The organism is Bacillus sp. z60-11 (genome assembly GCF_046464135.1).
GTDB classification, from domain to species: domain Bacteria; phylum Bacillota; class Bacilli; order Bacillales; family Bacillaceae; genus Bacillus; species Bacillus sonorensis_A.
This window is the reverse complement of the sequence record NZ_JBIYSN010000007.1, coordinates 115344-173014: the sequence shown is the minus strand read 5'-3', so window position 1 is coordinate 173014 and position 57671 is coordinate 115344. Positions and strand designations below refer to the sequence as shown.

53 protein-coding genes, 1 tRNA gene and 1 pseudogene (2 of these 55 cut by a window edge) are annotated in these 57671 nt (G+C 45.2%); 15 read left to right on the top strand and 40 right to left on the bottom strand.

From position 1 onward, the window contains the following. Positions 1 to 791, bottom strand: partial view of a DEAD/DEAH box helicase gene (locus tag ACINLD_RS18815; protein WP_026589615.1) — the 5' portion only. It extends 340 nt beyond the left edge of the window; the window shows 791 of its 1131 coding nt (coding positions 1–791); it begins with the start codon at positions 789 to 791; the stop codon falls past the left edge of the window. A gap of 137 nt (positions 792 to 928) precedes the next feature. On the opposite strand from ACINLD_RS18815, the gene ACINLD_RS18810 reads away from it, so the two are divergent. After that, positions 929 to 2485 carry an ABC-F family ATP-binding cassette domain-containing protein gene (locus ACINLD_RS18810; protein ID WP_026589616.1) on the top strand — a complete coding sequence of 519 codons (1557 nt, stop codon included), beginning with the start codon at positions 929 to 931 and terminating at the stop codon, positions 2483 to 2485. Between the two features lie 126 nt (positions 2486 to 2611). On the opposite strand, the gene ACINLD_RS18805 is transcribed toward ACINLD_RS18810, so the two are convergent. Beyond that, on the bottom strand, positions 2612 to 3796 hold the full coding sequence (locus tag ACINLD_RS18805; protein ID WP_026589617.1) for an MFS transporter: 1185 nt from the start codon (positions 3794 to 3796) through the stop codon (positions 2612 to 2614). A gap of 54 nt (positions 3797 to 3850) precedes the next feature. Further along, on the bottom strand, positions 3851 to 4273 hold the full coding sequence (locus tag ACINLD_RS18800) for a MerR family transcriptional regulator (RefSeq protein WP_409445252.1): 423 nt from the start codon (positions 4271 to 4273) through the stop codon (positions 3851 to 3853). A gap of 163 nt (positions 4274 to 4436) precedes the next feature. On the opposite strand from ACINLD_RS18800, the gene ACINLD_RS18795 reads away from it, so the two are divergent. After that, the gene (locus ACINLD_RS18795; RefSeq protein WP_409445253.1) at positions 4437 to 5261 is read left to right on the top strand and encodes an ion transporter; all 825 of its coding nucleotides are present in this window, start codon (positions 4437 to 4439) and stop codon (positions 5259 to 5261) included. Between the two features lie 39 nt (positions 5262 to 5300). On the opposite strand, the gene ACINLD_RS18790 is transcribed toward ACINLD_RS18795, so the two are convergent. From ACINLD_RS18790 to ACINLD_RS18750, 9 genes are all read right to left on the bottom strand, one after another. Then, a complete protein-coding gene (locus ACINLD_RS18790; RefSeq protein ID WP_026589620.1) occupies positions 5301 to 6497 on the bottom strand; it encodes a cytochrome P450 in 1197 nt (398 codons plus the stop codon). A 19-nt stretch (positions 6498 to 6516) separates the two neighbouring features. Next, complete coding sequence (bioB, locus tag ACINLD_RS18785) at positions 6517 to 7518, bottom strand: biotin synthase BioB (protein WP_026589621.1); 1002 nt, start codon at positions 7516 to 7518, stop codon at positions 6517 to 6519. 15 nt (positions 7519 to 7533) lie between these two features. Further along, positions 7534 to 8223 carry a dethiobiotin synthase gene (bioD, locus tag ACINLD_RS18780; RefSeq protein ID WP_026589622.1) on the bottom strand — a complete coding sequence of 230 codons (690 nt, stop codon included), beginning with the start codon at positions 8221 to 8223 and terminating at the stop codon, positions 7534 to 7536. Continuing rightward, positions 8220 to 9356, bottom strand: coding sequence for an 8-amino-7-oxononanoate synthase (bioF, locus tag ACINLD_RS18775; protein ID WP_077735328.1), 1137 nt, complete (start codon positions 9354 to 9356; stop codon positions 8220 to 8222). The genes bioD and bioF overlap by 4 nt, the downstream gene beginning before the upstream one ends. Next, positions 9346 to 10692: an adenosylmethionine--8-amino-7-oxononanoate transaminase gene (bioA, locus tag ACINLD_RS18770; RefSeq protein WP_026589624.1), complete on the bottom strand. Its 1347-nt coding sequence runs from the start codon at positions 10690 to 10692 to the stop codon at positions 9346 to 9348. Before bioA ends, bioF begins: the two co-directional genes overlap by 11 nt. Continuing rightward, positions 10677 to 11447: a 6-carboxyhexanoate--CoA ligase gene (locus ACINLD_RS18765; RefSeq protein ID WP_409445254.1), complete on the bottom strand. Its 771-nt coding sequence runs from the start codon at positions 11445 to 11447 to the stop codon at positions 10677 to 10679. The genes bioA and ACINLD_RS18765 overlap by 16 nt, the downstream gene beginning before the upstream one ends. Positions 11448 to 11639: 192 nt before the next feature. Further along, the gene (locus ACINLD_RS18760) at positions 11640 to 12848 is read right to left on the bottom strand and encodes a GTP-binding protein (protein ID WP_026589626.1); all 1209 of its coding nucleotides are present in this window, start codon (positions 12846 to 12848) and stop codon (positions 11640 to 11642) included. Positions 12849 to 12920: 72 nt separating this feature from the next. After that, positions 12921 to 14591: a nucleoside recognition domain-containing protein gene (locus ACINLD_RS18755; protein ID WP_409445255.1), complete on the bottom strand. Its 1671-nt coding sequence runs from the start codon at positions 14589 to 14591 to the stop codon at positions 12921 to 12923. Beyond that, entirely contained in the window at positions 14585 to 15697 is a 1113-nt protein-coding gene (locus ACINLD_RS18750; RefSeq protein WP_409445256.1) for an NAD(P)/FAD-dependent oxidoreductase, read from the bottom strand. Before ACINLD_RS18750 ends, ACINLD_RS18755 begins: the two co-directional genes overlap by 7 nt. Positions 15698 to 15832: 135 nt before the next feature. Between ACINLD_RS18750 and folE2 the strand changes: the two genes are divergently transcribed. Beyond that, positions 15833 to 16732 (top strand): GTP cyclohydrolase FolE2, encoded by a 900-nt coding sequence (gene folE2, locus ACINLD_RS18745; RefSeq protein ID WP_026589629.1) that lies wholly within the window; start codon positions 15833 to 15835, stop codon positions 16730 to 16732. Between the two features lie 34 nt (positions 16733 to 16766). On the opposite strand, the gene ACINLD_RS18740 is transcribed toward folE2, so the two are convergent. After that, positions 16767 to 17432, bottom strand: a complete 666-nt coding sequence (locus ACINLD_RS18740; RefSeq protein WP_409445257.1) for a DJ-1/PfpI family protein — start codon at positions 17430 to 17432, stop codon at positions 16767 to 16769. A 125-nt stretch (positions 17433 to 17557) separates the two neighbouring features. Here ACINLD_RS18740 and ACINLD_RS18735 point away from each other — a divergent pair, with 125 nt between their 5' ends. Beyond that, positions 17558 to 18472 (top strand): LysR family transcriptional regulator, encoded by a 915-nt coding sequence (locus tag ACINLD_RS18735; protein ID WP_026589631.1) that lies wholly within the window; start codon positions 17558 to 17560, stop codon positions 18470 to 18472. A 29-nt stretch (positions 18473 to 18501) separates the two neighbouring features. Here ACINLD_RS18735 and ACINLD_RS18730 read toward each other — a convergent pair whose 3' ends face one another. The 7 genes from ACINLD_RS18730 to ACINLD_RS18700 form a co-directional block, all read right to left on the bottom strand. After that, positions 18502 to 20391 carry an ABC-F family ATP-binding cassette domain-containing protein gene (locus ACINLD_RS18730; protein ID WP_409445258.1) on the bottom strand — a complete coding sequence of 630 codons (1890 nt, stop codon included), beginning with the start codon at positions 20389 to 20391 and terminating at the stop codon, positions 18502 to 18504. A gap of 82 nt (positions 20392 to 20473) precedes the next feature. After that, positions 20474 to 21898 (bottom strand): SLC13 family permease, encoded by a 1425-nt coding sequence (locus tag ACINLD_RS18725; RefSeq protein WP_077735331.1) that lies wholly within the window; start codon positions 21896 to 21898, stop codon positions 20474 to 20476. A 159-nt stretch (positions 21899 to 22057) separates the two neighbouring features. Further along, the gene (locus ACINLD_RS18720; RefSeq protein ID WP_376711841.1) at positions 22058 to 22459 is read right to left on the bottom strand and encodes a methyl-accepting chemotaxis protein; all 402 of its coding nucleotides are present in this window, start codon (positions 22457 to 22459) and stop codon (positions 22058 to 22060) included. Positions 22460 to 22924: 465 nt separating this feature from the next. Then, the gene (locus ACINLD_RS18715; protein ID WP_026589635.1) at positions 22925 to 24382 is read right to left on the bottom strand and encodes an aldehyde dehydrogenase family protein; all 1458 of its coding nucleotides are present in this window, start codon (positions 24380 to 24382) and stop codon (positions 22925 to 22927) included. 324 nt (positions 24383 to 24706) lie between these two features. Beyond that, complete coding sequence (locus ACINLD_RS18710) at positions 24707 to 24865, bottom strand: hypothetical protein (RefSeq protein WP_163170568.1); 159 nt, start codon at positions 24863 to 24865, stop codon at positions 24707 to 24709. A gap of 68 nt (positions 24866 to 24933) precedes the next feature. Beyond that, positions 24934 to 25653: a YebC/PmpR family DNA-binding transcriptional regulator gene (locus ACINLD_RS18705; protein WP_026589636.1), complete on the bottom strand. Its 720-nt coding sequence runs from the start codon at positions 25651 to 25653 to the stop codon at positions 24934 to 24936. A 111-nt stretch (positions 25654 to 25764) separates the two neighbouring features. Next, a complete protein-coding gene (locus tag ACINLD_RS18700; RefSeq protein WP_409445259.1) occupies positions 25765 to 26682 on the bottom strand; it encodes a DMT family transporter in 918 nt (305 codons plus the stop codon). Between the two features lie 196 nt (positions 26683 to 26878). Between ACINLD_RS18700 and ACINLD_RS18695 the strand changes: the two genes are divergently transcribed. Next, positions 26879 to 27040, top strand: a complete 162-nt coding sequence (locus ACINLD_RS18695; protein ID WP_163170569.1) for a hypothetical protein — start codon at positions 26879 to 26881, stop codon at positions 27038 to 27040. A 13-nt stretch (positions 27041 to 27053) separates the two neighbouring features. Here the strand turns inward: ACINLD_RS18695 and ACINLD_RS18690 are convergent. From ACINLD_RS18690 to ACINLD_RS18665, 6 genes and pseudogenes are all read right to left on the bottom strand, one after another. Beyond that, a pseudogene (locus ACINLD_RS18690) lies at positions 27054 to 27341 on the bottom strand (DUF4440 domain-containing protein); the annotation flags it as partial. Between the two features lie 147 nt (positions 27342 to 27488). After that, positions 27489 to 27611: a PhrK family phosphatase-inhibitory pheromone gene (locus ACINLD_RS18685; protein ID WP_026589638.1), complete on the bottom strand. Its 123-nt coding sequence runs from the start codon at positions 27609 to 27611 to the stop codon at positions 27489 to 27491. Then, on the bottom strand, positions 27608 to 28720 hold the full coding sequence (locus ACINLD_RS18680; protein WP_077735336.1) for a Rap family tetratricopeptide repeat protein: 1113 nt from the start codon (positions 28718 to 28720) through the stop codon (positions 27608 to 27610). The genes ACINLD_RS18685 and ACINLD_RS18680 overlap by 4 nt, the downstream gene beginning before the upstream one ends. Positions 28721 to 29210: 490 nt before the next feature. Then, a complete protein-coding gene (locus tag ACINLD_RS18675) occupies positions 29211 to 29396 on the bottom strand; it encodes a hypothetical protein (RefSeq protein ID WP_409445260.1) in 186 nt (61 codons plus the stop codon). Between the two features lie 202 nt (positions 29397 to 29598). Further along, complete coding sequence (locus tag ACINLD_RS18670; RefSeq protein WP_026589640.1) at positions 29599 to 29829, bottom strand: hypothetical protein; 231 nt, start codon at positions 29827 to 29829, stop codon at positions 29599 to 29601. Further along, positions 29830 to 30090: a glutaredoxin family protein gene (locus tag ACINLD_RS18665; RefSeq protein WP_035428779.1), complete on the bottom strand. Its 261-nt coding sequence runs from the start codon at positions 30088 to 30090 to the stop codon at positions 29830 to 29832. A 147-nt stretch (positions 30091 to 30237) separates the two neighbouring features. Here ACINLD_RS18665 and ACINLD_RS18660 point away from each other — a divergent pair, with 147 nt between their 5' ends. The 3 genes from ACINLD_RS18660 (at position 30238) to ACINLD_RS18650 (ending at position 31277) form a co-directional block, all read left to right on the top strand. Next, the gene (locus tag ACINLD_RS18660) at positions 30238 to 30396 is read left to right on the top strand and encodes a hypothetical protein (protein ID WP_163170570.1); all 159 of its coding nucleotides are present in this window, start codon (positions 30238 to 30240) and stop codon (positions 30394 to 30396) included. 58 nt (positions 30397 to 30454) lie between these two features. Continuing rightward, positions 30455 to 30528: transfer RNA gene (locus tag ACINLD_RS18655), tRNA-Cys, on the top strand. Positions 30529 to 30554: 26 nt separating this feature from the next. After that, on the top strand, positions 30555 to 31277 hold the full coding sequence (locus ACINLD_RS18650; protein WP_035428781.1) for a hypothetical protein: 723 nt from the start codon (positions 30555 to 30557) through the stop codon (positions 31275 to 31277). Between the two features lie 381 nt (positions 31278 to 31658). Here ACINLD_RS18650 and ACINLD_RS18645 read toward each other — a convergent pair whose 3' ends face one another. Beyond that, a complete protein-coding gene (locus tag ACINLD_RS18645; RefSeq protein ID WP_347176596.1) occupies positions 31659 to 31784 on the bottom strand; it encodes a YvrJ family protein in 126 nt (41 codons plus the stop codon). Between the two features lie 292 nt (positions 31785 to 32076). On the opposite strand from ACINLD_RS18645, the gene ACINLD_RS18640 reads away from it, so the two are divergent. From ACINLD_RS18640 to ACINLD_RS18630, 3 genes are all read left to right on the top strand, one after another. Next, positions 32077 to 32361, top strand: a complete 285-nt coding sequence (locus ACINLD_RS18640) for a hypothetical protein (RefSeq protein WP_410207117.1) — start codon at positions 32077 to 32079, stop codon at positions 32359 to 32361. Between the two features lie 114 nt (positions 32362 to 32475). After that, positions 32476 to 32757 carry a sigma factor-like helix-turn-helix DNA-binding protein gene (locus ACINLD_RS18635; RefSeq protein ID WP_026589642.1) on the top strand — a complete coding sequence of 94 codons (282 nt, stop codon included), beginning with the start codon at positions 32476 to 32478 and terminating at the stop codon, positions 32755 to 32757. Then, the gene (locus tag ACINLD_RS18630) at positions 32747 to 32950 is read left to right on the top strand and encodes a hypothetical protein (protein ID WP_026589643.1); all 204 of its coding nucleotides are present in this window, start codon (positions 32747 to 32749) and stop codon (positions 32948 to 32950) included. Before ACINLD_RS18635 ends, ACINLD_RS18630 begins: the two co-directional genes overlap by 11 nt. Positions 32951 to 33482: 532 nt before the next feature. Here ACINLD_RS18630 and ACINLD_RS18625 read toward each other — a convergent pair. The 9 genes from ACINLD_RS18625 to ACINLD_RS18585 all read right to left on the bottom strand — a co-directional run bounded on the left by ACINLD_RS18625 (position 33483) and on the right by ACINLD_RS18585 (position 46679). Then, a complete protein-coding gene (locus tag ACINLD_RS18625; protein ID WP_410207116.1) occupies positions 33483 to 34403 on the bottom strand; it encodes a DUF5655 domain-containing protein in 921 nt (306 codons plus the stop codon). Positions 34404 to 34831: 428 nt separating this feature from the next. Then, on the bottom strand, positions 34832 to 35932 hold the full coding sequence (locus ACINLD_RS18620) for an MrcB family domain-containing protein (protein WP_410207115.1): 1101 nt from the start codon (positions 35930 to 35932) through the stop codon (positions 34832 to 34834). A 263-nt stretch (positions 35933 to 36195) separates the two neighbouring features. Beyond that, positions 36196 to 37341, bottom strand: coding sequence for a hypothetical protein (locus tag ACINLD_RS18615; RefSeq protein ID WP_410207114.1), 1146 nt, complete (start codon positions 37339 to 37341; stop codon positions 36196 to 36198). 179 nt (positions 37342 to 37520) lie between these two features. Further along, positions 37521 to 40679 carry a type I restriction endonuclease subunit R gene (locus ACINLD_RS18610; RefSeq protein ID WP_410207113.1) on the bottom strand — a complete coding sequence of 1053 codons (3159 nt, stop codon included), beginning with the start codon at positions 40677 to 40679 and terminating at the stop codon, positions 37521 to 37523. 22 nt (positions 40680 to 40701) lie between these two features. Then, positions 40702 to 41916, bottom strand: coding sequence for a restriction endonuclease subunit S (locus ACINLD_RS18605; protein ID WP_410207112.1), 1215 nt, complete (start codon positions 41914 to 41916; stop codon positions 40702 to 40704). Beyond that, a complete protein-coding gene (locus ACINLD_RS18600; protein WP_410207111.1) occupies positions 41906 to 43498 on the bottom strand; it encodes a type I restriction-modification system subunit M in 1593 nt (530 codons plus the stop codon). Before ACINLD_RS18600 ends, ACINLD_RS18605 begins: the two co-directional genes overlap by 11 nt. 20 nt (positions 43499 to 43518) lie before the next feature. Then, positions 43519 to 44088: a restriction endonuclease subunit S gene (locus ACINLD_RS18595; protein WP_410207110.1), complete on the bottom strand. Its 570-nt coding sequence runs from the start codon at positions 44086 to 44088 to the stop codon at positions 43519 to 43521. Positions 44089 to 44327: 239 nt separating this feature from the next. Continuing rightward, positions 44328 to 45716, bottom strand: a complete 1389-nt coding sequence (rlmD, locus tag ACINLD_RS18590) for a 23S rRNA (uracil(1939)-C(5))-methyltransferase RlmD (protein ID WP_410207109.1) — start codon at positions 45714 to 45716, stop codon at positions 44328 to 44330. Positions 45717 to 45764: 48 nt separating this feature from the next. Next, on the bottom strand, positions 45765 to 46679 hold the full coding sequence (locus ACINLD_RS18585) for a diacylglycerol kinase (RefSeq protein WP_077735345.1): 915 nt from the start codon (positions 46677 to 46679) through the stop codon (positions 45765 to 45767). A 184-nt stretch (positions 46680 to 46863) separates the two neighbouring features. Here ACINLD_RS18585 and ACINLD_RS18580 point away from each other — a divergent pair, with 184 nt between their 5' ends. Together ACINLD_RS18580 and ACINLD_RS18575 are read left to right on the top strand one after the other, a co-directional pair. Beyond that, positions 46864 to 47814, top strand: a complete 951-nt coding sequence (locus ACINLD_RS18580; RefSeq protein ID WP_077735454.1) for a nucleoside hydrolase — start codon at positions 46864 to 46866, stop codon at positions 47812 to 47814. Positions 47815 to 47830: 16 nt separating this feature from the next. Continuing rightward, positions 47831 to 48370, top strand: coding sequence for a GNAT family N-acetyltransferase (locus ACINLD_RS18575; protein WP_026589666.1), 540 nt, complete (start codon positions 47831 to 47833; stop codon positions 48368 to 48370). A gap of 74 nt (positions 48371 to 48444) precedes the next feature. On the opposite strand, the gene ACINLD_RS18570 is transcribed toward ACINLD_RS18575, so the two are convergent. Then, a complete protein-coding gene (locus tag ACINLD_RS18570) occupies positions 48445 to 51597 on the bottom strand; it encodes an efflux RND transporter permease subunit (RefSeq protein WP_410207108.1) in 3153 nt (1050 codons plus the stop codon). A 147-nt stretch (positions 51598 to 51744) separates the two neighbouring features. On the opposite strand from ACINLD_RS18570, the gene ACINLD_RS18565 reads away from it, so the two are divergent. Further along, positions 51745 to 52593: a TetR/AcrR family transcriptional regulator gene (locus tag ACINLD_RS18565; protein ID WP_409445286.1), complete on the top strand. Its 849-nt coding sequence runs from the start codon at positions 51745 to 51747 to the stop codon at positions 52591 to 52593. 51 nt (positions 52594 to 52644) lie between these two features. Here the strand turns inward: ACINLD_RS18565 and ACINLD_RS18560 are convergent, their stop codons facing one another. Beyond that, the gene (locus ACINLD_RS18560) at positions 52645 to 53691 is read right to left on the bottom strand and encodes a 2,3-butanediol dehydrogenase (protein WP_410207107.1); all 1047 of its coding nucleotides are present in this window, start codon (positions 53689 to 53691) and stop codon (positions 52645 to 52647) included. Between the two features lie 235 nt (positions 53692 to 53926). On the opposite strand from ACINLD_RS18560, the gene ACINLD_RS18555 reads away from it, so the two are divergent. After that, the gene (locus ACINLD_RS18555; RefSeq protein ID WP_410207125.1) at positions 53927 to 55012 is read left to right on the top strand and encodes a glycoside hydrolase family 26 protein; all 1086 of its coding nucleotides are present in this window, start codon (positions 53927 to 53929) and stop codon (positions 55010 to 55012) included. A gap of 38 nt (positions 55013 to 55050) precedes the next feature. On the opposite strand, the gene gatB is transcribed toward ACINLD_RS18555, so the two are convergent. Further along, on the bottom strand, positions 55051 to 56481 hold the full coding sequence (gene gatB, locus ACINLD_RS18550; RefSeq protein WP_077735353.1) for an Asp-tRNA(Asn)/Glu-tRNA(Gln) amidotransferase subunit GatB: 1431 nt from the start codon (positions 56479 to 56481) through the stop codon (positions 55051 to 55053). A 13-nt stretch (positions 56482 to 56494) separates the two neighbouring features. Then, on the bottom strand, positions 56495 to 57671 hold the 3' portion of the coding sequence (gene gatA, locus ACINLD_RS18545) for an Asp-tRNA(Asn)/Glu-tRNA(Gln) amidotransferase subunit GatA (RefSeq protein ID WP_026589672.1). It continues 281 nt past the right edge of the window; only the last 1177 of its 1458 coding nucleotides appear in the window; its start codon lies off the right edge, out of view; the stop codon is at positions 56495 to 56497.

Genomic DNA, 57671 nt, shown 5'->3' with positions numbered 1-57671 from the left:
TGAAACTTCAATTTTTCGGCGTAAACGTTTAAATTGCCGATGTCCTTCACAAAAACGAGCGCCTGAAAACCGCTGAACCTTGAGAACTTCTGCAACATCTTAATTTTATCCCGCTGATCGCAGACGAGAAATTGGTGTTTGACTTTTGCGGATTCCTCGCTTGTTCTTTTGATTCTGAAAAGCTCCGCATCCTTTGTCATATCACGGAGCTCCCGTTCAGCGTCTTGTTTTAAAGTCGCGGAAAAACAGAGGATTTGCCGGTCGCGGAGCGTCGACTTGATGATGTTTGCAATCGTGCCGCGATGCTCCGGGGTGAGCAGGTGGTCTGTTTCATCAAGGACGATCGTTTTCACCTCATGCATTTTCAGCTTCTTCATTTTAATGAGCTCAAACACCCGTCCCGGTGTGCCCGCAATAATGTGCGGATGTTTTTTCAGCTTTTCCTGCTGTTTTTTGATGTTGGCTCCCCCGATAAGAGAAGCAGCTCTGATATCCGAGCCCTTCTTCCATTCTGTGATCACATCAAAAATCTGCATGACAAGCTCGCGGGAAGGGGCGAGGATCACAGCCTGGACGTGTTTTTGATCCGCCTCAAGCTTTTCTAAAAGCGGCAGGACGTAAGCGAGTGTTTTTCCCGTTCCCGTCGGTGATTCGGCGATCACGTCACGCCCCTCTAAAATCGGTGCGGCGGTGGTTTTTTGCACATTCGTCGGTTCGTGAAAACCTGCCGCCTTCCAATTTTCTTGAATAAACGGTTTTGCTTTATTTAAAAATGGCCATCTTTCCGTCATGTTTATCTCCTTTGTCCTCAGGTTATTTCTGCTCTTAGTATCTCAAAACAGAGACGGCAGCGCAATTTTTCTTTTATTGTCCCCCAATGGTTCGATATAATCTTATAGAATACAGATTACAACTTGAGGTGCAAAACATGAGTTTACTTACAGTCACAAAGCTGAGCCACGGTTTTGGCGACCGGGCGATCTTTCAAGATATCTCCTTTCGCCTGCTCAAGGGCGAACACGTCGGTCTCATCGGGGCAAACGGTGAAGGAAAATCGACCTTCATGAATATCATTACTGGAAAGCTTGAACCTGATGAAGGCAAAGTCGAATGGTCAAAAAAAGTCCGGGTCGGCTACCTTGACCAGCATACGGTGCTGGAGCGCGGACAAACGATCCGCGATGTGCTGAGAAACGCCTTTCACTATTTATTCGAGATGGAAGAAGAAATGAACGCCATCTACGGGAAAATGGGAGAGGCTGATCCCGATGAGCTTGAGAAGCTGCTTGAAGAAGTCGGCACGATCCAGGACGCGCTCGACAACAACGATTTTTACGCGATAGATGCTAAAGTCGAAGAAATCGCCCGCGGTCTCGGGCTTCAAGACCTCGGTCTTGACAGGGATGTCACAGATTTAAGCGGAGGACAGCGGACAAAGGTGCTGCTTGCCAAACTGCTGCTTGAAAAGCCCGACATCCTTCTCTTGGACGAACCGACAAACTACCTGGATGAGCAGCACATCGAATGGCTCAAGCGGTATTTGCAGGAATACGATAACGCGTTTATTCTGATTTCGCACGACATCCCGTTCTTAAACAGCGTTATCAATCTCATCTATCATGTGGAAAATCAACAGCTGACACGCTACGCCGGCGACTACAATCAATTCCGTGAAGTGTATGAGGTCAAAAAGCAGCAGCTTGAAGCCGCCTACAAAAAACAACAGCAGGAAATCTCCGAGCTGAAAGACTTCGTCGCCCGCAATAAAGCGCGCGTCAGCACGCGCAATATGGCGATGTCCAGACAAAAAAAGCTCGACAAAATGGACATGATCGAGCTCCCTTCAGAAAAGCCGAAGCCGGAATTTCACTTTAAACAGGCGCGGACATCCGGAAAGCTGATTTTCGAAACGAAAGATCTCGTCATCGGCTATGACGAACCGCTATCCAGACCGTTAAACTTGAGAATGGAGCGCGGGCAAAAAATCGCTTTGTACGGGGCGAACGGCATCGGAAAAACGACGCTCCTGAAGAGCCTGCTCGGCGAAATTTCCCCGCTGTCGGGTGAAGTCGAACGCGGGGAATACCTTCATATCGGCTATTTCGAACAGGAAGTCAAAGAAAAAAACAACAACACATGTATTGAAGAGGTGTGGAACGACTTTCCTTCCTTCACACAATATGAAATCCGGGCAGCGCTTGCGAAATGCGGACTGACGACAAAGCATATTGAAAGCAAGGTGTCCGTGTTAAGCGGCGGCGAAAAGGCGAAAGTCAGACTGTGCAAGCTCATCAATTCGGAAACGAATCTGCTCGTTCTCGATGAGCCGACAAACCATCTCGATGTGGAGGCAAAAGAAGAGCTGAAAAGGGCCTTGAAAGAATACAAAGGCTCAGTCCTTCTCATCTCCCACGAACCGGAATTTTACACCGAGATCGCAACAGAAACATGGAACTGTGAATCTTGGACCACGAAGGTATTATAAACAAAAAAACTTGTTTCCTTTGCAGGGAAACAAGTTTTTTTAGTAAGCCGATCATCGGGGTGAACGTTCACAGGATGTATAGACGGCGACCGCCGGCCCGTCAGCAAATGCAAGGATGATTTTCTTTTAATGACCTGCTCTAATCCCGGCCAAATGACGGCGGCCGAAGGCTAAGACGGCTACCCCGGCAAGAACTGCGATACATCCGGCAACATACGGTGTATGCGCGCTGAAATGATCGGCGAGAACTCCCGCGATCCATGGCGCGATCGCTCCGCCGATAAAACGGATTGAGCTGTAAGCACTTGAAGCGACTGACCGTTCGACAGGCGCCGCATTCATGACCGCGGTGGTCAAAATCGTGTTGATCATGCCCAAAATGCCGCCGGCAATGACAATCGCTGTGATGACAAAAGTCTTGTGCTCCGTCCAAATGCCGAGCGCCAATAAATCAGCGGCAAACAGCACAAACAGCAGGATCAAAGAACGGACGGTTCCAAGGACGCGCTGCACAGCCGGAGCGGTGAAAACGGATGTGACCGCAAGAAACAGTCCCCAGCCGAAAAAGACATAGCCGAGGCCCCTTTCATTCAAATCAAGTACGAATGGAGAATAGGCAAGCAAAGTAAAAAAGCCGAAGTTATACAAAAAGGCAGCCGCAGACAGCGTGAATAACCCTTTATAACGCAGCGCCCTGATCGGAGCGCTGACAGAAACTTTCTTTTGCGGCTTTGCAATCGGCGGCAGCAAAATGAAGATGGCCAGCAGCGCGACCGCCATTAAAACAGATACGCCGAAAAACGGCGCTCTCCATGAGATGCTTCCAAGCTCACCGCCGGCCAGAGGACCGACGGAAATCCCCAGTCCTAAAGCCGCTTCATATAAAATGATCGCTTTTGCGCTTCCGCCTGACGCCACACTCACGATGACGGCAAGAGCGGTTGAGATAAACAAAGCGTTTCCAAGTCCCCAGCCGCCCCGAAAGCCGACAAGCTGGGCGATGGATTGAGAAAATCCGCCGAGCCCTGCGAAAATAATAATCAGAATAAGACCGCAAATGAGTGTCTGCTTAGCGCCAATCCGGCTTGAGATAGCCCCTGACAAAAGCATCGCAAAACCTGTGACAAGCAGATAGCTTGTAAATAACAGCGATACCTGACTGGGGGACGCATCCAGCTGCCGGGCAATCGCCGGCAGGATCGGGTCGACCAGACCGATCCCCATAAATGAGATCACACATGCAAATGCTACGGCCCAAACTGCTTTCGGCTGCTTCAACATGCTTGATTTCTTCGATGGTTGTTCATTCATAACAGATCAGACCTTTCTTTTTTGCAAATAAACAAACGCTATAAAAATAGCGTTTTAATCAATGTTATCCAGCGCTTTCCGGGCTTTCTCGTTCATGCCCTCAAGGCGCTTCTTGAATGATTGGAATTTTTCAATCTTTTCATCTATCATCCGGAGCTGTTCATTCAGCATCGCTTGAATGTCTTCAAGCTTTTCCTTTCGCTCCTTTTGGTCCAATGATAAAAGATACCCTTCTTTATGCATTTCAAGATGCTTGCTCGTTTCCATAAACTGCTGAAGTTCATGGAGAGAAAACCCCAACACTTCCTTGGCGCTGATGACCCTTTCCAGCTCTTCCAAGTCGTCTTCGGAATAGAGCCGGACACCGCCTTCCGTCCGCTTTGGAGAAGAAAGCAAACCGATTTCTTCATAAAAGCGGATCGTTCTTTTGGTCAAGCCGCTTCGTTTTGCCATTTGATCAATCTTCATCCAGTTCACGTCCACAGCCTCCTGCCTTCTTACTGATTGTTATATGATATCACTCTTAAACTTTAACGTAAACGTTAAGTGTTGATCAACAAAAAAGAACTGACTTGACATTCGCCAGTCCATGTAACGTATCATAGAAATGGAAAACAAAACGGGAGGACAAAAAAACAAGGTGAATACTCATCAACATTCATTTAAAACAAAAGTTTCCACATTCGTCGAAAGCCGGATGTTTCAGTATTTTATTACGGCCGTTATTATTCTGAATGCCATTTCCATAGGTTTGGAAACCTATGCTTTTTTTAAGCCGTATCAACACATATTTTTTATATTAGACTGCCTGTTTTTAGCGATTTTCGCGGTGGAGCTGTCTCTTAAACTATCGGTGCAAAAACACCATTTCTTTAAAAACAATTGGAACATATTTGATTTTATTATCATCGCCGGCAGTTTCATTCTCTACAACACGAATTTCGTCAGCGTCCTTCGGATTTTCCGCGTGCTCCGGGTGCTTAGGACGATCACATCCATCCCGTCTTTAAGGCAGATCGTCAATGCGCTGTTTATGGCGATTCCGACCATCAGCAGCGTCCTGATTTTGATGATGATCATTTTCTATGTCTATGCCGTCATCGGGACGATGTTCTTTTCAACGATTGCGCCGGAATATTTCGGAAACCTGCAGCTCAGTTTTCTGACGCTGTTCCAAACGTTCACGCTCGAATCATGGGCGAGCGGAATCTTCAGGCCGATCTTCGCCGAAAGCGCCTGGTCCTGGCTGTATTTCGTCTCATTTATCGTCATTACGACCTTTATCATGATCAACCTGATCGTCGGTGAAATCGTCAATAACGCGCAAAAAATTTCTCAGGAAATTGAAGAAGAAACAGGAGATTTAAAGGAAGATACGAAAGAAATAAAAGAATTGCGGGCGGAAGTCAAAGAATTAAAGACGCTTTTATCAACCTATATCAAACAAAATGAAACGAAAGAATAAAAGAGCCGGTGTCTAAAAACCGGCCCTTTTTTGATCGGCTCACCTAAAGGCGACAGGCAGCTCGGCCAACGCTCTAAAACCGAATAACTTGCGGTAGCAAACATCTGATGCAGCCAGACGGAGTCCTGGCGCCCGCTCTAAAAGCGCAAGGATGGCCATTTGCGCTTCAAGCCGCGCCAATGAAGACCCTAAGCAAACATGAGGACCATGGCCAAATGCAAGGTGCGGATTCGGCTTTCTCGTGATGTCGAAAACATGAGGCTCCTTGAAAATGTCCGGATCGCGGTTGGCAGCACCTAAAAGGACGTATACCTGTTCATTCTTTTTGATCATCTTGCCGCTGATTTCACAATCCTCGGAAGCTGTGCGCGCCGTCATCTGTGTCGGACTTTCATAGCGCAAACACTCTTCAACTGCAGACTCAATAAGCAGCGGATTTTCCTTCAATACGGCAAGCTGTTCCGGATGCTTCATGAATGCAAGCAATCCATTGCTGACAAGGTTGACTGTCGTCTCATGTCCGGCAATGATAAGCAATATACATGTCGCAAGCATTTCATCTTCTGAGAGCTTTTCCTCACTGATGAATTTGCTGATCAAGTCGTTTTGCGGATGAGCTTTTCGCTTTTGCAGCAAATCTCTAAAATATGATATTAATTTCCCCGCCGTATCGCTTCCTTTGACCAGCGCCTGGCGCGAACGGGTCAAATCAATCGTCTGTATGACATTTGCCGTCCACTGTCTAAATTGATGCCTTTCATCTTCCGGGACACCAAGTATTTTGGCAATGACAAGACTAGCCAAAGGAAAGGCAAACTCGGAAACAATATCCGCGCTTTTCCTGCCATCGAGCTGATCCAGCAGACCAGCAGCTGCTGCTTTTATATCAGGCCGTAAGGATTCAACGATTTTCGGTGTGAACTCTTTTCCAATGAGCGCCCGCATTCGCTTATGGCCGGATTGGTTTTGATACAGCAGCATATTCCCCTGTAAGTTTTTCAGATATTCATATTTTGCTGTCGTTTCCGGAAGAGGAACGCGGTTTTGAAATCTGGCGTCCTTCAAAATCGCTGCTGCTGCTTCATATCCGGTCACATACCAGCCCGGATATTTGAATACCGTTCCTTGATAAACAGGATGAACAGACCGCAGCTTCTCATAAAAAGGATAAGGATCTCTCCAAAATTCAGCATCTGAAAGCAAACTAGGCTTTGCCGGATGTAATTCTAACGCCATGTCAATCCTCCGTATCGTTTTATTGTTGAAGGCTGGCTTTCATTTCTTCAACCGTTTCGACTTCAAATCCCAAATCACGCAGCATCTGATGGTCTTCTGTTTCAAGCTGTCCTGCCGTTGTTAAGTAATCTCCGACGAAAATCGAGTTGGCGGCATACAGCCCGAGCGGCTGCAATGAGCGGAGATTGACTTCGCGCCCGCCGGAAATGCGGATTTCCTTTGACGGATTGATAAAGCGGAACAAAGCCAGCACTTTTAAACAGTACAGCGGGTTCAATTCATTGACCCCTTCCAACGGTGTGCCGTCAATCGCATGCAAGAAATTGACCGGGATCGAATCGGCATCAAGCGCTTTTAAGCTTCTTGCCATATCGATGACATCTTGCTTCGTCTCCTTCATGCCGACAATGACACCCGAACACGGCGACATCCCGGATTGTTTGGCCGTCTCCACTGTTTGGACTCTGTCATCATACGTATGTGAAGTCGTAATATTGGAATGGTTGCTCTTTGATGTATTGATGTTGTGATTGTACCTGTCAACACCCGCCTCTTTCAGCCGATGAGCCTGCTCCGGTTTTAACAGGCCGAGGCATGCGCAGATTTTCAGCCCGTACGTATCTTTGATTTCTTTTACAGCATCGACAACTTGATCGACTTCCCGGTTTGACGGGCCTCTGCCGCTGGCCACGATGCAGTAAGTGCCGATATTTAAATCGCGGGCGCGCTTGGCGCCTTCAAGCAATGTCCTTTTGTCCACCATCCGGTACGAATCGATCGGCGCCTTCGATATGGCGGACTGAGAACAGTAGCCGCAGTTTTCCGGGCAAAGGCCGGACTTTGCATTCATAATCATGTTGAGCTTTACTTTTTTCCCGTAGTAATGCTTTCTAATTTGAAAGGCAGCATGCATCAAAAGCAGAACTTCATCATCCGGACACTCCAAAACGGCAAGCGCCTCTTCGTCTGTGACTTCCGCTCCCCCCAACACACTCTCTGCCAGGTCCATCCATTGATTCATCTTTTTTGCCCCCATTTACATTTGATTCATGATATAGGAAACATCGACATGGTCCTTTATCATATTTTGCATGTTTTCCGCTGTTAGATGTTCAAGCTTCGGTGTCACGCCTAACACCGGCACTTCACATAATGTTTCAATCATCTCCGGGTTGGTTTGTTCATCACGGCCCGGCCGCACGCTGATGCCATTGATCACGATGCCGATCAAACGAATGCCGATGCTTTTGGCGTATTGTACGGTCAAATACGTGTGATTAATCGTTCCGAGGTCAGGCCTTGCGACAATGACAGCCGGCAGCTGCAAAGCCTTTATCAAATGGCTGACCAAATAATCCTTTCCAAGCGGCACCGCGATTCCGCCTGCTCCCTCGACAATGAAGCAGTCATGCCGATCCTTGATCTTTTTCCAATGGTTCATGACCTCCTCCATCCCGGCCGTCTTTCCTTCAAGCTTTGACGCAACATATGGAGCTAGCGGTTCTTGATATGCAAAAGGAGAAATGTCCTCATGAGAAAGAGCGGTTTGCGACATTTTCTTCAACAGCGATGTATCGCTATCCGGGTGTGTGCGCGAAATTCCGCTTAAAAAAGGCTTAAACACGCCGACATCGATGTTTTGTTCTTTTAATACAGCGGCAAGGCCGCAGGAGATGACGGTTTTCCCGATTTCCGTATCCGTTCCTGTTACAAAAAAACCTTTCATTTCACCATGTTCAACTCTCTTCCGATTAGATTAAACGCAACTAACAGATCGTCGATTTCTTTTAAGCTGATGCCGGCGGAGACGGTCAGCCTGATCCGGCTTTCTCCTTCCCGTACCGTCGGCGGACGGATGGCCGGTGCATAAATGCCCTTTTTCTGAAGACCTTGTGCAAATCGCACGGCTTGCTGCGTGTCCCCGATGATCACAGGGATGATCGGTGTCTCTCCCCCCTTGACGGTAAAGCCGATTTTCTCAAGACCTTCCTTAACGGCTTTGACCGATGACTGTAATGACAGGCGTTGTTCTTGGCTTTCTTCGATGATCGCAAAGGCCTCGCACGCAGCGGCACAGCTCGCCGGTGGTATGGCCGTCTGGAAGATAAATGTTCTGGCATGATTCCGCAAAAAATCGATCAACGCGTGCGAACCTGCGGCAAATCCGCCTTCTATGCCGACAGCTTTGCTTAAGGTGCCGATCACAACATCAGGACGGACGCCGAAGTATTCGCTTGTTCCCCTGCCGTTCGCACCCAAAATGCCTGTTGCGTGCGCATCATCAACAATGACGAAGGCCTGGTAGCGTTTGGCAAGCGGGATAATCTGATCAAGCGGCGCGATCGTTCCATCCATGCTAAAAACGCCGTCTGTGACAATAAAGCGCCGCTTACCGCCAAATGTTGCAGAAAGCTTATCTTCAAGATCATTCATATCCATATGGCGGTAAATGACGGTGTCGGCTTTTGAAAGGCGGCATCCGTCAATAATACTGGCATGATTCAATTGATCGCTGAAGATGATATCCCCTTTTTCAGGCAGCGAAGACAGCACACCGATATTGGCTAAATACCCGCTTGAAAACAAAAGAGCCGCTTCCGTCTCCTTAAAATCCGCGATCTTCCGCTCAAGCCTTTCATGCCAGCAGGTATTGCCTGTCGTCAGCCGTGAACCGCTGCTGCCTGCCCCGGCTTGATCCAGCGCCATTTTGGCCGCCGCGATCAAACGGTGATCATCGCCCAGTCGCAAATAATCATTTGAAGCCCAGACCTTGTCGGCATCAGGCGTCCGCAATCTTCGGTAAAGACCGGCCGCTTTCGTTTTCTCAAGGCGTTCGTACAGCCAGTCGTCAAACGACACGGCTTGTCACCTCATGAATCGCTTCCTTCATAATGGCAACCATTGCTGCAAGCTCATCCGTTGTGCTGGCGAGCGGCGGCAGAAATGCGACAACATCCCCGAGCGGTCTCGTCAGCATGCCAAGCTCCCGCATTTTTAAAGAGACTTGGTATCCAACGCGCTGTTCAGGCGGATAAGCTTGTTTCGTTTCCTTTGACTGGACAAGCTCTATTCCGCACATCAATCCGAGCTGCCGGATGTCTCCGACATGAGGAAGGGATTTCAGGTCTTGAAGAAGAGCATGCACGACTTTCGATTTGGCGGCGACCTGTTCTACGATTCTTTCAGTTTCAAACAGACGCAGGTTTTCGATCGCAACCGCACACCCAAGCTGATTCCCTGTATAGGAGTGGCCGTGGAAAAACGTTTTCAGATTTTCATAATCGTCATAGAATGCGTCGTAAATCTCTTCTGTGGCAAATGTGACGGCAATCGGCAAATAGCCTCCGGTAATTCCTTTTCCCGCCGCCATTAGGTCAGGCTGCACAGCTTCGTGTTCACAAGCAAACATTTTTCCGGTCCGCCCAAACCCTGTCGCCACTTCATCAACGATCATGAACACATCGTATTTCGTGCAAAGCGCTCGAACGCCCGCTAAATATCCTTCTGGCATGACAATCATGCCTGATGCGCCTTGAACCATCGACTCGATCGAAAGGGCGGCGATCTCTTCGTGATGCTCCATCAAAAGCTTTTCCAGTTCTTCCAGGCATTCATCGCGGCACTGGTCCGGGTCGCCGCTCGTGGACCGGTATACATAAGGAACCCTTGCTTTGAAGCTGTCAAACATGAGCGGACCGTATACATGGTGGAAAAGCTCGATGGAACCGACGCTGACGGCGCCGATCGTATCGCCGTGATAGCCGTTTCGCATCGTGACGAATTTTTGCTTCTCGGGCTTCCCTTTATTCTTCCAATACTGAAAGGCCATTTTCAGCGCGATCTCCATCGCTTCAGCTCCGCTGTCGGAATAAAAAACGCGGGTCAGATTGTCAGGTGTGATCTTGATTAATATTTCGGCAAGCTCTGTCGCTGGAACATTTGTCATCCCCAGCAATGTGGAGTGAGCGATTTTTTCCAGTTGTTTTTTAATCGCCTCATCCAATTCCTTTTTGCGATGGCCGTGTACATTGAGCCACACTGAAGAAAAGCCGTCGTAATATTCTTTGCCATTTATGTCCTTTAGCTTAATTCCGTCTCCGCTTTCAATGATTAATGGATCTTGATCATAATCCTTCATTTGTGTAAAAGGCAGCCAAAGATGTTTTTTGCTTTTTTCAATTAACGATTGCCCCATTTTTCTCCCCCCGTCTGAATCAATACCGGCTGGTTTTCCAAGTAATCGATACAATTCTCTGCATTGATGAATCCGCGAACAAAAAATATTCGGCAGCCGCTTTCGTCTCCGTATTCTTTCATTTTCGTCATCCGCCGATAGCCCAGTTTTCGTGAAGCGACATAGCCGGTTTTGTAATCGGGATCATCAGACCAGCATAATTCTGCGATGATATCCGGGTGTGCGCATACTTTTGCCGCTATCGCGAGCGCCTCCTTCAAGCGCGGATTCAGCGGCATGTCGCGCTCTCTGGCCCACTTTTGAAAGTCGTCTTCAGGCCAGTCGATCCGGGAAACCCGGACACCTTTTTCATGCCTCCCATCGATTCGCTCCCCTGCATCGATGTCAAACAAGACCGCTCCCCTCAGAGCGATGTCCTGAAGCGCTTTTTCAAACATGCTTGCTGGAACGCCCGCTTTTTGAAGAAGCGCCCGCGCGAGGGCCCGGCCGTTTTCTGCTGCATCAACTTCATGTGTTTCAACCGGCAAAGGCTGAATCAAGCTTACCGGTTCGTCAACACATTCAAACTGGATTTGCATAAAATCCGGTTCCCCTCTTGAATGGGATAAGGCTTTATCCAATAAGGTGTGGACGGCTCCCTTCAAACCGCTGAAGGATGTCAGGCGCTCTCCCCCGGATATATGCTTTCCGCCCTGTTCATGAGGTCCGTTTTTGGATGCTCTCATTCTGACGCTGTAATATTTGTCCCCCTGCATTGTTTCATCCCCCCTTTGAAACCGGACGCGAATATGTTAACTTAAATTAATTTTAAGTTAACATTACAAGTAGAATATTAGTATTCCTTACCTGATATGTCAACACGATGTGAAATTGCTCATACACAAAAAAAGACAAAAGGGAGCTTAAAAGGCTCCTCTTTTGCCTTATTGAAAGACGATTTGCTGTTGTTATGCCTGCCCTGCAGTTTCAATCTGCCAATCAAACGGGTCGGGCAGAAGCGACCAATCATCCGCCATTTCGGAATCTGTGAGCAGGCATCGATCCGCTTCGGCTGAAATCTCGTCAGGCGAAAGGTTGAGTCCGATAAAGACGAGCCTTGTATGGCGGTCGCCGAACTCGGGATCCCATTCCTCTAAAACCTCAGGCTCATCCCGCAATATTTGTTCCTGCTTATGCTTCGGCAAGGCTGCGACCCAATATGAGATCGGCTCAAGACTTGCGGAAGGACCCGCCTGGGACATCAATAAGGCAAGACTGTTCCTTGTCGCACACCAGACGATTCCTTTCGCCCTGACAATGTTTTCCGGAAGGGTATGAATCCAATTATAGAACCGCTCTGTATGAAAAGGACGGCGCGCTTCATACACAAAGGACGATATCCCGTATTCTTCAGTTTCAGGCGTATGCTGCTCCGGCCCCTGATTTAACTCCCTCAGCCAGCCCGCCGAATTGCTTGCCTTTTCAAAGTCGAACAATCCTGTATTCAAAATCTCTCCAGGATCTACTTCACCCTTTACCGCGCGGATGATTTTCGCAGCCGGCTGCAAGGTTCTCAGCACTTTTTCAAGCTTAGCCAGCTCCTCTTGGGAAACAAGGTCGCATTTATTCAAAATCAGGACATCGCAAAATTCGATTTGGTCAATAAGCAGATCGGCAATCTCGCGTTCATCCTCTTCCCCGACGGCTTCTTTTCGATCGAGCAGGCTGTCTCCGGACTGAAAGTCATGCCAAAAACGATTCGCGTCAACAACCGTCACCATCGTATCCAGACGGCAAAAACGGGTCAAATCGATGCCAAGCTCTTCATCAATGTAGGAAAAGGTTTGCGCAACCGGAACCGGTTCGCTGATCCCTGTTGACTCGATCACGATGTAATCGACGTTCCCCTGCCGGGCGAGCTTTTCAACCTCTATCAGCAAATCCTCCCTCAATGTGCAGCAAATGCAGCCGTTTGACATTTCGACCAGTTTTTCATCCGTCCTTGAAAGCCCGCCGCCCTGTTTGACGAGTCCGGCGTCGATGTTCACTTCACTCATGTCATTGACGATCACGGCGACTTTCAGCCCGTGGCGGTTTTGCAGTATGTAATTCAGCAAAGTCGTTTTGCCCGCCCCTAAATAGCCGCTCAACACTGTTACAGGAATTTTTTTACTCATTTTCATTCTCCTTTTTATCACTTTGTTAAATCGTAATAATTACGATTTGTATTTTATTTCATCACAAATCAGTTAAAAATGCAAAGGCACCAGTTTTAAAACAGCCCAAAACAATGCGGCCGACGCGGCAGAGATGATCATTTGCCTTCCGATGAGACCGGCCGCCGTTCTCATCCCCAATTCTTTCGCGATCGTCCACACCGTCACCATGCAGGAAGAAAAAGTGGACGCCAGGTACACCAATAAAAAAAGCGTCCCTCCGGATAAAGCTTGCAAAAGAGCACCGTTTCCTTCATTAAAAAGGAGAATGCCGTCTTTCCTGATGATTGAAAAAACCAGTCCAGATGCGGCTTCACCAGGAGCGCCGAACGCGTGTAAAACAGGTGATGCAAGCAGTGTTAACAAGTGAATCACACCAAGCTCATGTAACATCGACGCGGCAAGGCAAATGATGAGAAAGATCGGCATTGCCTGCAGAATAAATTGATTCACCACCGATTTCACTCGAAATGCGGTTCCTTTCCACGATGGACGCTGCAAATAAGTTTTCCGGCTTTGAAAATAGGAAGACCATTTCTCATCCGCCGGATACCAAATCCGATTATGAACGGCCCCGACAATGACCAGCGCCGCAAGATACGGAATAAACAGCCATTCCCTGCCGGCGGCATGAAAAATAGAAATCGTCGCCCCGATTTGATAACTGCAGGCCGATCCAAATGATATCAATGAGACGCATTGCTTCCGCGTACACATGCTGCATGAGCGGGTCTGATGAACAGCCACGACATTGCAGCCAAACCCGGTTAAAAACGGCACTAAATCCCGGCCATTCAGTCCGATTTTTCTCATATACGGATCAAGTGAATCAACAATCCGATCCTTAACACCCGAATCATCTGTCAGCGCATTTGCAAAAGACATAAACAGCACGACCGGAAACGCCCAAACGAACGAATAGATGCCAAGGGTAAAAGGCCCGTAATTCCCGGCCAAAACCGCCCGAATCCATGACGGCTTTCCCTGCATCATGTGTTGAAGCGGTTCGACGACCCATTGATCCGCGTATGGCTGCATCCATTCGGAAACATGGTAAGCGAGCATCACCGGCAAGATAAACAACAGCCCCAGCACAGAAGCCGAAAGAATCGGACCCCATATCGGCCGGTCAAACAGCAGCTTTTGATCAGCAGTACGGCCAAGCTCGATCTGTTCGATCTGCTTCCGTTTCCCATGATGGAAGACAGCGCCTTTTTTTAAAAAAGCGAAGATTTTCTCTTTTTTATCTTCAGTCAGACGTCGCGAGTCGATAAGAAAGACAGGCAGATCATGTTTTTTCACTTGCTCAGAAAGCTTGTGCCGCATGTCCGCCGTCATCTTATCTTGAAATGTCACGATAAAACAGACATGTTGACAAACGGGCGGAATCAGCTCGAGGATCAGGCGAAGCTCTTCAGAAAAATGTGTCCCCCGCAAAACGGCCACCACCTTATCGGCCGTTTCAATTTCGTTCTTGACCGTCTTTTTCGCGATGTTGTCTTCCTCGCGAATGCCCGGCATATCAACAACCGTCCAGCCTGGAAGGCGCTTTGCCTCCCGTTCTGCCGCAAAAATCGTCGACCCCCTTACATTCGTTTCCTCTCCATACCCTTGATCTGTGATCGCGGAACATAATGTCGTTTTCCCGACCGACTCCAATCCAATCAATAATAGACGCTTGTGCTGCTTCGGTTTGATTAGCATTCACACTCTACCTCACAGCAGCTCAAATCATCGAGAAACATTTGATTGTTCCTGTATTCGGCCAACACGTCCTCATCAAGGGCAAAATCCCATTTTTTCAGTAAGTGCTCAGCAATAACGGCAAACCTTTGCCGGAATTTATAAATAAAACAAAAGACGGCGTTTTGATGCCTGACACTCGGTCCGATCAAATAAAGATGTTCCGTTTTTGTCGACATATCCTCTTTTGTTAAAAGCGGCTTGCCGTCTTCCCCCCACGCAAACAAACGGCTGATCTGCTCTGCTCCCGAATGAAAACCGGTCGCCACAATCGGCCGTGTTTCAGAGCGGATTCTCCTTCCATCTGACAAGTGCAGATCATAGGCTGCTCCATTTGTCGTCAGTTTTCTGACACTGACATGTTCTAAAAATTGGACGTTTCCTTTTTCATACGCCTGTTCAAGACGTTCCCAAGTATATGGCGAAAGCGACCGGCTCGGATCGGCCTCAGCGTTTTCCTGAAGGGCATTCGGCATGACGACCGTTACATCGCTTCCATATGACGCCAGCTGCACCGCCGCATCCATCGCGCTTTCATAGCCGCCGATCACATAATAATGGCCTTTTTTCAATTGCCGCCATGCAGCCACTTTGCTGTTATGCAGCCCCAGCTCAGCTCCAGTGAAAGGGAGCTTTGGAAACTGGAATTCTCCGGTTCCCCAGATGACGGCCTTTGACTTGATGATGCCGTGATTCGTTTCTATTGAAAAACCGTCGTCATGTTTATGCAGCTTATGTACAGCCGTACCTTCTGCCAGAGGCAGCTCGAAATGCTCGGCTAAAAGCGCCAAATATTCCCCATACTCCTGCCCGCTCAAATGCTCTCGCTGAAATGTAAAAGCGGGAGATGTTCCCGGGGCTACAGCATTCAGATCTAAAGCGCCGAAACCTTGGCCTGTGAAGGATGGTGTGATCAGCTTCATTTCTTCAGGCCATTGCCAAAATGATGCTCCTACACGTCCTTTATCTAAAATCACGAACGATTCAAAACCGAGTTTTTTCAGAAGGATTCCCATTCCAATACCAGCGGGTCCTGCCCCGACAATGACGATTTCGTTATTTTCCATGACAATCACTCCTTAAACGAAATCATTACGATTTAAAAGATATGTTTCACAACGTGAACCACTTGATTTTATCACATCATTCCTGCAAAATAAATAGGAATTATTTCGATTTATGCTCAGAAAGGAGTTTCAGCAATGGAAAGAAAACTTCAATTCCCCGCAAAACCGGAGCGCCACCGCCGCTTCGGATCGGTTGAACCGATAAAAGGAATAAAGCCGACTGATAAAGAACACATGAAGGATCTGCAAAATATGCCGAACGACTATTTTTTCGATATTGACTCGGTCGGCATCGCAAATGTTTCACATCCGATCCAGGTTCAATCTGCTCTAAATCCGAGGACGCAGACGACAATCGGCACTTTTTCGTTAACGACCCATCTGCAAAAGAGCCGCAAAGGCATCAATATGAGCCGTCTGACAGAGCAATTGCAGCGCTACCATGAAACAGGCTGGACCGTTGACCTTCACACGCTGAAAGATTTCACAAAGGAATTGGCGGACAACATGGAGCAGCAAAGCGCAGCTGTTTCCGTTTCGTTTCCATGGTATTTCGAGCGGCGCAGTCCTGACACCGAATTGCCCGGACTGATGCACGCAGATGTTCAGATGAGTGTCTCCTTTGAAAAAAACAAAGGCTGGTCGCAAACCGTTGGAATCACGTCAAAAGTGACGACCCTTTGTCCTTGCTCTAAAGAAATCAGCGAGTACAGCGCCCACAATCAGCGCGGGATCATCAGTATCACGGCGCACATCCATGAACAGGCGGAAATGCCGGACGATTTTAAAACAGCACTCCTCGCCGCGGCGGAAACGAATGCAAGCGCCAAGCTCCATCCCGTCTTAAAAAGACCTGACGAAAAGAAAGTGACAGAACAAGCCTACGAGAATCCGAGGTTTGTAGAAGATGTCATCCGCCTGACTGCGGCCGACTTGTATGAAATGGAGTGGGTTTCGGCGTTTGAGATCGAATGCCGGAATGAAGAATCGATACATATGCATGATGCCGTGGCGCGGCTCTCATTTTCTAAATAAGGACGGGCTGCCGGGAATAAACCGGCAGCTTCGACTATTTGATTTTCCGCGCGTATTCAATATCATCCCGATACTGGCTGTACCCCTCTTTATACTCCATAATCCGAGCCGTTTCTTCAATGAATGTTTCATCATAGCCCGCTCTTCTCAATAAGTGAAAGCCCATTTCCATGCCTGAAGCGATTCCCCCGGCAGTGATGATCCGGCCGCTGTCGACGATTCTCGCCCGGCTGATGCGGCAGGCCGGCGCGATGTCAGCCAAGCGGTCGATCGGAACTTGCCCCATCTCTGACGCCTCAAGCCGATCCGGTTCTTTTCGGCTGGTGGCACAGAGCCCGTCTAAGAGCCCCATGCGACCGTAAATCCATGATCCCGTGCATACGCTGACCAAAAGCGTCGTCTCTGGCAAAGAGCAGATAAACTGATGCAGTCGTTTGTTGTTGGTTTCCTGGCGTGTGCCGAATCCGCCCGGAATGAAGAAAGCATCCATATCAGGCTGATCATTGAAACTGTAATTCGGTTGAACGGTTAAACCGGCTTGCGTCTGAACCGGTTTCATCGCATCCGCCACAAGAAAGGCGTCCAGTTCAGGATCGAGCCTCCTCGCCACGGAAAATACTCCGTATGGGGCGGCATAGTCGATGATTTCAGCATCCTTGAAAATATACACGCCAAGCCTAAATCCTCTCGTTCTGCTCATTGTTTTCCTCCTTCATTTTTCTTTTATTCTTGCAAAACCTACGATATCATGGAGAGAACCATTTTACTTATGAATGATTACGATAGAAGTCATTTTAATTTTCGATAGCGAGGAGATGCCAAGCTATGATTGAGCTTTTAGAGGGGAAATTTTTTAAAACCTTCATCGCCGTCATGGAAGAAAAAAACTTCAGCCGCGCCGCTGATCGGCTGGGGTATGTACAGTCGACGGTCACCAGCCATATTCAGCTTTTGGAACAGGCTTGCGGACAGCGTTTGTTTCACCGGCTGTCAAGGGGAGTGAAGCCGACACCGGCCGGTTTGAAGCTTAGCAAATATGCTTATCAATTTATTCAATTAGGGATGTCTTTAGGAGAAGCGATGAATGAACTGGATCAGCCTCAAGGTACCGTCCGGATTCGCATGCAGGAATCGTTTTTTCTGACGCGCATGTCTTTTTTGATCGAAGATTTTCTAAAAGATTATCCAAAAATCAGATTGCAATTGGAAAGCGGATTCCAGCACGATATCGTTCAGCAGGTGCTGAACCATGCCGCCGATTTCGGCATCGTGCCGCAAAATCCGAACCGGCCCGATCTCCTTTTCTATCCTTTGTTTGCAGAAAAACTGGTGTTTATCGCTCCCCATGTGCTCGCTGAGAAAGTTGAATCCGAGGGCTTTGGCGTCCTGAGCCGGGAAACATTCATCAGCTTCGGCACAAGCTGTGTGTACCATACAGAAGCGGGCCGGCTGCTCCAAGAAGCCGGCGTTGAAGGAAACAGCGCCCTGGAATACCCAAGCATCGACATGATCAAACAAGCTGTCAGATGCGGAATCGGCTTTGCCTTCATTCCGGAAGTCGCTGTCAAACAAGAGCTTGAAGCCAAGCAATTCAAACTGCTGCCTGTGACTGCCCCGATTGTCTCCACGCACGGGCTCATCGTTCATCAAGACAGGGAGCTGAGTCTGGCAGCGTCTTTATTAAAGGAAAAAGTAACCGGCTATTTTTGTAACGAAGCGGAAAAAAGCCCGGCAAATTAAAAACTGCCGGGGTTACCCGGCAGCATCCATTACGATTGTTCCAGCTCCTCGATCATCAGCGACAGCTCGGTCCAGCGCTCCATCGCTTCTTCAAGCTCGTCGGCTGTTTTGCTTTGCTCTTCCATCAGCGTCTGGATTTTGGCGAAGTCGCTTCCCGCTGCGGCGATTTCCTCTTCAAGCTGTTTATGCTTTTCTTCAAGGGCCGCGATTTTGTCTTCGATGCCTTCCCATTCGAGCTGATCTTTATAAGACAGCTTTTTCCTTTTCTTTTTCTCAGGCTTCACAGATTCGGCTGTTTCTTGAGAAACCTTCTCTCGGCTGATTTCCTTTTGTTTTTCCATGTATTCGCTGTATGACCCGTGAAAGCGCGAGACGGCTCCGTTTCCTTCAAAAACAAGCAGACGGTCGATGACACGGTCGAGGAAATAACGGTCATGGGATACCGTTACGACAACGCCGGGAAACTGTTCTAAGTAATCCTCCAGCACCCCGAGCGTCTCCGTGTCCAGATCGTTTGTCGGTTCATCGAGAAACAGGACGTTCGGCTCCTCCATCAGCACCTTCAACAAGTACAACCGCCGTTTTTCACCGCCGGAGAGCTTGTGGATAAAGTTGCGCTGCACACGGCGCGGAAAGAGGAACCGTTCCAGCATCTGCTCGGCGGTGATCACTTGACCGTCGGCCGTTTTAACGATTTCAGCCGTCCCTTTGATATATTCGATCACTTGCAGCGAATCATCCATTTCACTGTGGTCCTGCGTATAATAACCGATTCGGACCGTCTGGCCGATCGTGATGCGGCCCGCATCAGGCCCAAGACGACCGGCAAGCGCGTTTAACAGCGTCGTCTTGCCGATTCCGTTCGGCCCGATGATGCCGATTCGATCTCCAGGAATGATCAGCTCATCGAATGATGTGACAAGCTGTTTCCCGCCGCGGCTGATCTCGACCGCTTCAGCTTCGATCACCTGCTTTCCGAGGCGGTGGGAGCCGATCGCAAAATCAAGCGTCGCGCTCGTTTCCAGCGCATCCTGCCCTTTCAATTCCTCCACGCGCTGAATTCGCGCTTTCTGTTTTGTCGAACGGGCCTTTGCTCCCCTCCTGAGCCAAGCAAGCTCCCTTCTCAATAAGTTCTGCCGCTTCGTTTCGTTTTGCTCGGCGAGCGCTTCCCGTTCAGCCCTCTTTTCTAAAAACACTTCATAATTCCCTTTATACGTATACAGATGGCCGCGATCAAGCTCATAAATCCGGTTTGTCACGCGGTTGAGGAAATAGCGGTCATGGGTGACGAGCACGACTGAACCCGAATATCCGCTCAAATAGCCCTCAAGCCACTCGATCGTTTCATTGTCAAGATGGTTTGTCGGCTCATCCAAAATCAAAAGATCAGCCGGCTGAATGAGTGTTTTGGCAATCGCGACACGCTTTTTCTGTCCTCCGGAAAGGTGTCTCACTTCTTTGGTCACATCTGCAACGCCAAGCTTGGTCAAAATCGTTTTCGCCGCCGTGTTCGCGTCCCAGGCGCCGTGCTCATCCATTCTGCCTTGAGCGGCCAAAAGGTTTTCCTGTTTTTTCGGATCAGCGGGAGACGCGTTCAGTTCCTGCAACGCTTTCTCATATGAAGCAATCGTTCGCATCATCACGGAATCGCCTGCATAGATGTGCTCCAGCACCGTTTCAGACCCATCCAAATCAGGATCTTGATCGAGATACTCGATTTGCAGGCTGCCCGGTTTCACAATCTCCCCTTGTTCCGTCGACTCGAAGCCGGCAATCACTTTCAGCAGGCTGCTTTTTCCCGTCCCGTTCGGTCCGATCAAGCCGATTCGCTCATTTTCTTCAATATGAAACGATATATGATCAAATAATGTCTTGTCTCCGTATGTTTTATATAAACCTTCAGCTTTAAAAATACTCATCTATTCTACCAATCCTTACGTCATGTCATACTATTATTTTAATGTAGTTGATAAAAGAAAACTAGTGAGAGGTTTACAAGTTTTACTGCAGGACAACCGGGAGCCAAACATAAACGCTGATGACGATGATCAACACACCGGCGATATTCAGCCAAAACCCCGCCTTGATCATATCCTTCATGCTTAAAACATTGGCGCTGAACACTGCGGCGTTCGGCGGGGTGGAAATCGGAAGCATGAAGGCGCAGGATGACGCGAGTGCGGCCGCGGCCATCAGCCCGTACGGCTCGACTTGAAGCGCCGCTCCCAAGCCGACGGTCATCGGAATCACCATATTGGCGACAGCGGTATTGGACATGATTTCCGTCATGAATAAAATCGCCGCCGTTAACACGATCAAAACAAACAGGTATGGATGACCATCCAACAGCTTGAGCTTACCGCTGATCCACGCCGTTAAGTTCGTGGCGGAAAATCCCGATGCAAGCGACAGTCCGCCGCCAAACAAGAGAAGCAGGCCCCAAGGCAGCGTCTGCATATCCTTCCACTCCAAGATCCGCTCACCGCGGGCACTTGGAATGAGAAACAGCAAAACCGCTCCCAAAATCGCGATCGATGTGTCTGACAGCTGAAACGGGAGCAAAAATTTGAACATCCATAAAAAAGCGGTCGCCAAAAACACGGCGAATACCGATTTTTCCTCTTTTGTCATCGCGCCGAGCGCCTTCAGATCATGATCGATAAACCCGGGCTTTTTACCTGAAAAACGGCTGACTTTAAACTGCACCTTCGTTAAATAAAAATAAAGAATGATCAAAAAAAGAACGGAAACCGGAAAACCGAACAAAAACCATTCAAAAAACATAATCTCACGGTTCAGCATCTGTCTGGACATCGCCGCAAACACGGCGTTCGGCACCGATCCGACCAGAGTGGCGAGACCGCCGATCGATGCCGCATAAGCGACGGCCAGCAATATGCTTTTGCTGAATTTCTGCAGGGAATCCCCTTTTAAAATCTCTTTTTCCTGCACTTCTTTGATAATGGCGAGCGCAACCGGCAGCATCATCAGCGCTGTGGCGGCATTGGAAATCCACATCGATAAAAACGCCGTCGAAAGCATCACCCCAAGCACGATCCGATGGCTTTCCGCCCCGATCCGCTTTAAAATATGCAAGGCCATCCGCTTGTGAAGATTCCATTTCTCAATCGCGATGGCAATGATAAAACCACCCATGTACATAAACACGATCGGGTCGCCGTATGCCTTGGCCGTCGTTTCCATATCGAGGCCGCCCAATGTGGGCATCAGAATGATCGGCAACAATGACGCAGCCGGAATCGGCACGGCTTCGGTGATCCACCACACGGCGGTCCAAACCGTCACAGCAAGAACGACCCGCGGTGCATAAGCAAGCTCCGCCTCGGGCATCAGGCCAATGATCAGCAAAAAACCGATCGGCCCCAACAATAATCCGGCCAGCTTCGTCGGTGTATAGACGTTCATATATCCCTTCCTCCCCCTTGAAAGCGGTTTCTGTTATCACTTTCGATTTAGGTTGGAAAAATTCCTCCAAAAAATTTAAAATAAAATTTTAATTATTGGAATGGATTGCAAGAAAGAAATTCGCAAAAAAAGCCGCCGGCATCGGCAGCTTTCGTTTCTTTAGTCTTCAAAATGATGTTCAGCCATTTTCGCGAGGTTTTGCGCATTGCTGCTGATTTCCTGCATCGTTGCGGAAATTTGTTCGACACCCGCAGCCTGGCCGCTTGTATGTTCATTGATGACTTCGATTGACTGTTCAAGGTCTTTTAATAAAGCGTGGATCTTTTTGGTGATTTGATCAATTTGACCGACGTTTTCTTTTGAATGTGTCGCAAGCTTTCTGATCTCATCGGCCACGACGGAGAACCCTTTTCCTGATTCACCCGCTCTCGCCGCTTCGATCGCCGCATTCAGCCCCAAGAGATTGCTTTGATCGGAGATGCCTTTGACGGTAACGGAAATTTTTTCGATTTCGCCGGCGCTTTCGCTTACTTCCTTCGCCTGCTTGGAGATATCGGACATTTGGCCGGAAAATCCGCTCACGGATTCAGCGATATCCTGAATCGCTGATGCCGTCTGTTCGACGATGACGGATAAACTCTCGGCGACGCGGTGAAGCTGGTCCGATTTTTCCAGGCTTGTGCCGAGTCCGACGCCGCCGATGACCCTTCCGTTCTCATCATGCAGGGGAATCGCTCTGGCGGCAAGCGGGAAGCCGAACAGCTCCTTTGGCACCATGCTCGTTTGCTTTTTGTTTTGGCGGATGGCGTCTGTAATAATGTCCCCTTCCTGCAATGGATCGCCTGGTTTAACGTTCAGGGAAAAGGTCTTGCCGGGAATGTTGATGATCAGCTTTTCTGTATCATAAATGCCGACTGTCACATCATCCTGGATCAGCTGATTCAGGAATGGCGCGACTTTGACAAAAGCATCCAGAAGCGGATGGATGTCTGTTTTGACTGCTTCACTCATGTTTCAAACCTCCTACTAGTATGGGAAAACTCGTTTTTGATGCTGGACGGAGATCCACTTTAACGTCGTGAATTCTTCCAGGCTCCATTCGCCGTTCAGCCTGCCGAGCCCTGATTGTTTTTCTCCGCCGAAAGCGACATGCGGCTCATCGTTGATCGTCGTGTCATTGATATGAATCATGCCCGTCTCAATCTGCTGGGCGATGGCCACGCCGCGCTCAACATTTCCTGTATGTACGGCCCCGCTCAGCCCGAATGGCGTATCATTTGCGATCTGAATCGCTTCTTCCTCTGTCTCAAACGGGATGACGCATACAACCGGACCAAACAGCTCCTCTTTCGTAATCGACATGCCGGGCTTCACATCCGTCAAGATCGTCGGTTCGACGAGATTGCCTTTGATGTCGCCTTTGATCAGCGGGACAGCGCCCTCTTCGATTGCGTTTTCAACAGCTTTTCTTAAAAGCTCCGCCTGGCGTTCATGAATGACGGGCCCGATAATCGTTTCAGGGTCCATCGGATCACCTGTCTTAAAAGCGGACACCTTTTGATAAAACGATGTTAAAAACTCGGGATAGACCTCTTTTTGGACGAGAATCCGGTTGGCTGACATGCAGATTTGCCCCTGATGGGTGAACCGGCTGAAGGACGCCGCATTGACCGCATATTCCAAGTCGGCATCCTCAAGAACGATCAGGGCGCTGTTTCCGCCAAGCTCAAGCAGCGGTTTTTTGAAATGTTTAACAGCCAGCTGGCCGATATGGCTGCCGACCTTCGTTGATCCGGTAAACGAGATGATCCTCGGAATCGGATGCTCAACGAAGCTGTCGCCGATTTCTGCGATATCCGTCACAACGACATTCAGCAGGCCTTGCGGAAGTCCGGCTTCCTCAAAAATCTTGGCAATCAATGTGCCCCCGCATATCGGCGTCTCCTCATGCGGCTTTAGCACAACGCCATTGCCCGCGCCAAGCGCCGGGGCCACCGATTTGACGGATAAAAAGAACGGAAAATTAAACGGACTGATGACACCGACCACACCGGCCGGAATCCGGTAAAGCCGATTTTCTTTTCCCTCAACAGGTGAAGGCAGAATCCTCCCCTCCATTTTGAGCGGGAACCCCGCGGCTTCTTTGATCATATTGATGACGAGATCAATTTCAAACGCCGCTTTCAGTCTGGTTCCGCCAAGCTCTTCCATAATCAGATACACGATGGCTTCTTTATGTTCTTCAATATAAGCGGCGGCTTTTTCTAAAATCGCCCTTTTTTCATACGGGCCGACGCGATCCCATTTCTTTTTCGCTTCCAAAGCTGACTTGTAAGCCTCATCGACATCATCCGGGGTCGCCTTGCGAAACGTTGTGATTGTTTTATGGGTAAAAGGATTAAGATCGGCGAGAATGCTTTCACTGCGGCCGTCCTTCCATTCCCCTCCTATGTATTGATGGTTGAGGTCATTTATTCGAAACATTCGGGGCATCTTCCTCTCATACAATTTTGGGAAAAGTTAGACTACAATATATGTATCGGCATTCTTGCAAAAAAATTCAATCTGATAGGACTTCTGGCACAAAAAAGATATGACGGTGCGATATCGGTAAAATTTAGTTGAGGTAAAAATAAGGATGAACCCAAGGAAATTGTTGCGATATCCTTTAACCTTGACACGATCATTCTGCTTAAAAAGCTGATTCCCGTTCCTTGAATGTCATCATTGATTATGCTGATATCCGAGAATTGTCGCTGTCTTAAGCCTGGCCGAAATCTTCCTAATGCCCCATTCACCCATTCGTGGTTATTTCCCAGGTAATTCGGATTGTTCAGCAGTTCTATGTTTTCGTTTCGGGATCAAGGATTTGGATGAATACCGGCGGCCGCGGCTCATTCCGATTGCAGCTTCAACGCCGTGGATACGGCGGCCGCGCGCCACGACAGAATCATAGACGACCGGCATAAAAAAACCCCGCAAATGTAAAACTTACATTTGCGGGGCCTTTCATTTCCGGCGGTTTGCTTTTTCGTTTACGCGCCTAAATCAACATTATGATAGACTTGCTGCACATCCTCCAAATCTTCCAGCGCATCGATCAGTTTTTCAAACTGCGCCTGCGCGTCTTCCGGAAGTGTGACATCGTTTTGCGCGAGCATGGTCAGCTCTGCGACGGTGAATTCTTCAATACCGGCGTTTTTCAGCGCTTCCTGCACGGCATGGAACTGATCAGGCTCGGCATAGACGATCACCGCCTCGTCTTCTTCTAAAATATCGCGGACATCGATATCCGCTTCCATCAGCAATTCGAGCGTTTCATCAGCCGTTTTTCCTTCAAAGCCGATGACGGCTGTCGGGTCAAACATGTAAGCGACAGAGCCGCTCACACCCATATTGCCGCCGTTTTTGCCAAACGTTGAGCGCACATCCGCCGCCGTCCGGTTGACATTGTTCGTCAAGGCGTCAACGATCACCATCGCTCCGTTCGGTCCGAATCCTTCATAGCGAAGCTCGTCATAGTTTTCTTCAGAACCGCCCTTCGCCTTTTCAATCGCCCGCTCGATAATCGCTTTCGGGACATTGTATGTTTTGGCGCGCTCAAGCACGAACTTCAGCGCCTGGTTTGCCTCAGGATCGGGCTCTCCCTGCTTTGCCGCCACATAGATTTCCCGGCCAAACTTGGCGTAAATCCGGCTTGTATTGGCATCCTTCGACGCTTTCTTTTCTTTTATATTGTTCCACTTACGGCCCATGATACTACCACTCTCTTTCAACATTGAATTCACAAAATCTATTATACCGCAGCCTTTGGCGAATTCATTATATTGATGCATCAAATTTGCGACATTTTATTGGAAATCCTGCTAGGATGCGAGATGTTGGCTATCCTTTGCCGTTTCTTTCTTCAAAACCGTGACAAAAATGCCGCCAATCACAAACGCCACACCGAGCATATGGATGAAGGTGAACTGCTCCTTGAGGATGATCCCTGACAGCGCAACAGCCGAAACAGGCAGCACCGAGGTAAAAATCCCGGAAATCCCTGCCGGCACCTTTGTCACCCCGCTGTACCACAAGTAGAAAGCAAGCACCGTGACGATCAGCGCATAATACAGCACATATGACCAATCAATGAGCCCCGGCGCGCTAAAGTCGAACGACAGCGCTTCGTAAGCCGCAAACGGCAGGAAAAACAAAAACCCGAAAAGCGAGACAAACGTCGAAATCGCCAATGCGGAAATGTGAGGCGACAGCATTTTCGCCAGCAGTGTAAACAGTGCTTCCCCAACGACAGCGGCAGCGACCAGGAGGTTTCCTAGCAAAGCGTGCGGATTGCCTCCTTCTCCGCCCGCTCCAAACAGATTAATCGTCATCACGCCCATAACAGCGAGCACGATCCCGAGCGCCATCCGCTTTTCTATTTTCTCTTTCAACAAAAAGAAAGCCAAAATCCCGACCGCCATCGGCGTGGTGCTTGTGATGATCCCGCTTTCCATCCCCGTCGTCATGCCGACGCCGTAAAGCAGGCAGATGCTGAACAAAAAAACGCCTGTAAAAGACTGTATCAGCAACACAAAAACGTCTTTTTTCGTTAGCGCGGGAAAGCCTTTTTCAAAGCAAAATAAAAGGATCACCAAGACAATGGCAGCGATCAAAAACCTGAGGCCTGACGATAGAAACACCGGAATCGTTTCCACCATCAGCTTGCCGACGACGACCGAGCTGCCGACGATCGCCATCGCGAGAGCGAGCGATATGTAAGCCGTCAATTGCTTCCGCATGTCCTTCTTCTCCTGTCTTTATGGATTTCATTCATGTTTACATATTGATTTAGTTTATCAAATATCAGGTGATTGTTTTTGTTATTCCAGCTTAATTTTTCATAAAATTTGCAAGCTGACATGGAAAATAATGCATAAACATGAGCAGCTGAGAAATACTAAGGTTGTACACATCATGGAAAGGAGCTTGTTCACCATGAATAAAAACGACCTGCAGGAATGCATCACCGAATGCGAAAGCGCATTGACCCATTTGCATCACGCATTAAACAAGGTTCATGACGAAGCAAAGCCAAAGATGGAACATGCGGTAAAAGACTTGGAAGAATGTGTGGCGGAATGCCGGAGTCATTTGTAAAGATAGACCTGATTCAGGAAATTGCCCTTCCCGAATCAGGTCTTTTTTGATGGGAAGCCTTTTTCGGCGTCCCTTGATGAAAACACATGCGCCAGCTGCCATCAACCCGCTTCCAGATTGAACTGCGCAGCGTTTCCTGCTTTCTCGTCTGATCCTTTAAACGGTATGTGGCAAGCACAACACCATCATCCGCCAAAGGACGCACCGCAAAATCAGCGATCCCCATCTTTCTCACACCGATCCCCCCGGCTCCGAGACAATCCTGTTTGAAGCGGATGTCTCCCGAGCTGCCAAACTCGAAAAAGCCGTCTGTCTATAATGCCGCCAGCTGTTCCGGCGAGGAGTGGGTTTAATCATTGCTTTTCAAGTTCGTATATTTCATTCAATGTTCTTCCTCTTTTGCTCTTTCTTTTTTTCTGCTAAAAAAAAAGAAGCCCTAAAAAGGACCTCAACCTCCAACAGGCAATTCCGCTACTTGAACACTGTCTGACGCCATAATGTGGCTTTGGGATAGAGCAGCTCCGCCTAAGACCACGGCTGTTAACGCTAAGCAAAGAATGATTTTTTTCATGACAATACCTCACTCCCTAATGATCTCATTTTGTTTTCGGCTGTCATTGCTATTTTAGCAAATTCCAGCGCTTCCTTGTAGTCTCCTTTCCTTTCGTAATAGCTTGAGATAAGCAATGAAAGGTCGCAGACGCCGTCTAAATCATTCATCTCTTCCAAAGCATGGATGTCATCTTTGATGGTCTTTGCGTTTTCATGACGATACAATTCATAAATAATGTTTATTTTCTTTTCATAAATCTTATTCCCGTTTTTCTCTAATTCCTTCTGTCCTTTTTGATAGTAGTACAGAGCCGCTTCTGTTTCTCCTATTTTGAAAAACTCCCTCACCAGCATGTACAGAGAGTTGATATAATAACTGGACGCACACCATTCGGAATTGCTCAACGCGTGCTGCACGGCAAGGATACAGTCCTGGGACCGGCCTGAATTCGAATAAAGAATGCTGATATTATGATGGAGCATCGCCTCTAAAAACGAATCGTCTATCTCTTTTGAAATTTCGATCGACTTTTGGAAATATCCTTCCGCATCTTGAAAACGCTGCATCTGCATATAATTTGTCCCCATCACAACCATGGAAATCGCCAGTTTCTTTTCGTACCCGTCATGCATGCTGTAAATATTCATCGCGTCTTTCGCGTAGTTCAAGGAAACCGCGTTCTGCCTGAGCGACATATACAGCCAGGACACTTTAAAATAAAACTCGGCCGCTTCGATTTTGTCGGGAATCTTCGCCAATCTTTTCTCGGCAACCTTATAAAGGCTGATCGCCCGCTCAACATTCTTGTTGTATGCCTCATGCATCGCCTCAAAAAAGTAGAAATAGTAATCAATCATATCATCCGTCTGTTCGATTGCGTTCGCTTGCGAATCATTGAAGTAAGACTGATGCGGCCGGCGCTCTCCCCTGGCATCAAAAAGCATCATCCGGTACCGCTCCTCAAGCAGCGAGAAATAGACGAGCACATTCTGATTCTCTTCCATCTCGGCAAACATCGACTTCGCCTCTTCAAAAAGATGCTTCGCCTGCTGAATATCATGCTTTTTAATGGCCAGATGGAATTCGTTCAACACCCCCGCCACCACTTCAGAAGCGACCTTCCCCATGCCGAACCCCTCATTTCATATTAGATTGTTAATCTTCTTTTTTATGATCTTATCATAGGGTTTGCATTTTGTAATGACCTTTTGTCAATTAATGAGAGATTTTTGTCAATCATTCGGTTTAAATGGAACCTGGCGCAACTCGATAGTTGATGCACCTCACCCTTCTCCTGTCTATTTAACCAGTGTTGCTATGTTATTCTGTTACTTAAAAAATGCAAGGGTAATCTATGAAGGGATATCAAGGGGGAGGAAAATTGGATTTTAATGATCGAAGTGTAGTGAGTAATATCTCAAATAATAGGACCAGGCAGCTCATGGAATAAGCAAAAAACTTACCTGTGACAGGGGAAAATTGGAAGTAAAAACCGTGGTTTAAGTTTTTGAGCGAGTATGAAACAATTGTTTTGGCGACATAAAACGCCCGGGACTAGTGAATTACACCCCCGAGCATGTCGCATTGCTTCGCCTGTTTATAGGCTCTGTGGCGCTTTTAGTGCTCGCTGTATTCGCCCGCATCCGCCTCCCATGGTGAAGGATGTTCTGATGATTTTATTGCCCGGGTTTTTAGGATTTTCTGCATCACACTCTGCTTAATATCGGTGAGCGCAGGGGTTGCCAGCTTGCTCGTTTCGACGACGCCTCTAATTTCCGGTGAAAGAGCCGGTTCATTTTTCATCTTTGAACCATAGGGACTTCAGCATTTATCGGATTTACATTCTTCCGTATTGGTAGCTTCTAATTTCCACGGTCGATCCGCCCTTTTCTAGCCATTTCTCCGGTCAGTCGAATCTGATCATCTTTAGTAATGACAGTTATGCCTGATTATATCCGTTGAATAGTTATAACCAACAGTATAATCACCATAGAACAACTGAAATCTAATTACCATATATTTCATGGTGTAAAGGGCAACAGCAAAGCTTTACACCATATGCTTCTTCAATTGATTTTTTAACTGCTTTGAGGGCTTTTGAATACTCGTAAGCTATATCTTGGTAGGAACTCTTCTCTTTTTCAGAACAAGTATCAAGACATTTTGTTATCTTCAATAGATCAATTTTGATCTGATGGATCTTTCCAATATCCTGTTCAAATATACATCCAGCCATTTAAAACACCTTGATCGATTTTTCCATTGATAATACTTCACTGATTTTCTTGATATCCGCTCCTGAAATCTCATGCCTTCCTTCTGCTGTTTCAATCACAGTGTAAGGAGTGAAATTCACATTAAGACTTCTGAGCTCTCGAGCGGCAGCCTCATCATTTATAGCATCTCTTTCTATAAACTCCACGTTATTTTTCCATAGCCATTGTTTTAGAGCCTTACATGGATTACATGTCGGATTGATAAAAACTGTTATTTTCAAGGTTATTCCCTCCCCTTTTATTATTCAATATATAAAGGTGAAAAAACGGAGCCCAAAATCAAAAAATAAAAAAATTGTTTTCTTTTTGATTTTCTTCTCGCTTACTCCACCTTAATTAGTGCAGGCAATAGAAGGGAGGAAATTTAAATGGCTAAAGACCAAAACAAACAAGAAATGATTCTGCCTCAAAGCGAGTTAATATGTAAACCTGATCGAAGATGTTGTGGTTATGGAAGCGATTGTCCTGGTGAATTCAAAATTACCCCTGTAGGAGATGTGATCTTTAACCGGTGTGGCTGTTTTTAATAAAGATGTATCTTGCTATAAAAAGAGCGGGAACTAACCCTTCCCACTCTTTCTCTTAGGCGGCATAGCCAAGCGGTAAGGCGAAGGACTGCAACTCCTTGATCATCGGTTCGAATCCGATTGTCGCCTCCATAATAAAATTAAAGGAGATCGATAACATGGGGATCATGATTACGCCTTTAAACACTGACAAAAGGAACATCATTGTTGATGAACTCAATAACAGCGCAGACTTTGCTTTACTCGTTGCAGAGATCACTAAATATCAAGATGTGACAGAAACGGAGAAAACAGATTCATTTGAATTCACTTTCCTCTTTCCAGAGCAGGAAAAAGAGGTGAAAAAAGAAGCTCTCTTTGTAACATTAAATGACGAAACAATTGTCGAAGCGGTTAGGGAATCGTGCGGGAAATTACGAATCAAAGCTCACTATTCAGCAATTCTAGAGACTGGTGAGAAAGTTACTCGTCAAGCTGTTGTTTCAGATCGATCTGTTGTTAATGAGCTTGAGATTCCATTTGATGAACGATATTTTCAGTTTGTAGAGCACCTTAAACATCCAACAGGCGCAGAGGAGATTAATGCAGAAGACGTCTCAACACAAGCATGGTATGAAGGTTGCTTAGTCTTTGGTGATCCGGCTACAGGCTTTCATCATTATAAATGGTGTGGTGCTAAGTGTGGGAGCGGGACTCCAATCAACGCCTTAGACCGTTGCTGCCGAGCACATGATTATTGCTGGGCAAACTTCGGCAAGGGCGATGATGAATGTGATATGAACCTTTATCATTGTGCAAGCAAAACATCTGATCCGGGATGGTACATGGTTGCTACATTTGGATATGAGTGTGCAACCAGCGGTTTATTCGGCGTTTGCTAAATTAGATCCAATAAAAGAAGACTCTCCCAAAAAGAGTCTTCTTTTATGATACAAGTGTAAAGAAAAGACTGTAAACACCAAGCGAACTAACGGCAGAAGCTAGAACGCATATGGCAAGAAATAAGGTTGAATTAGAAAGACGTTTGAAGGAAAAAAGAACGGTTATGGATAAGATGATACTTGCTAGAAAAGAAAATAACCAAAAATAACCCACAATATTAAAGGGACTTACATAGCGGAACAAATAATTTGTTATATAGAAGAGGTTAATGATTAGGAATACGACCAGAAGTACCTTCTTCATATTTCCACCGCTTTCTAAATATGGAATGGATTATCCACTTCATTTTAACAAAAAAAAGAAAAGATCCATAGGCCTTTTCACTTTTTTATGACGGATCTTAGATGATTTATTGCTTCCGTTAAGGATTCAATCTTTTTCTCAAAACGGAGAAGCAAATAAACTGCTAAAACTAACGGAAAGCCAAAGTTGCCAACGACCGTCATAATCTCCTCAAACATTGGATCATCCCCTATACATATTCAGTCAAATTCGATGTGATTCAATAAACCTAAAACGCAATAGTCAAAAGGGTATAGACAAGAATTGTCAAATATTAAATATATTCTCTTTCTAATTAAAGGTGAAATCTCCTCTGAAATACTCAAAAAGTTGTGTGAAGAACTTATAGACAGAAAAATTTTCTTTCACGAGAAAAGAACATGAGTTCTGTTTTTTCATTTCTTTTTTTATTTTAACCGCTTTCTCGTCACCTTTTATTGTAAAGGGGGTTTTTATATGAAAAGTGAGTCCAGTGTTTCTGATGACTGCTTCTTTCAAAATTTCAACAAACATATTAATGCCGATGAAGCGCATCGTGACTTGGCGCAATTAAAAAGCCGCTTATCAGAAGTTAAGAAAAATCCGGTGATGAAGGAATTTTTAGAAGATCCAGACAACAATGAGATCTTTTATGTTGCCCTTAAGCATCCTACGAATAAAAACCTAGCCGCTTTAGATGAGAGGTTTAAGTCTTTTTATCGCATCAATCGCATTATTCGTTACCTATCTGGGTTTATTTGAAGATACCCAATCGATTATGACAAAAGGGTAAAAAGAAGAAACAACAGATATCAATTAATACTGAATAAGCCTCTCTCCGATTTTAAAGATGAACCCCAAAATGAAATAAGCGACATGATCTCTAACAACCAAAGTATTGATCCACTAGAACAAATTATATCTACTGAGCAATCCATTTTCCCAATATGCAACGAGCCACTAAATAAGGCAGTAAGTCATCTTACTCCGAAACAAGCAAAGATTCTGCAGCTATATTATGAAAAAGGATTTAGCAATAAAGTAATTGGATGGTTTTTTGGACAGACAGAGCAGAACATATCATACTGGCACAAAAAAACCTTAAAACATTTAAAAGAAGCCCTTGAAGTCCGAGGAGGGAGTATACATGAACCCTGAAAGAAACGAAGAAATCGAGTTCATTTTAAATCAATTGGAGGGCAAAATTAAAAAGCACATAAAGGAGACAGTCCTAGATGAAAGAGAAGATCTTTCACAAGAAATGAAACTAAAAATCATAGAAAAGCTGGATAACATGTTAGATGAAGCGGTACCGAGCTTTTTTGAATACACTAGAAAAATATGCAAGTAAAACAAGATCTCTTTTATGCCAGCAAACGACTAGACGATTGAGATATGACAATGTAAAACAATGTGGTGAGTTTGAGCCAAGATTGTGTAAAAAACAATTTAGGCTCTTCTTTTTAAAACCCCCTATTGATTAACAACACTTTCCCCACAGGATAAAAAAGGATTCTGAGAAAGACAAAACAGACAATTAGGAGATGCTTGCTAATAACAAATCGGCCCCTTTTTCAAAATAATAGTTTTCCTGTAAACGAGGAATATGACCGTTGTGTTCAACCAGCAGCTCTTTACCGTCAAAATCGGGAATATTTTCACCGGTTGTGATTTAGATTTCTTCGGTAGGGTCGAGTTTGCGCAGGTATTGGTCTAACTGGTAGTGGTTCATGAGGGCGGCCTCCTGGTTGGTGAATGGGTGGATTTTGATTTGAGAGGATCGTTAAATTTATGAATTCGATTTCGTACTTTATTATCCTGCCCGCTACTTAATTTTCTGTTTTCAAAACAGAAAAGAGCCTTTTTTATATGTGAAAAGGCTCTTAAACTTTATTTTTCTCATAAACTTGTTTAATCAAACCGATGATATATTCAACATGCTCTTCATCGCTGATTTGCACTTCATAATCGCCGTTTCCCCAGTGGCCGGTCTCAGAAACATCTCTCATTAAACCCGCCGGATCATCCAGCTCGCCCTTTTTGGTGTTGATCCAAATTTTCAAACCCCTTTTTAAGAGAAGAACATCTACCATGTTACGCTTATTAACAGTAAATGCGATATACAGCTTTGTCGCTTTGACTGATATGTTGTCACCTACATTTAAAATGTCTTCTTTGAACTGATGGTATAGGTCAATCACCTCATCAGGCTTGCGGATTAGATGATCTTCTTCAGTAAATACTTTGATTTCCCTGCTCACTTGTTCAATCGCTTCACTTTGATTCGAAATTGTGTTTATCGAACCCGATGTCCTATTTGGTCTGATAGGATTCATTTGTATCAGGTCATTTTCATACCTTTTAATTTCCCACAATTCCATTGGTAAATCTCTAAAATTAATGGATTCCTTTTGGTGTGTAGTAAACTCAGGCGAAATAAAGATAATCCTTGATTGTGACCAATCAATGCTATTCCTTTTCAAATGCCTTCCTTGATTTTCATTATATTCAAGAATGAAGTCTGCTTTGTTATTAAGCATGATGGACAAATAAGCATAGCCTTGGTCAATCACGCTTGAGTGCTTCTTATTTTTATATTCAATAATGACAAACGATTGCGTCTGATCATCAAATGCCAGCGTATCAATTCGAAAGCCGGCAACTCGAAACTCAGACGCGATGAATTTAAGGCCCAACAATTGCTTTAAATTCTTTTCACAAAGCTGTTGTATGTCTTTTTCTTTCTTAAACGGTTTTTCCCGGATTTCTTTCAGATCTTGATGATGTAATTGAAATAGATACATGTCTAGGCTCCCTTACTTTCATTAGGAATAAACGACGTCATTTTCTAAAAGCATTCTCTTTAACAATTCCTCAGTTTATTCTCGCTGTCTGATAAACAATTCATATACACCGTCGACATGATGAAGGCCTTTCTTTCTCCGCCTTGAAAGGTATGAACCGTTCCTCCATCGATAAACGTTTAACATCAGGTGATAACGCACGCTTGATGGCGCCGACTTGCATTTTAAAAGGGGTATGGCGCCAATGAGACTTTTTGCTTCATGATAAGCATTTCGGATGTTGTAGAAATGCTCATTGATCCATGTGGAGATGACCCTAGCCTAATTTCATTATATCGGCTACCCGCTTTTTGCTTGTCTGGTAAGAGTCAACTTGGATATGACCATTCCTTAAGCTAATCATATTAACATTTTTTATCTAGTAGATATCAATACATTCCTTTAAGATAAGAAAAAGTAATTTCAACTCCTATCTTTTTCAAGTGATCCTTCCGCTGATCATACAATTTTTTCAACAGTCTTTGCTTCTCCTCATCTTGACCATAATGAATAAGACGATGACAGTGTGGGCATAGGCTTACCAAGTTTGCCAGTTGATCTAAGTCATATTTGAACTCCTCTTGCTTGGCGATAGGGATAAGATGATGACACTCAACATAAGGCATGTTGGTAGATTTAGAGATAAAAGTTTTGTGGGAATGGTCAATTTCACAAGTATAATTTGAAAGCATCATAGCTTTTGAGGCAAGACTTGCATTTCTTGTCCATTGCCTTTGACCACCTTGATTAATGATAGGTTGCGGACGTTCTCTCTTTTGATTGATTTCATATCCGATATTCGAATTCTCGGATATGATGAAGGTTTGAGCCGCTATCTGATACTCCTCTTCGTTAACCCGGTCTTCTAAAAATTGGCCGTCTTCCTGCAACAGAATAAAATCATTAAACTGTTCTATCGATCGATTTCCGATAAGACCTTCTATTTCTTTGTATGTAACTAATAAAGCTTGTAAATCGCTTATAATGTCTTCTGAACTTGGAAAATTGCTTACATCATAAAAACGACCACATACATGTCCTAACTCATAGCCCCTCGCAAGATCACCTTCACCCTTTAAATCGATATTTGAAAGGTTCATATTTTGACGGATGGTATTTAGTTTTTCTCTAATAATTGAAGCTGTTTTTTGGATTTTGGCCCTACCTATTTTTGTTCCATACTTTTCTTTAAAGTAGGTCCATCCTTGATTCAAACTAACATAAACACCGCTTCCATCTGCACTAAATAAGTAAACAATATAGTAGCCCCTTGTCGCCGAAGTCGTTAAATTCTTTATAAAAATTGAAACCCAAGGAATCTCAGCCCAACGACCTTTTCCAACAGAACCTGCTACATGATATATACTAGGTTCTAAGTCAACAACTTTAAAAAAAGTGTCCTTTATTTCATGACAAATAAGGTGCGACAAAGGGTGCCCCTTAAATTCCTCATGTTTTGCTTGTTGATATGTTGATAAAACGCGCTTCATTTGTTCACTAATCGTTAGTTGATTTGATATTTTGTGTTCTATTTTGATACACCTCTTTATTCAGTAGGACTTTATGCAAGAAATGGTACCTTCATATAACATTATAAGCCTCTCCTGGGTTGGAGAGGCTTATGTTTTTAGATTTTTATTTATCTTTTTTGACAAGCACGGCCACACACTCCACATGACTCGAGTTGATGGCATTGATATCTTGTGCAGATTTTTAATCTTACGTGCGGGAATATATCGACAGTTTCATTTCACTATCCTTTGTACACTATTATTGAGCCTTCCATTGCGTAATAATTGATAGATATTTTGCGATACTTATTTCTGAAAGATGAAATATATTCAATATACTCAGAATAATCGCAAGGTCTAACATCAAATATTCTATAAAACTCATTTGTTTCTAAACCATTTCGTAATTCAGCACATCCAATTATCTTTTCATCAGCGCATCCTTTTTTCTTGATAAATATTTTATGAAACCTAAAATCAAAGCTATATATTTCATCATTAGGCTTTACAATAAGAGGAAAAACTTTAATTTCATTTGGCAGCTCACTAATATCATTTTCCACGTCTATAAAAAACGATATAAAGTCCACAACCTTAGAATCTGTTGTTTCTTTAACTTGTAGCCTAAAATTTATAGTATGAATTCGTTTAGAGGTGTCAAGGCAGTTGTTTAACTGATTCTGTACTTCTTTTAAAATATCATTAATTGTCTTTATCACATAATCATTTATCTCTCTAACTTTATCAAGAGCATTTACTGTTGGAAACGTCACACCATTATAAATGAATTCTCTAATTAAAAATTCATTAGAATTTCCTATTATTAAGCTGTTTTTTACAGTAACTAGAATAGTCTTTATATGCTTTATGTAATTATCAAAAGCCTGCAAATACTTATAATTTTTATCATTCTTATTTTTATTAAGTAAAGAGCTTAATTTTGAAAAAGCGGTTATACTATCCAATGTGCGTAGTACATTTTGAACTAGTTTTCTATCAGTGGGATCACTAGACTGATCACCAAACAGTGCTGCATTAATTATTTGAAACAAAACATCCATACTTATTCTTGCATAGTGAAAAAACTCCATTGTATTTTTCTGCAAAAAGATAATGTCGTCGATTTCCAGCCCTGCAATATTTAAATTAGTACAATTTAAGTCTTCTCCTGTTATAGACGCTGATCCAGTATCAACTGCCTTTTCAATTATTTTTTGGCCCTTATCAGACAAAGCTTTTATTCTTTGGCTATATCCCTTTTCTAATAATCGGTACGATACGTTCATAAAGACAAGGGTTTCATTCAAGCTCTCAACATATTGCCAAGTATCATAAACTTTATGTTGAGCCAGTTTTTTCTGAAATTCTTTTAAGTCAATTGTTACCATTATCAATCCTCCTTGCTCTAATTTTTTATTTTCTTTACCTCTGCTGATTAGATCTGTCTTTAGATAGCTTTAATGTGTTGCCATTCATTTTCACCCGATTATGATTCCAAGCAAAAGTCGGTTTGAAAATCCTGCGACTCTAGCTTTTTTTAAAGAAAGGCATTAATTTCAAAACAACTTTATCTCAACTCATCATCCAAAGGTACAATGACTTCATCTAATGTCTTTTTCCATTGACGCTTGATTTCTGGTCTATATTTCAATGGTTTTGCATCTGGATGTACGGCTTTATACTTATCAAATTGACCACTATTGTTAATTTTACTAATATTAGGAATAGAATTTATTCCTACCACATATTGAATTGCAGATAAATGTAGCTCATCTTCTTCCACAAACCAAGTATTCGCAAATTCATGAATCGCTTTGTCACGTGCTTTAGTGAAGAATCTTCGTTTCACTGCAAGAATGTCTTCCTCTGCATCTATTTCATTGGCATCAATAGCATTTAACATCGTGCGGTATACGTCTTTAACAATTTCTGATTTCTTCAGTTTTTGAAGGGCATTTTCGATCTCGTCGCGGATGTTCTGATTATTGGCCGAGTATGTTTCTAATAGTCGGTCAATATAAGTTGAGTCAATATCATAGATCTTAACTGCATTTTCCCCATAGAATTCAATGTCTGAGAAATCTGGTCCCGGTCCATCTTGGTTTCCTACATCTTCGAGTGAACCCTTAACCGTGCTATATATCCCAATATATTCTTCTAAGGTTTTTACCTGTTCTTGAAGTGCTGTTGATTTCTTCATATCATCGTTATAGTCATTATATGTAACTAAAGCTTCATATGAATTGTTTAGCTCTTGAAATGCTTTCACGAACTCAATTCGGGTTTCAAGAGACGTGTTCTCATCTATATCGGTTGGATTTGGAACTAATGTAGTTAGCGCTTTGTGAGCCTTTTTAAAGCGCTTCTTCGATTCATCATAAGTCGGATAAACAAGACTAGATTCCTCTTGTGCTTGCGAGTATAACTTCGTCGCATTCTTTACATTTTGCTCCATTGTTGAAGGTTTCCGGAATGTCACAATTAATCCTTTTGTCTTTCCTGGATAAGTACGGTTGGTTCGAGAAAAAGCCTGAATTAAATTAGCATAACTTAAATTTCGATCGACAAATAATGTTTGTATCGTTGGTGCATCGAAACCAGTCAATAACCGATCGACAACAATGACAAGGTCAATTTGTTTACCAAATTCTTTGAACTCTGCTTTCTTACGAGCTAACCGATTGTTAATATCACCATTATATCGTTCAATATCTTCTATCGACCAAGCAGTGTGATAATAATCGTTATATTCCTTAATAATCTCTTTCATTTCATCTTGAATTTGTTTCGAATTGTCTTCGTTTTCTTGAATCGAATAGGTGATCGCTATTCGTGGAAAATCCGGATCTTCAATTGTACGTCCGGTTCGGATCGGATGTTCAGCAAATTCTTTCGTCAACCATTCTGGATCTTTCGTCGTTTCCTTGATCGCCCGATAGTAGCGTTTAGCCATTTCAATAGAACTGGTTGTTAAAATGGCAGACTTTTGCGGGCGGCCGTTTTGGAAATCAAATTTAGTATAGGCATTATCCGGCCTGAAAATCTTATGAATAACTTTTTGAATATGATCATTAGATTCAAACGAAGATGGTTCAAGATATGCTTCCTTTTCTATTCCGTCCATTTGATCAATGATGTGATTAATTTCATCTGCAGTCAAATTGGCGTATTTTTCATTTTGACGCAGTTGATTAAAAATATAATTATTTAATGATGTTGGATCAATTGTATCTTCGTGCTCTACTTGAAACCCTAAAACAGCACCATCATCCAATGCATTTTTAATGGTATAGGTGTGCAAAACTTCTCCATATTGATCCCGAGTGGTACGAGCTAATTGACCTTTTGCCTGTTTTTTATTCTCGTTAAATATTGGTGTACCTGTAAATCCAAACCAAGTTGAATTTGGAAAGAATCCCTTAATGACTTGCATCCCTTCTGCACTTAACGCACGATGGCATTCATCCACGACAAAGACAATATGTTGCCCTAGCAGTTTCTTAAAGCGCTGAGTACCTTTTTGCTCCTCTTGCCTTTGGGCATAGCGTAAGGTAGATTCCAATTTTTGGCGAGTGGTAATAATCACTGTATTGGAATTGGCATCAGACAGTAGAGTATCACTTAACTCCTTCGCACTTCCAGTTCCGACAATCAAGCTATTCGATATTGCATTACCAGAAGAAATACCGGTATTAAACTCGGAAGCAAACTTGGTGAATTCGGTCGTCGTTTGATTGTCCAAGTCCTTTCGATCAATGAGCATAATGGTACGATCTACACCTGCTTTGCGAGCTAATAACTTCGTGGAAACAAAACTTGTCAACGTTTTTCCTGAACCAGTCGCATGCCAAACATACCCGGATTGATGTTTCATGGTAGATGTAAACAAAGCTTGAATCGCATGAATTTGATACGGTTTTAACACTATTACAGCTTTGTTGTCTTGGTCCTCACTTACAATTGTATAATCGGCAATCAATCGATGGGCATCTGGAATATTCAAGACTTGTTTTACAAATTCATAGAGATTTTCTACTTTTCGATTGTCCTTTGTGCGCCAGCTAAAGACAAATTTCTTATGCATATCTTTTGGCATCGCATTAGCAAAATAGCGAGTCGTTTGTTCATTGGAAATGACAAATAACTGAAGAGTAGAAAAGATATTATTTCTAAACATCCCTTCTTCTGAGTATTTCTTGATTTGATTAAAGGCTTGAAATACACCGTCTTTGGCACTTACCTTTTTCAATTCAATTTGAACAATTGGCAATCCATTAATTAAAAGTGTCACGTCAAATCGGCGATCACGACCATCAACGTTAGCCTTTTGTTTCGCAATCTGATGAACAACTTCGTATGTAGAAATTCCGCCACCTATGTCTTGGTTAGAATACAGCACTAAAGACATCGAACCTAAAGAGACATCTTCACGTTCAATCGTAATCCGGGCAATTCCATTTTCCCCTTTGAGCCACCTAGCAGCATCAAAAGGTGTCTGTGTTTTCGATAGTAATTCTGTTTTAATCGTATCGAATTCTTTATCAGTAATTGGATGTTCCCCAATTTCTGATAAGTTATTTTGCGTAATCTTTTGACGTAAGTTCTGCCATAGGTCTTCTTCCGATTTTAAATCAGGACGATAATTCCACTGATTGTGCCCTTCCCCCAACACTTCAATCAGGCGACGTTCTACTTGAGCTTCATCTTTATGCGGTATCTTTGTCATGATTCTCTCTCCTCTATTCGGCTTAGACAAACATTTTTTGTAGGAATGCTTTTTTTGTTTCTTTTAAGGCATCTAATTCACGTTGATGAAGAGCGATCATGTCGTCTAGTTGTTTAAAAAAGTTGCCGATTTTTGTTTGTTCCTCTTTTACCGGTATTTTTATGTTAATCGATTCAATATCCGAGGCATTAAAAGAAGGTAGTGCCCCTACCTGAGCATATCTCGGAAAAAATAAAGTTTGAAAAAGGATATATCCAAAATTCATATCCCATGTTTCACCAAAAGAAAACGCCATAATATTGTTATCAATGAAAAAAGGAGTTGTAACTAATCTCTTTCTATTTAGCATTAAGGCTGCCCCTACCTTAGCGAAAATAACTGATGGAACATCTTCAATAGGCTTCCATTTATTTTTTTTTATTTGTTCATTAGTCACATAATTATTGGAATTTAGCATTTCGCTTTCATTCCCTATATTATTCATATCAGATACCTTGTAAAAGGGAATACCTCTACGACCACCTTGTTCAGAATCTGGAAATCCTATTCCTGATCTAATTTTCCCAAGTTCTCCTAACTTCCGCTCTTCCCACTCCCCAGTAAATCCCGGGAACCGAACCTCGGGCACAGACTCCCCCTCTTTTGGAAACATTTTTTGCAAGAATCCCTGTTTTGTTTGTTTGAGGATGGTTAGTTCTTGCTGGTGAAGAGCGATCGCGTCGTCTATCTTTTTAAAAAAGGTTCCTATATCAGTTTGTTCTCCCACCGAAGGCACTATCAAAGGCATATTAAAAAATGTATCTGAATGAATTCTTTTAGCTTTTCGAGAACCATTTGCAATCGTTCCTTGATATAGATAAAATTGTTTTCTTGATACGTATTCAAGAAAGAAAAATGAGTTGAGATTATCTGCGATATCAAACGCAGGTGAATCTAATGTTGATTCATAGCCATCTAGATTATCAGGAATAATTCCAAAAGCTTGATGGAGGAAATCTAACTTCCCATAAATAAATTGGCCTGCTTTGCGAATATAGTATTTGGTTTCTTCACTACCTTGATAAATTTCATCTTTTGGAACGACGCCTTTTCCCCAAAGTTTTACTGTCAATTTTTTAGCCTTAAGACCATTTGTCCCTGAAATTCTACTTTCTGTCAAAAATTCCCCAATCTTACGCTCTTCCCATTCTCCAATATATCCTGGAAATCGAATTTCTGGTGTGCGCTTATTTTCCATGATTAAACACCTCTAACGCACCCTTAATCCATTCTGCGTTTTCCTCATCATATTGTAGTAAAGAAATCATGTCATAAAGGCTAGACTCTAGTTCTGCTTTTTCTTTTCGAATGTCTTTGATTTTTGAGCCAATTGCAGCCATATCCACAGGCTCTTCTTCTTCAAAGGTATCTACGTATCGAGGAATGTTCAAATTGAAATCATTCTTTTTGATTTCATCGAATGTTGCAACGTGGGCATATTTCTCAACGTCTTCTCGCTTCTTATACGTTTCGACAATCTTATCAATGTTTTCTTTGGAAAGTTTATTTTGGTTCTTTCCTTTTATAAACTCTTTACTTGCATCAATAAATAACACATCACGAGTGCTGCGGTTTTTCTTCAAGATGATGACTGTTGTTGGAATCGATGTGCCAAAGAATAAGTTTGCTGGCATGCCAATCACAGCATCAATACTGCCATCTTCTAATAATTTCTTCCGAATCACACCTTCTGCAGCTCCACGGAAAAGTACACCATGCGGTAAAACGATGGCCATTGTTCCTGAGTCTTTCAAATGATAGAACCCATGTAAAAGAAAAGCAAAGTCTGCTTTTGATTTCGGCGCTAACTTTCCGTAACGATTGAAACGAGAATCATCTAAGAATGTAGAATCTGCAGACCATTTTGCAGAGTATGGTGGATTCATAAGGACGGCATCAAAAGTATAAGGCTCATCTGTCGGCCAATCTTTGTTCAATGTATCCCCATTGCGTAACCGCATATCTTCTTTAGTAACGCCATGCAAGATTAGGTTCATCTTCGCTAGATTAAAAGTTGTTGTATTTAGTTCTTGCCCATGATATTTTACACTATCAGGATAATTAATATAGTTTCGAATATTCAACATCAAAGAACCAGAACCCATCGTTGGGTCAAATACGCTAAACAATTTTTTGTCTTCTTGACCAATCGCGGCAATACGAGCCATCATGTCAGATACTTGATGAGGTGTGTAAAATTCTCCCGCTTTCTTACCAGCCTCTGAGGCAAATTGGCCAATTAAGTACTCATAAGCGTCCCCAATGACGTCTCCATCATGACGGATTACATTGACATCATTTAGTTTCTTCAATACTTCAGTAATCGTAATGTTTCGCTGTTGATCATCTGATCCCAGTTTTTTTGATGTCAAATCCACATCATCAAACAACCCATTAAATTGATCATATTTCGTAGACAAATCGATAAATGCTTTTTTCAAGCCTTTTAGCTGAAACGTATTTTGTTTCGCTTGGTTGGCTAATACACTGAATAAATACTTTGGTTCAATATCATAGCCCAATGTATCGACTAACGTTTCAATCAAGTCATTTTTTATCTCTTCATCTGCCAATGATTCCATATACAATTGAGTTTGTTTGTCTTGTGTGTTGTATTCTTCTAACGATTCACCCGCTATTTCAACTACTTTTTCTAATAATTTATCGGATAAGTACTTGTAAAAAATTAATCCTAGTAAATAGTTTTTATATTCTGATGCATCCATTTTGCTTCGCAAGTTGTCTGCGGCACTATATAATTTTGAGTATAATTCAGCCATGGTTGTGTTCCTCACTTTTTCTATTGTTGGTCTAATTGTTTTAATACTTCTAAAAAAAGTTTCTCTTCAAGTTCTGCTTGCTTCTTTGCCAAAGCTTGACGCTTTCTTGAACAGAAATAAGCTTTTCCAATTATCCTTTGTTTCTCAATACTTGGTAACTGGATTTCCAACTCTTTTAAAATCGCTGGAGTTAATTTTGGCACAGCACTTCCTTGCATCGAAATTGCCATTTGCCTTTTCATTGCGTACGATTCATTCAACGCATAACATAAATAACTACGATCCAATTCATCATGTTCGATCATGAGTTTCGCAAAATTTTGATTGATGATCTTGCCTTGGTTTAAGTCACTCACTATCCCAGCTTTGGAACTAACAAAACTGAAAACAACGTCTCCGACATTGCTCAAATAGCTTTCTTTATGATTTGAATGTCCAGCATCAAACCTAGCTTGTGAGTCTAGAAATGAGCCATCTAAATCATTCATTAAATCCTCATATGTATAAGCAACTAATGTATGATCATTTTTAACGTTGCCTCTAGAAAGGTTTCTTCCTATCTTAACCGTTACAATATCTTCAAGTTTCATATCCCACCCTCATCGATAGAGTATTTCTTCAAAATTACTCAATCGAATTGCAATTTGAATCATATCACTCTAATAATACCCCGTCAACAATTTATCATGTAATTTTTACGAATTACAACAAAAAAGACCAGGATAAAATCCAGGCCTTCAAAGAAGTTATCAAAGAGCAACATCAAAAAGATTAAGTCTTTGAAGAAGAAAAGATGTCATCCATAAAGTTTTAAACTATTAGGTACAGTTTAATCAACTGTTCCTTTCAAAACCAACTTCGCCACACACTCCACATGGCTCGTATGCGGAAACATATCAACAGGCTGCACCTCAAGCGTCACATACCCGCTATCCTCCAGCACACGCAAATCGCGCGCCAAGGTTCCCGAGTTGCACGACACATAAACCACACGCTTCGGCTTCATCTCCAAAATCGTCTGCAGCAAAGCCTCATCGCACCCTTTGCGCGGCGGGTCAACCACTAGCGTGTCAGCCGCAATGCCTTCCTCATACCATTTCGGAATCACGGTCTCCGCTTCGCCGACAGCAAACTCAGCGTTCTCAATACCATTCAGCTCGGCATTCCGCTTTGCATCCTCAATCGCTTCCGGCACAATCTCAACGCCGTACACCTTCTTCGCCTGCTTCGCTAAAAACAACGAAATCGTGCCGATGCCGCAGTACGCGTCAATGACGGTTTCTTCGCCATTCAGTTCGGCGTATTCAAGCGCTTTGTCGTAGAGCACTTTCGTTTGCTCGGGGTTGACTTGGTAGAACGATCTGGCGGAGATGGCGAATTTGATGCCGCCGATGGTGTCGTAAATGTATTCTTCTCCCCAGATGACGTGCGTTTCGTCGCCGAAGATGACATTTGTTTTTTTCGGGTTGATGTTTTGGACGATCGATTTGACGTGCGGGAATGCCGCGGTGATCTCTTCGATGATTTTCGCTTTGTGCGGGAAGTCGTTTGTCCTTGTGATGAAGACGACCATCATTTCGCCTGTGACGGCGCCGTATCTGACCATGATGTGTCTGAGCCAGCCTTTGTGGCGTTCTTCGTTGTACGCTTTGATGCCGTATTTGCCGCAGATCTCTTTAATCGCTTGAACGACGCGGTCGTTTTCCGACTGCTGGATCAGGCATTCGTTCATATCGATGATTTCATGACTGCGCTGCTGGTAGAAGCCTGCGATCAGACCGCCTTCTCTTTCGCCGACAGGGACCTGGGCTTTGTTTCGGTAGTTCCACGGGTCTTCCATGCCGAGGGTCGGGTGGACGGTGATCCGGCTTACATCAAGCTTGCCGATTCGCTCGAGCACGTCTTTGACTTGCTTCTGCTTGTAGAGAAGCTGGCCTTCGTAATTGATGTGCTGCAGCTGGCAGCCGCCGCACTGTTTGTAGATCGGGCACGGGGCATCCGTGCGGAAGCGGCTTTCTTCCTTCAGGTCGATCAAGCGGCCGAAGGCGAAGCCTTTTTTGACCCGGGTCACTTTGATCTGCGCCTTTTCGTCAGGCAGCGCGTTCGGCACGAAAATCGGGAAACCGTCGACTTTGGCGACTCCGGCGCCTTCATGTGTCAAATCTTCAAATACAACATCATAATATTCATTTTTTTGCACGGGGGCTTTTTGTTTCATATTTTTCACCTGCTAAAAGAAAAACTTGGCCAAAGCATGCGACCAAGTTTAATCATCCAATTTTCTCGCTTTTTCTTTTGACATGACGACTTCAATGTGACGGTAGAGGTTTTCAAATTCGCCCGGCAGTTCGCCGCCGTATTCGCCGTCAAGATTCAAAAGCATTTTATCCTTGAGCGTGACTTTGACGCGGTTCGCTTTTGTGTAAATGATATGCTCGTCGCGAATGTGTTCGCCTCTGAGCGCAAGCGTGACAAGCCTGATAAACTCGGCGAGGTTTGTTCGTTTTAAAATAATCAGATCAAACATGCCGTCATTCAAGCTGGAGTCTGGGGCGAGCTTCTCAAAGCCGCCGACGGAGTTCGTCAGCATCACCAAAAACAGCATCACTTCGCCTTGAAAGAGCTTGCCGTCATATTCGATTTCGACCTCGGTCGGCCTTAATGAAGGCAGCAGCATTTCCATGCCTTTCAAATAATAAGCGAGGTTGCCGAGCATCGTCTTCAATTTGCTTGGAACGTCATATGTCAGTTCGGTCAGGCGTCCGCCTCCGGCGATATTGATGAAGTATTGGCCGTTGACGCGGCCGATATCAATCGGCCGGGCTTCTCCCTCTAGTATTGTGTCAACAGCCTTTAAAATATCCTCCCTCGGGATGCCGAGCGCTCTGGCGAAGTCATTTGTCGTACCGACAGGAATGACCCCGAGCATGGGGCGGTGTTCCAAAGGCGCCAAGCCGTTGATGACTTCATTTAAGGTTCCGTCTCCGCCTGCGGCGACAATTAAATCAAATTGCCGTTCGGCAGCGATTTTTGCCGCATGAACGGCATCTCCTTCACCTGTTGTCGCATGGCATGATGTCTCATATCCGGCTTGTTCGAATTTTTGCAGGACTTGGGGAAGGTTCCTTTTAAACAGCTCCCGTCCCGAAGTCGGATTGTATATGATTCGTGCACGTTTCATGTTTTCATCATCCTATTAGAGTATCCGTATCATTTCTTTACCAACAACCTTTAATTATACTAGTTGTTTAAAAAATCGCAACAAATCATACCAGCTTTTTGTTTAACTTTAGATAAATTTTCCTAACCAGGAGATGGATTGATGTAGAATAGGAAACATGACGACAGCAAAGGGGATGATGCTTGTGAAGAAACTTGTTTATTTTAATCACGACGGAGGCGTGGATGATCTCGTCTCCTTGTTTCTGCTTTTGCAGATGGAGGATGTCAAATTGGTCGGCGCATCGGTCATTCCCGCGGATTGCTACCTGGAGCCCGCGCTAAGCGCAAGCCGGAAGATCATCGACCGCTTCGGGTCCTATCCGGTCGAAACGGCCGCTTCCGACTCCAGAGGTGTTCATCCGTTTCCAAAGGAGTGGCGCATGCATGCCTTTTATGTCGACGCTCTGCCGATTTTAAATGAAAATGGCCCTGCCAAAACGCCGGTATCCGACCTTCCCGCCCATCTTCATTTGCTTGAGAAGCTCAAAAACAGTAAAGATCCTGTGACACTGCTTTTCACAGGACCGCTGACAGATTTGGCCCGGGCCTTGGAAAAGGACCCGTCCATCACCGAACAGATTGCAAAGCTTGTCTGGATGGGCGGCACCTTTCTTGAGAAAGGGAATGTGGAAGAGCCTGAGCACGACGGGACGGCGGAATGGAACGCGTTTTGGGACCCGTACAGTGTGAAGACGGTATTTCAAGCTGACATTCAGATCGAAATGGTTGCCCTTGAAAGCACGAACCAGGTGCCTTTGACAACTGAGATCCGCTCCCATTGGGCGAGCCTCAGGAAGCATGTCGGGATCGACTTTATCGGCCAGTGCTATGCGATGTGCCCGCCGCTTGTCCATACGGAGACGAATTCCACCTACTACCTTTGGGATGTGCTGACAACGCTCACGCTCGGCGCCAAAGATTTCACCCGTTCGCGGACCGTCCATGCGATTGTGCACACGGAAAGCCCGCGCCAAGGGAGAACAGAAGAGCACCCGGACGGAAGACGGGTCGAAGTCGTCGAGCAAGTCGACAGGGACGCATTTTTTCTTTACTTTGAAGAGTTGATGAAAAAAGCAGACCGCATTCCAACTTGAAAAGGAGACGAAGCAGATGAAAAAAGGGGAACACGTTTATGTCAGGCCGCTGACAGTACGCGACGCTGAGGCATGCCTCAAATTGCAGATCGACAACCGTGCGTTTTTCGAAAGGTTTTCCATGGAGCGGAGCGATGATTTTTATACACTTGAAGGCCAGAAACAAAGGCTGACAACCTTCTATGACAAGATGCAAGAAGATGAAGACTATTATTTCGGCATCTTTCTTCAGGCAAACGACGCGCTGATCGGGACGATCAATCTTTTTCAAGTGCTGCGCGGCGCTCTGCAATGCGCTTTTATCGGCTATTTTTTAGATGAGAAACATAATGGCAAAGGCTATACAACTGAAGCGTGCAGGCTGATGGTCGAATTCGCCTTTGAAGAACTGAAGCTGCACCGCATCGAAGCCGGTGTCATGCCTCATAATCTCGCATCCATTCGGGTGCTGGAGAAAGCGGGTTTTCATAAAGAAGGCATCGCTCGGAAAAACGTTAAGATCAACGGCAAATGGGAAGATCATCAAATGCTCGCTGTCATCAATCCGAATGATTGAAATGCCCCGCGGTTCTCTCCAACGGAACTAAACGAAAAAAGCCTCAGCTTGCCGCTGAGGCTTTCATCTTTATCCTACTCTTCTTCCACTCCCGGCTTTTTCCGGCGGAATTTGGCCAATACTTCATAGACGATCGGCACAATCAGAAGTGTGAGGAGCGTGGAGCTGATTAAACCGCCGATGACGGTAACGCCGAGTCCTTTTGAGATGATCTGGCTGCCGCCTTCGAATCCGAACGCCAATGGAAGCAAGGCGCCGATGGTTGCGATGGCTGTCATCAGGATCGGGCGGAGTCTTGTAGAGCCGGCTTCAAGAAGCGCTTCTCTTGTAGACAGTCCTTCCGCTTCCTTATGGATGACGCGGTCGATTAAGACAATCGCGTTTGTGACGACGATTCCGATCAGCATCAGCATTCCGATCATCGCGTTGAGACTGATCGTTTCTCCTGATACATAAAGTCCGACCAAAGCGCCGATGACGGTAAACGGCAGCGAGAACAGAATCGCAAATGGCGCGAGCGCACCGCCGAATGTAATCACGAGCACGAGGTAGACGATCGCAATCGCGGCCAGCATCGCCAAACCGAGCTGTGTAAATGATTCCGCGATATCTGCGGAGACACCGCCGGTATCGATCGTGACATTGTCAGGAAGGTCAAGCTTGTCGATTTTCTTCTGGACAGCCTGTGATACCGCTGTGACATTGTCTGACGTGACTTTCGCCGTCACGTCGGCATATACTTTTCCGTCGCGTTTTGAAACGGTGTCAGAAGTCGAACCTTTTTTCACCTCGGCAACATCGCCGATTTTTACTTCCTGGCCTGTCGCTGTGGTGATCTTTTTGTTTTCTAAATCTTTGACGCTCTTATACTCGTCTTTTTCTGTTTTAATGTTGACGTCAAGCTCTTTTCCGTTCTTTTTCACGGTTGTCAAAGGAGACTGTGATGTTTGCGTCATGAGCGCCTGGGAAATTTGCGACGCCGTCAGTCCAAGCTTGCTGAGCTTTTCTTGGTCAGCCACAAATGTGTACTCATCATATGTGCTGGAAAGGCCTGTGTCGACGTCTTTCAGATCTTTTTGATCCTTCATGATCTTTTCAATGTCTTTGACAGTGCCTTTAATGTCTTTTTCTGAATCACCGTACACATAATACGCTAATTCATTGTTGCTGCCCGAAGAGCTGAAGTCCTGAACTTTCCATTCGCCGCGGTCGGATTTCTTCTTGATCGCGTTTAGCACATTGTCCTTTTCTTTATCAAAATCAGGCGTATCTTCTTCATATTTGATGTAGAACAGCGCGCTGTTTGAACTTCCTCCCATTCCCATGAGCGGATTTCCTGAACCTAATGAATACTGAACCGTATCGACGTGCTTGCGGTCCAATAACAGCTTTTCAGCTTTTGCGGCTTCATCTTCCGCTTCTTTTTTCGTTTCCCCCGGTTCAGGCGTATAAGTGATCTGCACCGTTTTTTCCTGTTCGGAAGGCAGGTAGCTCGCACCGATCAGCGGTACAAGGAACAAGCTTCCGACAAGCATCAGAATCGCGATGAGCGATGTTATCCATTTATGGCTTAGGGACCAATTCAATACTTTTTTGTAGAAATTCGCAAGCCTTCCCGGCTTATGCTCTTTCCCTTTCACCGGTGCACCCGTCAACGATTTTTTGAACAGGCTGTGCGCAAGCATCGGCACGAGCGTGATCGCAATCAGGAGGGATGCGGCAAGCGCAAATACGATCGTTAAAGCAAACGGGATAAACAATTCACCGATTTGGCCGCCGACAAGTGCGAGCGGCAGGAATACCGCAATCGTTACGATCGTTGATGACATGATCGGCAAAAACATTTCTTTCGTCGCTTCGCGAACAAGGGCTTTTCCGCGGAGCGGTTCATCTTTGAGCCTCATGCGGCGGTAGATGTTCTCGATGACAACGATGGAGTCGTCGACAACCCGGCCGATCGCGACTGTCATGGCGCCGAGCGTCATGATATTCAACGTGATATCAAGCTGGCTCAGCACAAGCAATCCGATCAGCAATGATAGCGGAATCGAAATGATCGAGATCATTGTTGATTTAATATCTCTTAAGAATAAGAGTATGATCACAACCGCAAAGATCGCTCCGAAAATGGCTTTGCTCAGCATCGTTTCGACCGACTCTGTGATCGGTTCGGCCATATCCAATGTTGCGCTGTATTCAAAGCCTTTATGGTCTTCCTTGTATTGTTTCATTACACCTTTTACACTGTCGGCCACTTCGACCGTGTTGGCGTCGTTTGCTTTGATGATGTTGATGCCGATGCTGTCTTTTCCATTTGTGCGTGAAATCGACTCCGCTTTTTTGACATCTTTAATATTGGCAATCTCGGAAAGCTTGACCGTCGGTATACCTGAGGCGGCGCTTTGCTGCGCCTGTGCGGCCGCCTGCGGATTCTGCGCCGCCTGCGCGCTTTGTGCGGCTTGTGCACCGCTTGCGCCTGAAGCAGACGCGGTCGGGATTCTCATATTTTTCAAATCTTTGATTGTTTCAATATCGCCGCTGACGACGACTGATTTTTCCTTATTGCCGAATGTGTACAATCCGAGCGGAGTTGTCACATCAGAACCTTGAATCACCTGCTTGACCGTGTCTTCGTCAAGGCCGTATTCTTTCATTTTGTCTTCTTTAAAAGAGAATTCAACCTCTTCAACCTGCTGGCCGGAAACTTGGACGGACGCTACCCCTTCGACACCTTCAAGCTTCGGAACAAGGCTGTCTTCCACTTGTTTCGTCAGCTCCTGCAGATTGTCTTGATCACTGGAGACGCTGAGCGTCAAAATCGGGAAGGAATTCATGCTGTAGCGTGAAATTTCCGGATCTTGTGCGTCATCAGGCAGCTTGGTGTTTTCCAGCGCTTCAGCCGCTTCTGTTTTCGCTTTGTCCATATCCTTCTCATAGTCATACTCGATCATAACCGACGATGCGTTTTCATAAGACGTAGAGGTGACAACATTGACACCGTCCAGATTCTGCACCGCTTGTTCAACCGGTTTCGTCACCTCATCAGCCACTTGGCTTGGGGTAGCTCCCGGATAGGTCGTGCTAATTGTCAGGTAAGGCATGTTTACATCAGGAATGGATTCTTGCTTCATATTCAAACCCGCGTAAAGGCCGGCAACCGTAACAATAATCGTCATCAGCCACACAGCGAACTTGTTCTTTAGCACAAAATTAATGATAGAATTCATTGCGACCTCCATTTATATATATCTTTCTCTTTATCACACATTGACTGACTGGTCATTCTATATAATAATAAACATGAAAAGTAAACAGCGTCAACTTATACATGTAAAGTTTATTTAATTTTAATGTTTAATTAAAGGGGTACTTTCATGACAGAAAAAGAAGAAAAAATCATAAAAGCCGGCCTCCATCTTTTTGCAAAAAACGGGTTTGCTTCCACGACGATTCAGGAAATCGCCAATGAATGCGAAATCTCTAAAGGGGCTTTCTATCTGCATTTTAAATCGAAAGAAGCGCTGTTGCTTGCAATCATTAAGTATTATATCGATCGCACGATGGAAAATATGAAGAAGATTCAGCAGAAAAACTTCCCTCCGAGAGAGACGTTCAAAGAGCAGATCGCCTATCAATTCAAGGAGAGCAAGGAGCACAGGGATTTTATTCTCGTGATGATCAGCGAACACAGCATACCCGAAAACAGCAAAATCGAGGAGTATTTCACAAAGGTCGGCAGGAAATTTCACGAAATGTATCAGGAGGCGCTTTTGGCAGCCTACGGCGATATTGTGAAGCCTTTTCTGCCTGACTTGTCGGTCATCGTTCAAGGAATTGTGCAATCCTATCAAAACTTATTTATCTTCAATGAAGTCGATATTGATTTTTACAATCTTGCAGACTTTATTATCAGAAGAATTGACGATATGATCAATGGCATGATTCAAAGCGGAGAGCAGCCGGTTCTTGCTGATCAGACCTACAGCTTTTGCAGAAACGCCGATAATCCGCTCGACGAAAACGCCATTTTGCAGGAAATAGAGAGGATCAAAAGCAAAACGGAGCTGCCTGAGGATATCTTGATCACGCTCGATGTAATCGAAGAAGAGCTGAAGAGAGAGGCTCCGCGAAAGCCGGTGATACAAGGTATGCTTTCAAACTTGGCGGAAGAGGAAAACGTCGGTCATCTATTTCAGATGATCTCCCGTTTTCTCGATCGTTGACACTGCGAATAAAAACCAGATTTCTAAAAACATGAAATCTGGTTTTCTTATTTATTCAGCTTGAACAAGGATCTTCACCTGGTCTCTTTCTTTCAATAATCCTTCAAAGCCCTCTTCTATCACCTCATCAAGCGTAATTCGCTTCGTTACCAATTTGTCAGCCGGGAAATACCCTTGAGCCATTAAGCTGATGACCGCTGGAAAAACATTGCGGTAGCCGATGATTCCGGTTAATGTCCGTTCTTTCATGACGATGTCATGAGGGTGAATTGGCGCTTCTTTTTCAAAAATGCTGACGACCATTGTTTCTCCTTCCATTTTCGTCGCATGAATCGCCTGTTTTAAAACCGGCGGCACGCCTGTCACTTCAAAGGCAACATCCACACCGCCGTTTGTCCGTTTTTGAATTTCACTAACCGGATCGCATTGTTTTGGATCAATGGTGATCGCACCAAGCTCAGCTGCTTTTTGGCGGCGGATGTCTGAAATTTCGACAGCGTAGATGTCTGCTGCTCCGGATGCTTTTAATGCTTCAATCACAAGCAAACCGATCGGGCCCGTCCCAAAAACGGCCGCTTTGTCACCGACTTTCAGTTTGCTTTGGCGGGCGGCGTGAAGAGCAACAGCTGCCGGCTCAACAAGAGCGCCTTGTTCAAATGACACCGTTTCCGGCAATTGGTGAATCATGTCCGCAGGTACGGCTGCATACTCGGAAAAACCGCCGCCTCCCCCGGCGAGGCCGAAGAACCCTAATTGTTCGCAAAGGTTATACTTTCCTTTGAGACAAGCCTCACATTCGCCGCAGGCGTAGATCGGTTCGACCGTTACACGGTCTCCGGCTTGAACAGTTGTCACTCCTTCCCCGACCTCGACGACCTCCCCGGAAAATTCATGCCCCAGCACAATCGGGGCTTTATCACCGCTTAGCGGATGTGTTTCTGTCGGAATAAAAATCGGGCCTGCCGTATACTCGTGCAGATCGCTCCCGCAAATTCCGCACCATTTGATTTTCACTTTCACCTTCCCTTTCATCGCCTTGGGCTCTTCAATCTGTTCCAATCGCAAATCTCCGGCGCCGTGCCATCTAAGCGCTTTCATTTTTCGCCTCCTGAATACAATATTTTGATTCATTTTATTGTGCTTCTATTCTTAATATTCCAACAAATATATCTAAAAACCACGCTTTCGTTTCACAGCAGGCCTTTTCTCATATGAGGACAGTGATTTACATATTCCAGAAGCAAACAGATCCCAATGGCTCATGTTTATCTATTTTTATTCTAGTAAAATAAGGTGTATTTTGTTAAATTTCTTAAAAAACAGGAGGTTTACGATCATGAAAAGACATATCATCAGTTTTGTTACCGCTTCATTATTCATATTGGCTGCATCACCGGCCGCATCCGCTCATACGGTTTCACCGGTGAATCCGAATGCCCAGCCAACAACGAAAGCAACTATGAACTGGCTCGCACATCTGCCGAACAGATCGGAAAACCGGGTGATGTCGGGTGCATTCGGCGGTTACAGTCTTGATACGTTTTCTATGGCTGAAGCCAATCAATTAAAAAATACAACGGGGCAGCTGCCTGCGATTTACGGATGTGATTATGCAAGAGGGTGGCTTGAGCCGGCAGATATCACCGATACCGTTGACCACAGCTGCAACAGCGATTTGATTTCATACTGGAAAAGCGGCGGCATCCCTCAAATCAGCATGCATCTGGCAAACCCGGCGTTTACTTCAGGCCACTACAAAACACAGATTTCCAACAGCCAGTATCAACACATATTAGATTCATCAACGGCCGAAGGAAAGCGTCTTGATGCCATGTTGGAGAAGATCGCAGATGGTCTTGAAGAACTGAAAAATGAAGGTGTGCCCGTCCTTTTCAGACCTCTTCACGAAATGAACGGCGAGTGGTTCTGGTGGGGGCTGACAGAATATAATCAAAAAGACAGTGAGAGGATCGCTTTATACAAACAGCTTTATCAAAAAATCTATCACTATATGACAAATGAAAGAGGATTGGACAACCTTATATGGGTGTATGCGCCTGATGCCAACAGAGATTTTAAAGCTGATTTTTATCCGGGATCTTCCTATGTTGATATTGTTGGATTGGATGCTTACTTTGCCGACGCCGATTCTATTCAGGGATATGAAGAGCTGACATCGCTTGATAAGCCGTTTGCCTTCACAGAAGTCGGACCGCAGGAAACGAACGGCAGCTTTGATTACGCTTCATTTATTAATGCAATCAGACAAAAGTATCCGAAAACCGTTTACTTTTTGGCCTGGAATGACGGCTGGAGCCCTGCCGCAAACAAGGGCGCATCAAGCCTTTACAACAACAGCTGGACGCTGAATAAAGGAGAAGTATGGGACGGCGATTCATTAACGCCTGTCGTTGAATAAAAAAACCGCATGGAGGCGTCTCTCCATGCGGTTTTTTTTTATCGTTTGTTGATTTCTTCAAGAAGCAGCTTGTTGACCATCGGCGGGTTCGCCTGGCCTTTTGAGGCTTTCATGATTTGGCCGACTAGGAAGCCGATCGCGCGGTCTTTACCGTTTTTAAAGTCTTCGATCGACTGCGGATTGTTGTCGAGCGCTTCAGTGACGAGTTTCCGAAGTGTCGCTTCGTCAGAGATTTGCACAAGGCCTTTTTCTTTGACGATTTTTTCTGCGTCTCCGCCTTTTTCGATCAATTCTTTGAAGACCTTTTTCGCGATTTTCGATGAAATCGTTCCTTTTTCGATCAGCTTGATCAATCCGGCAAGACCTTCAGGTGTGAGCGCGACATCGGCAAGCTCTTTTTGCTGGGCGTTTAAGTAAGCCGATACTTCACCCATCAGCCAGTTCGACGCCAGCTTCGCGTCTGCTCCTTTTTCGACGGCCGCTTCGAAGAAGTCGGACATTTCCTTTGTCAAAGTCAGCACTTTCGCGTCATAGGCAGGCAGGCCAAGCGCTTCGATGTAGCGCTTGCGGCGCTCGTCCGGAAGCTCAGGAATGCTGTCTTTCACGCGCTGCTTCCACTCGTCGTCAATGTAAAGCTCGACAAGATCAGGCTCAGGGAAGTAGCGGTAGTCGTCAGATCCCTCTTTGACCCTCATCAAAATCGTCGTTTTGGACGCTTCATCATAGCGGCGCGTCTCCTGCTGGATGACACCGCCTGACAACAGAACCTGCGCCTGGCGTTTCTCTTCGTGCTCAAGTCCTTTTTGAACAAAGGCGAATGAGTTCAGGTTTTTCAGCTCTGTCTTTGTCCCGAACTCCTCTTGGCCGATCGGACGGAGCGAGATGTTGGCGTCGCAGCGGAGCGATCCTTCCTCCATCTTACAGTCGGAAACACCTGTATACTGAATGATCGATTTCAGCTTTTCAAGATAGGCGTAAGCTTCTTCAGGCGTTCTGATATCGGGCTCGGAGACGATTTCAACGAGCGGTGTTCCCTGGCGGTTGTAATCGACAAGGGAGTAGCCGTCGCCTGTATGTGTCAGTTTTCCCGCATCCTCTTCCAAATGAAGGCGGGTGATGCCGATGCGCTTCGTTTTTCCGCCGACTTCGATTTCGATCCAGCCGTTTTCGCCGATCGGTTTATCAAATTGTGAAATTTGATAAGCTTTCGGGTTGTCGGGGTAGAAATAGTTTTTCCGGTCGAATTTCGTTTCTGTCGCAATTTCGCAGTTGAGCGCCATCGCCGCTTTCATCGCGAAATTGACGGCTTCTTTGTTCAACACAGGCAGCACGCCCGGATAGCCCAGATCAATGACGCTTGTCTGCGTGTTGGCCGCTGCGCCGAATGGCGTTGGAGAACTGGAGAAAATTTTCGATTTTGTTTTGAGCTCCACGTGGACTTCAAGTCCGATTACCGTTTCAAAGTTCATGTTTTTTCACCCCTTACAGTTCAGGTTTTGCTTTATGATGGTCTGTCGCCTGTTCGAATGCGTGGGCGACGCGGTATACTGTGCTTTCATCAAAGTGTTTGCCGATGATTTGCAGGCCGAGCGGCAAGCCGTTCGCAAATCCGCACGGTACGCTGATTCCCGGGACGCCCGCAAGGTTGACTGGGATCGTCAGGATGTCGTTGGCGTACATGGTCAGCGGATCGCTCGTTTTTTCGCCGATTTTAAATGCCGGTGTCGGCGTTGTCGGTCCGATGATGACGTCATAGTTCGCAAATACGTCTTCAAAGTCCTTTTTGATCAGTGTTCTGACTTTCTGCGCTTTTTTATAGTACGCGTCGTAATAGCCGGAGCTCAGCGCGAATGTACCGAGCATGATGCGGCGTTTGACTTCGTTTCCAAAGCCTTCGGAACGCGTCTGTTTGTATAGGTCGATCAGGTTGTCGGCATTGTCCGTGCGGTAGCCGTAGCGGATGCCGTCGAAGCGCGCCAGGTTTGCCGAAGCTTCAGATGAAGAAAGCAGGTAATAGGTCGCCAGCGCGTATTTGCTGTGCGGCAACGACACCTCTTCCCATGTCGCGCCAAGGCCTTCGAGCACTTTCAGCGCTTCAAGCACGGAATTTCTCGCTTCTTCACCGACGCCTTCGCCGAGGTATTCTTTCGGTACCGCGATTTTCAGTCCTTTAATATCGCCCGTTAATGCTGACAAATAGTCAGGCACGTCGACATTCGCGCTTGTCGAATCCATTTTGTCGACGCCGGAAATCGCTTGGAGCAAGTAAGCGTTGTCCTCGACATTTCTTGTGATCGGACCGATTTGATCCAATGAAGACGCAAATGCGACAAGACCGTATCTGGACACGCGGCCGTATGTTGGCTTTAAGCCGACGACGCCGCAGAAAGAAGCCGGCTGCCGGATCGATCCGCCCGTGTCAGATCCGAGTGAAAACGGGACTTCTCCCGCCGCCACCGCAGCTGCGGAGCCCCCGCTTGATCCGCCTGGAACGGTTTCAAGATTCCACGGGTTTTTCGTTTTTTGGAAGCCTGAATTCTCTGTGGAAGATCCCATGGCAAACTCGTCCATGTTCAGCTTTCCGATGGTAACCGCTTCAGCTTCATGAAGCCGCTCGACAACCGTTGCATCATAGATCGGGTCGAAATTGTCGAGGATT

Coding starts and splice junctions, on each gene's coding strand:
- ACINLD_RS18810 (WP_026589616.1), top strand. CDS start 929: ATGAGTTTACTTACAGTCACAAAGCTGAGCCACGGTTTTGGCGACCGG.
- ACINLD_RS18805 (WP_026589617.1), bottom strand. CDS start 3,796: ATGAATGAACAACCATCGAAGAAATCAAGCATGTTGAAGCAGCCGAAA.
- ACINLD_RS18790 (WP_026589620.1), bottom strand. CDS start 6,497: ATGGCGTTAGAATTACATCCGGCAAAGCCTAGTTTGCTTTCAGATGCT.
- bioB (WP_026589621.1), bottom strand. CDS start 7,518: ATGAATCAATGGATGGACCTGGCAGAGAGTGTGTTGGGGGGAGCGGAA.
- bioD (WP_026589622.1), bottom strand. CDS start 8,223: ATGAAAGGTTTTTTTGTAACAGGAACGGATACGGAAATCGGGAAAACC.
- bioA (WP_026589624.1), bottom strand. CDS start 10,692: ATGGGGCAATCGTTAATTGAAAAAAGCAAAAAACATCTTTGGCTGCCT.
- ACINLD_RS18765 (WP_409445254.1), bottom strand. CDS start 11,447: ATGCAGGGGGACAAATATTACAGCGTCAGAATGAGAGCATCCAAAAAC.
- ACINLD_RS18760 (WP_026589626.1), bottom strand. CDS start 12,848: ATGAGTAAAAAAATTCCTGTAACAGTGTTGAGCGGCTATTTAGGGGCG.
- ACINLD_RS18755 (WP_409445255.1), bottom strand. CDS start 14,591: ATGCTAATCAAACCGAAGCAGCACAAGCGTCTATTATTGATTGGATTG.
- ACINLD_RS18750 (WP_409445256.1), bottom strand. CDS start 15,697: ATGGAAAATAACGAAATCGTCATTGTCGGGGCAGGACCCGCTGGTATT.
- folE2 (WP_026589629.1), top strand. CDS start 15,833: ATGGAAAGAAAACTTCAATTCCCCGCAAAACCGGAGCGCCACCGCCGC.
- ACINLD_RS18740 (WP_409445257.1), bottom strand. CDS start 17,432: ATGAGCAGAACGAGAGGATTTAGGCTTGGCGTGTATATTTTCAAGGAT.
- ACINLD_RS18735 (WP_026589631.1), top strand. CDS start 17,558: ATGATTGAGCTTTTAGAGGGGAAATTTTTTAAAACCTTCATCGCCGTC.
- ACINLD_RS18730 (WP_409445258.1), bottom strand. CDS start 20,391: ATGAGTATTTTTAAAGCTGAAGGTTTATATAAAACATACGGAGACAAG.
- ACINLD_RS18725 (WP_077735331.1), bottom strand. CDS start 21,898: ATGAACGTCTATACACCGACGAAGCTGGCCGGATTATTGTTGGGGCCG.
- ACINLD_RS18720 (WP_376711841.1), bottom strand. CDS start 22,459: ATGTCCGATATCTCCAAGCAGGCGAAGGAAGTAAGCGAAAGCGCCGGC.
- ACINLD_RS18715 (WP_026589635.1), bottom strand. CDS start 24,382: ATGTTTCGAATAAATGACCTCAACCATCAATACATAGGAGGGGAATGG.
- ACINLD_RS18710 (WP_163170568.1), bottom strand. CDS start 24,865: ATGCCGGTCGTCTATGATTCTGTCGTGGCGCGCGGCCGCCGTATCCAC.
- ACINLD_RS18705 (WP_026589636.1), bottom strand. CDS start 25,653: ATGGGCCGTAAGTGGAACAATATAAAAGAAAAGAAAGCGTCGAAGGAT.
- ACINLD_RS18700 (WP_409445259.1), bottom strand. CDS start 26,682: ATGCGGAAGCAATTGACGGCTTACATATCGCTCGCTCTCGCGATGGCG.
- ACINLD_RS18695 (WP_163170569.1), top strand. CDS start 26,879: ATGAATAAAAACGACCTGCAGGAATGCATCACCGAATGCGAAAGCGCA.
- ACINLD_RS18685 (WP_026589638.1), bottom strand. CDS start 27,611: ATGAAAAAAATCATTCTTTGCTTAGCGTTAACAGCCGTGGTCTTAGGC.
- ACINLD_RS18680 (WP_077735336.1), bottom strand. CDS start 28,720: ATGGGGAAGGTCGCTTCTGAAGTGGTGGCGGGGGTGTTGAACGAATTC.
- ACINLD_RS18675 (WP_409445260.1), bottom strand. CDS start 29,396: ATGAAAAATGAACCGGCTCTTTCACCGGAAATTAGAGGCGTCGTCGAA.
- ACINLD_RS18670 (WP_026589640.1), bottom strand. CDS start 29,829: ATGGCTGGATGTATATTTGAACAGGATATTGGAAAGATCCATCAGATC.
- ACINLD_RS18660 (WP_163170570.1), top strand. CDS start 30,238: ATGGCTAAAGACCAAAACAAACAAGAAATGATTCTGCCTCAAAGCGAG.
- ACINLD_RS18650 (WP_035428781.1), top strand. CDS start 30,555: ATGGGGATCATGATTACGCCTTTAAACACTGACAAAAGGAACATCATT.
- ACINLD_RS18645 (WP_347176596.1), bottom strand. CDS start 31,784: ATGACGGTCGTTGGCAACTTTGGCTTTCCGTTAGTTTTAGCAGTTTAT.
- ACINLD_RS18640 (WP_410207117.1), top strand. CDS start 32,077: ATGAAAAGTGAGTCCAGTGTTTCTGATGACTGCTTCTTTCAAAATTTC.
- ACINLD_RS18635 (WP_026589642.1), top strand. CDS start 32,476: ATGATCTCTAACAACCAAAGTATTGATCCACTAGAACAAATTATATCT.
- ACINLD_RS18630 (WP_026589643.1), top strand. CDS start 32,747: ATGAACCCTGAAAGAAACGAAGAAATCGAGTTCATTTTAAATCAATTG.
- ACINLD_RS18625 (WP_410207116.1), bottom strand. CDS start 34,403: ATGTATCTATTTCAATTACATCATCAAGATCTGAAAGAAATCCGGGAA.
- ACINLD_RS18620 (WP_410207115.1), bottom strand. CDS start 35,932: ATGAAGCGCGTTTTATCAACATATCAACAAGCAAAACATGAGGAATTT.
- ACINLD_RS18615 (WP_410207114.1), bottom strand. CDS start 37,341: ATGGTAACAATTGACTTAAAAGAATTTCAGAAAAAACTGGCTCAACAT.
- ACINLD_RS18610 (WP_410207113.1), bottom strand. CDS start 40,679: ATGACAAAGATACCGCATAAAGATGAAGCTCAAGTAGAACGTCGCCTG.
- ACINLD_RS18605 (WP_410207112.1), bottom strand. CDS start 41,916: ATGGAAAATAAGCGCACACCAGAAATTCGATTTCCAGGATATATTGGA.
- ACINLD_RS18600 (WP_410207111.1), bottom strand. CDS start 43,498: ATGGCTGAATTATACTCAAAATTATATAGTGCCGCAGACAACTTGCGA.
- ACINLD_RS18595 (WP_410207110.1), bottom strand. CDS start 44,088: ATGAAACTTGAAGATATTGTAACGGTTAAGATAGGAAGAAACCTTTCT.
- rlmD (WP_410207109.1), bottom strand. CDS start 45,716: ATGAAACAAAAAGCCCCCGTGCAAAAAAATGAATATTATGATGTTGTA.
- ACINLD_RS18585 (WP_077735345.1), bottom strand. CDS start 46,679: ATGAAACGTGCACGAATCATATACAATCCGACTTCGGGACGGGAGCTG.
- ACINLD_RS18575 (WP_026589666.1), top strand. CDS start 47,831: ATGAAAAAAGGGGAACACGTTTATGTCAGGCCGCTGACAGTACGCGAC.
- ACINLD_RS18570 (WP_410207108.1), bottom strand. CDS start 51,597: ATGAATTCTATCATTAATTTTGTGCTAAAGAACAAGTTCGCTGTGTGG.
- ACINLD_RS18565 (WP_409445286.1), top strand. CDS start 51,745: ATGACAGAAAAAGAAGAAAAAATCATAAAAGCCGGCCTCCATCTTTTT.
- ACINLD_RS18560 (WP_410207107.1), bottom strand. CDS start 53,691: ATGAAAGCGCTTAGATGGCACGGCGCCGGAGATTTGCGATTGGAACAG.
- gatB (WP_077735353.1), bottom strand. CDS start 56,481: ATGAACTTTGAAACGGTAATCGGACTTGAAGTCCACGTGGAGCTCAAA.